General features: G+C 67.7%; 46 protein-coding genes (1 of these 46 running past the window's edge). 19 read left to right on the top strand and 27 right to left on the bottom strand.

Features of this window, described 5'->3' with window-relative positions; genetic code table 11:
- Positions 1-1,369 carry the 5' portion of an MCP four helix bundle domain-containing protein gene (locus BTE28158_RS12060; protein WP_151051480.1) on the bottom strand. The gene continues 1,025 nt to the left of window position 1, outside the view, so only the first 1,369 of its 2,394 coding nucleotides appear in the window; its start codon is at positions 1,367-1,369; its stop codon lies beyond the left edge, outside the window.
- A 57-nt stretch (positions 1,370-1,426) separates the two neighbouring features.
- On the opposite strand from BTE28158_RS12060, the gene BTE28158_RS12055 reads away from it, so the two are divergent.
- Positions 1,427-1,639, top strand: a complete 213-nt coding sequence (locus tag BTE28158_RS12055) for a hypothetical protein (RefSeq protein WP_151051478.1) — start codon at positions 1,427-1,429, stop codon at positions 1,637-1,639.
- Between the two features lie 218 nt (positions 1,640-1,857).
- Positions 1,858-2,547 (top strand): alpha/beta hydrolase, encoded by a 690-nt coding sequence (locus BTE28158_RS12050; protein ID WP_151051476.1) that lies wholly within the window; start codon positions 1,858-1,860, stop codon positions 2,545-2,547.
- Between the two features lie 33 nt (positions 2,548-2,580).
- On the opposite strand, the gene BTE28158_RS12045 is transcribed toward BTE28158_RS12050, so the two are convergent.
- Positions 2,581-4,086 carry an amino acid permease gene (locus BTE28158_RS12045; RefSeq protein ID WP_151051474.1) on the bottom strand — a complete coding sequence of 502 codons (1,506 nt, stop codon included), beginning with the start codon at positions 4,084-4,086 and terminating at the stop codon, positions 2,581-2,583.
- Positions 4,087-4,199: 113 nt separating this feature from the next.
- Positions 4,200-5,606, bottom strand: a complete 1,407-nt coding sequence (aspA, locus tag BTE28158_RS12040; protein ID WP_151051472.1) for an aspartate ammonia-lyase — start codon at positions 5,604-5,606, stop codon at positions 4,200-4,202.
- 154 nt (positions 5,607-5,760) lie between these two features.
- Between aspA and BTE28158_RS12035 the strand changes: the two genes are divergently transcribed.
- Positions 5,761-6,735, top strand: coding sequence for a LysR family transcriptional regulator (locus BTE28158_RS12035; RefSeq protein ID WP_151051470.1), 975 nt, complete (start codon positions 5,761-5,763; stop codon positions 6,733-6,735).
- A gap of 81 nt (positions 6,736-6,816) precedes the next feature.
- Here BTE28158_RS12035 and BTE28158_RS12030 read toward each other — a convergent pair whose 3' ends face one another.
- The gene (locus BTE28158_RS12030) at positions 6,817-7,881 is read right to left on the bottom strand and encodes an asparaginase (RefSeq protein ID WP_151051468.1); all 1,065 of its coding nucleotides are present in this window, start codon (positions 7,879-7,881) and stop codon (positions 6,817-6,819) included.
- A gap of 323 nt (positions 7,882-8,204) precedes the next feature.
- Here BTE28158_RS12030 and BTE28158_RS12025 point away from each other — a divergent pair, with 323 nt between their 5' ends.
- Positions 8,205-10,442 carry a TonB-dependent receptor gene (locus BTE28158_RS12025; RefSeq protein ID WP_151051466.1) on the top strand — a complete coding sequence of 746 codons (2,238 nt, stop codon included), beginning with the start codon at positions 8,205-8,207 and terminating at the stop codon, positions 10,440-10,442.
- Positions 10,443-10,488: 46 nt separating this feature from the next.
- Here the strand turns inward: BTE28158_RS12025 and phnY are convergent, their stop codons facing one another.
- Both phnY and BTE28158_RS12015 read right to left on the bottom strand, forming a co-directional pair.
- Complete coding sequence (gene phnY / locus BTE28158_RS12020; protein ID WP_174919885.1) at positions 10,489-11,943, bottom strand: phosphonoacetaldehyde dehydrogenase; 1,455 nt, start codon at positions 11,941-11,943, stop codon at positions 10,489-10,491.
- A 44-nt stretch (positions 11,944-11,987) separates the two neighbouring features.
- Positions 11,988-12,344 carry a GNAT family N-acetyltransferase gene (locus tag BTE28158_RS12015; RefSeq protein WP_151049622.1) on the bottom strand — a complete coding sequence of 119 codons (357 nt, stop codon included), beginning with the start codon at positions 12,342-12,344 and terminating at the stop codon, positions 11,988-11,990.
- A gap of 271 nt (positions 12,345-12,615) precedes the next feature.
- On the opposite strand from BTE28158_RS12015, the gene pdxR reads away from it, so the two are divergent.
- Positions 12,616-14,142, top strand: coding sequence for a MocR-like pyridoxine biosynthesis transcription factor PdxR (gene pdxR / locus BTE28158_RS12010; protein WP_151049624.1), 1,527 nt, complete (start codon positions 12,616-12,618; stop codon positions 14,140-14,142).
- Between the two features lie 45 nt (positions 14,143-14,187).
- Here pdxR and BTE28158_RS12005 read toward each other — a convergent pair whose 3' ends face one another.
- A complete protein-coding gene (locus tag BTE28158_RS12005) occupies positions 14,188-14,640 on the bottom strand; it encodes an OmpA family protein (RefSeq protein WP_151049627.1) in 453 nt (150 codons plus the stop codon).
- A gap of 659 nt (positions 14,641-15,299) precedes the next feature.
- Here BTE28158_RS12005 and BTE28158_RS12000 point away from each other — a divergent pair.
- The 4 genes from BTE28158_RS12000 (at position 15,300) to BTE28158_RS11985 (ending at position 19,614) form a co-directional block, all read left to right on the top strand.
- On the top strand, positions 15,300-15,698 hold the full coding sequence (locus tag BTE28158_RS12000) for a nuclear transport factor 2 family protein (RefSeq protein WP_059598809.1): 399 nt from the start codon (positions 15,300-15,302) through the stop codon (positions 15,696-15,698).
- Between the two features lie 170 nt (positions 15,699-15,868).
- Positions 15,869-17,686, top strand: a complete 1,818-nt coding sequence (gene xsc, locus BTE28158_RS11995) for a sulfoacetaldehyde acetyltransferase (protein WP_059598808.1) — start codon at positions 15,869-15,871, stop codon at positions 17,684-17,686.
- A gap of 129 nt (positions 17,687-17,815) precedes the next feature.
- Entirely contained in the window at positions 17,816-18,850 is a 1,035-nt protein-coding gene (gene pta / locus BTE28158_RS11990; RefSeq protein ID WP_151049629.1) for a phosphate acetyltransferase, read from the top strand.
- On the top strand, positions 18,847-19,614 hold the full coding sequence (locus BTE28158_RS11985; RefSeq protein WP_151049631.1) for a sulfite exporter TauE/SafE family protein: 768 nt from the start codon (positions 18,847-18,849) through the stop codon (positions 19,612-19,614). Before pta ends, BTE28158_RS11985 begins: the two co-directional genes overlap by 4 nt.
- Positions 19,615-19,711: 97 nt before the next feature.
- Here the strand turns inward: BTE28158_RS11985 and BTE28158_RS11980 are convergent, their stop codons facing one another.
- The gene (locus BTE28158_RS11980) at positions 19,712-21,433 is read right to left on the bottom strand and encodes a cobaltochelatase CobT-related protein (RefSeq protein WP_151049633.1); all 1,722 of its coding nucleotides are present in this window, start codon (positions 21,431-21,433) and stop codon (positions 19,712-19,714) included.
- Positions 21,430-22,419, bottom strand: coding sequence for an AAA family ATPase (locus BTE28158_RS11975; protein WP_151049635.1), 990 nt, complete (start codon positions 22,417-22,419; stop codon positions 21,430-21,432). Before BTE28158_RS11975 ends, BTE28158_RS11980 begins: the two co-directional genes overlap by 4 nt.
- A 187-nt stretch (positions 22,420-22,606) precedes the next feature.
- Between BTE28158_RS11975 and BTE28158_RS11970 the strand changes: the two genes are divergently transcribed.
- Positions 22,607-23,359, top strand: coding sequence for an IclR family transcriptional regulator (locus tag BTE28158_RS11970; protein WP_124904459.1), 753 nt, complete (start codon positions 22,607-22,609; stop codon positions 23,357-23,359).
- Between the two features lie 32 nt (positions 23,360-23,391).
- Here the strand turns inward: BTE28158_RS11970 and BTE28158_RS11965 are convergent, their stop codons facing one another.
- From BTE28158_RS11965 to BTE28158_RS11935, 7 genes are all read right to left on the bottom strand, one after another.
- Positions 23,392-24,339, bottom strand: a complete 948-nt coding sequence (locus BTE28158_RS11965; RefSeq protein ID WP_124904461.1) for a dimethyl sulfoxide reductase anchor subunit family protein — start codon at positions 24,337-24,339, stop codon at positions 23,392-23,394.
- Positions 24,340-24,378: 39 nt separating this feature from the next.
- Positions 24,379-25,125, bottom strand: coding sequence for a 4Fe-4S dicluster domain-containing protein (locus BTE28158_RS11960; protein WP_124904463.1), 747 nt, complete (start codon positions 25,123-25,125; stop codon positions 24,379-24,381).
- A 16-nt stretch (positions 25,126-25,141) separates the two neighbouring features.
- Positions 25,142-28,078, bottom strand: a complete 2,937-nt coding sequence (locus BTE28158_RS11955; RefSeq protein ID WP_151049637.1) for a molybdopterin oxidoreductase family protein — start codon at positions 28,076-28,078, stop codon at positions 25,142-25,144.
- Positions 28,079-28,301: 223 nt separating this feature from the next.
- Positions 28,302-29,723 carry an amino acid permease gene (locus tag BTE28158_RS11950; RefSeq protein WP_124904467.1) on the bottom strand — a complete coding sequence of 474 codons (1,422 nt, stop codon included), beginning with the start codon at positions 29,721-29,723 and terminating at the stop codon, positions 28,302-28,304.
- 180 nt (positions 29,724-29,903) lie between these two features.
- Positions 29,904-31,319, bottom strand: coding sequence for an NAD(P)/FAD-dependent oxidoreductase (locus BTE28158_RS11945; RefSeq protein ID WP_151049639.1), 1,416 nt, complete (start codon positions 31,317-31,319; stop codon positions 29,904-29,906).
- A gap of 488 nt (positions 31,320-31,807) precedes the next feature.
- Positions 31,808-33,112 carry an MFS transporter gene (locus BTE28158_RS11940; protein WP_151049643.1) on the bottom strand — a complete coding sequence of 435 codons (1,305 nt, stop codon included), beginning with the start codon at positions 33,110-33,112 and terminating at the stop codon, positions 31,808-31,810.
- A gap of 128 nt (positions 33,113-33,240) precedes the next feature.
- The gene (locus BTE28158_RS11935; RefSeq protein ID WP_151049645.1) at positions 33,241-34,896 is read right to left on the bottom strand and encodes a GMC family oxidoreductase; all 1,656 of its coding nucleotides are present in this window, start codon (positions 34,894-34,896) and stop codon (positions 33,241-33,243) included.
- A 184-nt stretch (positions 34,897-35,080) separates the two neighbouring features.
- On the opposite strand from BTE28158_RS11935, the gene BTE28158_RS11930 reads away from it, so the two are divergent.
- Positions 35,081-35,905 carry an IclR family transcriptional regulator gene (locus BTE28158_RS11930; protein WP_059598796.1) on the top strand — a complete coding sequence of 275 codons (825 nt, stop codon included), beginning with the start codon at positions 35,081-35,083 and terminating at the stop codon, positions 35,903-35,905.
- A gap of 23 nt (positions 35,906-35,928) precedes the next feature.
- Here the strand turns inward: BTE28158_RS11930 and BTE28158_RS11925 are convergent, their stop codons facing one another.
- From BTE28158_RS11925 to BTE28158_RS11910, 4 genes are all read right to left on the bottom strand, one after another.
- Entirely contained in the window at positions 35,929-36,252 is a 324-nt protein-coding gene (locus BTE28158_RS11925) for a hypothetical protein (protein WP_151049647.1), read from the bottom strand.
- 115 nt (positions 36,253-36,367) lie between these two features.
- Positions 36,368-37,390 (bottom strand): DUF2891 domain-containing protein, encoded by a 1,023-nt coding sequence (locus tag BTE28158_RS11920; RefSeq protein ID WP_151049649.1) that lies wholly within the window; start codon positions 37,388-37,390, stop codon positions 36,368-36,370.
- A 103-nt stretch (positions 37,391-37,493) separates the two neighbouring features.
- A complete protein-coding gene (locus BTE28158_RS11915; RefSeq protein ID WP_151049653.1) occupies positions 37,494-38,444 on the bottom strand; it encodes a DUF979 domain-containing protein in 951 nt (316 codons plus the stop codon).
- The gene (locus BTE28158_RS11910; protein ID WP_151049655.1) at positions 38,441-39,130 is read right to left on the bottom strand and encodes a DUF969 domain-containing protein; all 690 of its coding nucleotides are present in this window, start codon (positions 39,128-39,130) and stop codon (positions 38,441-38,443) included. The genes BTE28158_RS11915 and BTE28158_RS11910 overlap by 4 nt, the downstream gene beginning before the upstream one ends.
- Before the next feature lie 352 nt (positions 39,131-39,482).
- On the opposite strand from BTE28158_RS11910, the gene BTE28158_RS11905 reads away from it, so the two are divergent.
- The 3 genes from BTE28158_RS11905 to BTE28158_RS11895 all read left to right on the top strand — a co-directional run bounded on the left by BTE28158_RS11905 (position 39,483) and on the right by BTE28158_RS11895 (position 42,262).
- Complete coding sequence (locus BTE28158_RS11905; protein WP_039357299.1) at positions 39,483-39,707, top strand: hypothetical protein; 225 nt, start codon at positions 39,483-39,485, stop codon at positions 39,705-39,707.
- A 394-nt stretch (positions 39,708-40,101) separates the two neighbouring features.
- Complete coding sequence (locus tag BTE28158_RS11900; RefSeq protein WP_174919883.1) at positions 40,102-41,106, top strand: chemotaxis response regulator protein-glutamate methylesterase; 1,005 nt, start codon at positions 40,102-40,104, stop codon at positions 41,104-41,106.
- Positions 41,107-41,161: 55 nt separating this feature from the next.
- On the top strand, positions 41,162-42,262 hold the full coding sequence (locus BTE28158_RS11895) for a diguanylate cyclase (protein WP_151051571.1): 1,101 nt from the start codon (positions 41,162-41,164) through the stop codon (positions 42,260-42,262).
- A 4-nt stretch (positions 42,263-42,266) separates the two neighbouring features.
- Here the strand turns inward: BTE28158_RS11895 and BTE28158_RS11890 are convergent, their stop codons facing one another.
- Together BTE28158_RS11890 and BTE28158_RS11885 are read right to left on the bottom strand one after the other, a co-directional pair.
- Positions 42,267-44,516, bottom strand: a complete 2,250-nt coding sequence (locus tag BTE28158_RS11890) for a putative bifunctional diguanylate cyclase/phosphodiesterase (protein ID WP_151051568.1) — start codon at positions 44,514-44,516, stop codon at positions 42,267-42,269.
- Positions 44,517-44,760: 244 nt separating this feature from the next.
- Positions 44,761-45,654 carry a LysR substrate-binding domain-containing protein gene (locus BTE28158_RS11885; protein ID WP_151051566.1) on the bottom strand — a complete coding sequence of 298 codons (894 nt, stop codon included), beginning with the start codon at positions 45,652-45,654 and terminating at the stop codon, positions 44,761-44,763.
- Between the two features lie 234 nt (positions 45,655-45,888).
- Here BTE28158_RS11885 and BTE28158_RS11880 point away from each other — a divergent pair, with 234 nt between their 5' ends.
- On the top strand, positions 45,889-46,527 hold the full coding sequence (locus BTE28158_RS11880) for a hydrolase (protein WP_059679170.1): 639 nt from the start codon (positions 45,889-45,891) through the stop codon (positions 46,525-46,527).
- A 303-nt stretch (positions 46,528-46,830) separates the two neighbouring features.
- Positions 46,831-47,553: a haloacid dehalogenase type II gene (locus BTE28158_RS11875; protein WP_059598787.1), complete on the top strand. Its 723-nt coding sequence runs from the start codon at positions 46,831-46,833 to the stop codon at positions 47,551-47,553.
- Positions 47,554-47,675: 122 nt separating this feature from the next.
- Here the strand turns inward: BTE28158_RS11875 and BTE28158_RS11870 are convergent, their stop codons facing one another.
- Positions 47,676-48,629, bottom strand: a complete 954-nt coding sequence (locus BTE28158_RS11870) for a LysR family transcriptional regulator (RefSeq protein WP_124628345.1) — start codon at positions 48,627-48,629, stop codon at positions 47,676-47,678.
- Between the two features lie 156 nt (positions 48,630-48,785).
- On the opposite strand from BTE28158_RS11870, the gene BTE28158_RS11865 reads away from it, so the two are divergent.
- From BTE28158_RS11865 to mmsB, 3 genes are all read left to right on the top strand, one after another.
- Positions 48,786-50,105 (top strand): MFS transporter, encoded by a 1,320-nt coding sequence (locus BTE28158_RS11865; protein ID WP_124904490.1) that lies wholly within the window; start codon positions 48,786-48,788, stop codon positions 50,103-50,105.
- Positions 50,106-50,230: 125 nt separating this feature from the next.
- A complete protein-coding gene (locus tag BTE28158_RS11860; protein WP_124628348.1) occupies positions 50,231-51,757 on the top strand; it encodes a CoA-acylating methylmalonate-semialdehyde dehydrogenase in 1,527 nt (508 codons plus the stop codon).
- Between the two features lie 64 nt (positions 51,758-51,821).
- A complete protein-coding gene (gene mmsB / locus BTE28158_RS11855; RefSeq protein ID WP_174919881.1) occupies positions 51,822-52,712 on the top strand; it encodes a 3-hydroxyisobutyrate dehydrogenase in 891 nt (296 codons plus the stop codon).
- A gap of 111 nt (positions 52,713-52,823) precedes the next feature.
- On the opposite strand, the gene BTE28158_RS11850 is transcribed toward mmsB, so the two are convergent.
- The 4 genes from BTE28158_RS11850 to BTE28158_RS11835 all read right to left on the bottom strand — a co-directional run bounded on the left by BTE28158_RS11850 (position 52,824) and on the right by BTE28158_RS11835 (position 57,659).
- On the bottom strand, positions 52,824-53,156 hold the full coding sequence (locus BTE28158_RS11850) for a hypothetical protein (protein WP_059524879.1): 333 nt from the start codon (positions 53,154-53,156) through the stop codon (positions 52,824-52,826).
- Positions 53,157-53,370: 214 nt separating this feature from the next.
- Positions 53,371-55,806, bottom strand: a complete 2,436-nt coding sequence (locus tag BTE28158_RS11845) for a c-type cytochrome (protein ID WP_174919879.1) — start codon at positions 55,804-55,806, stop codon at positions 53,371-53,373.
- Positions 55,796-56,302 carry a (2Fe-2S)-binding protein gene (locus BTE28158_RS11840; protein WP_151051331.1) on the bottom strand — a complete coding sequence of 169 codons (507 nt, stop codon included), beginning with the start codon at positions 56,300-56,302 and terminating at the stop codon, positions 55,796-55,798. The genes BTE28158_RS11845 and BTE28158_RS11840 overlap by 11 nt, the downstream gene beginning before the upstream one ends.
- A gap of 193 nt (positions 56,303-56,495) precedes the next feature.
- A complete protein-coding gene (locus BTE28158_RS11835) occupies positions 56,496-57,659 on the bottom strand; it encodes an FAD-dependent monooxygenase (protein ID WP_151051329.1) in 1,164 nt (387 codons plus the stop codon).
- Positions 57,660-57,671 lie beyond the last annotated feature (12 nt).

Here is a 57,671-nt window from a genome sequence, read left to right as displayed (position 1 = left end):
TGCGGAACAGCGCGGCGACGATCGAGTGATCCGCGCGTTCGTGCTGGCGGATCATCCGCTCGTTCTCGCTGAGGAAACCCTTCGCGCTGTGCACGAAGTCGTGGAACTTGTCCTGGCTGATCGACAAAATCTCGCCGATCATCTCGAGCCGGCGCTGCTGCTCGCCGGCCTGCGCGGTCAGCTCGCGGATCTCGGTCACGTCGCGCACGCACAGCATCAGCCGCACGACCGTGTCGGTCTCGTCGGTGATCGCCGACCAGCTCAGGTCGAGCCATTTCTCGCGGCCGTCCGGCATCCGCTTCGCGACTTCGTTGACGAGCAGGTGCTCATTGAACGCGAAGTTCATGCTGTCCTCGCCGAGGCACGCATGCACGGCCGCGTCGACCTGCGAACGCGCGTCCGAGCCGATGCTCGAATCGTCGAACACGAGCGCCATCAGGTCGCGGCCGGCGATGTCGCTCGTCTCGAAGATGGTCTCGAGGTAAGCCGAATACTCCGCATGCACGACGCCGCCTTCGACGACGGTCAGGATCCCTTGCTGCATGTTCTGCAGCATCGCCTGAATGTCGGCCGTCTTCTGCTTCAGTTGCGCGGCGTTCTCCTGGATCTTCTCGATCATCCCGTTGAACGCGACGATCGAATGACCAATCTCGTCCATCCGGCCCACCGGCACGCGCCGCGTGAAGTCCTGGCTCGTCGCGATCTCGCTCATCGCCGTCTGCATCCCGATCAGCGGGCGCGTGATCTGGCGATACAGCACGAAGCCGAGCGCGGTCAGCAGCACGACCACCGTGCCCGCGACGCCCGCGATCGCGGTCGCCGTCGTCGACAGCATGCCGTTCAGCGCGCGGATCGCGTCGTCCTTCTGCCGGTTCTTCTCGACGCGCAGCGTGTCGACGATGCTTTCGAGCTCGTCGCGATACTGCGCGACGTTCGCGAACAGGTACGCCTGCGCCATCTCGGGCTTGCCGTCGGCTTTCATCTTCACGGTGTCGCCGATCGCCGCGAAGTAGTTCGCCGCGCTGTCCTTGGCCTGCTCGACGAGCCCTTGCTGCGCCTGCCCGACCGCCGATTTCGCCTGCGCGTCGAGCGCCGCGCGCAGCGCGGCCTGCTTCGCCTTCAGCTCGTCGCCCGCCTGCGCGGCGGTGTTCGCGTCGGGCGCATACACCAGCGTCATCGTTGCGATCTGGATGTTCTTCACGTCGGCGACGAGATCCGCCGACGCGAGCGCGCTCGGCACGATTCCCTGGGTCACCTGACGCACCTCGGACGCGCTCTTGCGTGTCTGGTACACGGCGTACACGCCGATCGCGGACAGCGCAAAAAACGTCAGGACGACTAGCAGCGTAATGCGATGACGAATGGTCATGAGTACAGCTCCCCGCAGCGATCCGGCTTCAATCGCTCTTTTGTCTATTGAAAGAATGTGAGCGCCGAATTATCGGGGATGGTGTATGACCGTCCGATGACTGAAAATCAATCGGTCGTTGAGGAAATCGCAATGGTCAATTGCGACGAGAAAATCCTAAAGTTTTTCTCGAATCGGCCGTTAACCTCTGGCCTTGACGGCCCGACGGGCCTGCCTGGCGGCCTCGATAAATCGAATCCGGATATTCATTCTTTTATTTTCGATCCGTAATTCAATCCGGTTGAATACCGGTAAAACGTTTGCGCATTATCTGCGAATCGAATCGGTTATGCACCTTCTACAGCGCGACCGGATTCGCGCGCCGCGTCGACATGGGTGAATGGCAGCCGATTCATTCCAGCCAGGAAACAATCAATCGCCATCCGGCGATTCACCTTCCCTCCCGCGCGTTCTAGACTATCGGATCACTTCCCCACCGGACCCTTGCAATGACCGACGTCCTGCCGCTGACCACCGACTCCGAATCCGGCCTCCAGTACCTGCTGCGCCCGGCCGCCGGCCGCCCGGCGGGCCGCCTGTTGCTACTGCATGGCGTCGGCGGGAACGAAACCAACCTGCTGAACCTGTCCGGCACGATCGACCCGCGCATCGAAATCGCGTTCGTGCGCGGCCCGCTGACGTTCGGCCCCGGCCAGCACGCGTGGTTTCCTGTGCGCTTCGGCCCGAACGGCCCCGAGATCGATGCGGCCCGCGCGGATGCGAGCCGTGTCCAGCTGATCGCGCTGCTGCGCGCGTTGCGCGCCCGGGGCACCGACAACGAACACGCCGCACCGCCCACCGTGATCGCCGGCTTCAGCCAGGGCGGCATCATGAGCGCGAGCGTCGCGCTCACGTCGCCGGCCGACGTCGCGGCGTTCGCGGTGCTGTGCGGCCGCATCCTGCCGGAGATCGATCCGCTGATCGCATCGCGCGATGCGTTGAGCGCGCTCCACGCGCTGGTGATGCACGGCCGCTTCGACGACAAGCTGCCGGTCGCGTGGGCCGAAACCGCCGACGCGAAGCTGACGGCGCTCGGCGTCGCGCACGATACGCGCCTCTACGACGCCGGCCACGAACTCACGGCGGAGATGGCCGGCGACTTCGGCCGCTGGGTCGGCGCACGCACCGGATTGAACTGAGCGCACGGGCGGTCGACCCGCCCGTGCGTATCGTCAGACGTTGCTCGCCGGATCAACGCCGAGCGGCGCGCCGGCGGCATTCTCAGCCGCCGCTTCCCGCGCGGCCCCGCGCTTCGCCAGCTTCCAGCCGACCACGAGCGCGAGCACGACGAGCGGGATCATCCCGACGGTCCACGTGCCGCCCGGGTAATCGAACGCCATCAGCACCAGCACGCTGACCAGGAACCCGAGCGTGAGCCACGACGTGAACGGCGCGCCGGGCATCCGGAACGACACGGGGCTCAGCTCGCCGCGATTGACCGCGCGGCGGAACAGGATCTGGCACATCACGATGAAGCCCCAGGTCGTGATGATCCCGAGCGACGCCATGTTCAGCACGATCTCGAACGCCTGCGCTGGCACGATGTAGTTCAGCGGCACGCCGATCGCATTGACCGCGACCGTGACGAGGATCCCGCCGTACGGCACGCCGCGCGCGTTCATCCGGGACACGAAGCGCGGCGCCGAGCCGCCCATTGCCAGCGAACGCAGCACGCGTCCGGTCGAATAGAGGCCGGAGTTCAGGCTCGACAGCGCGGCGGTCAACACCACGACGTTCATCACCGTGCCGACGTACGGCACGCCGAGCTTGCTGAAGAACGTGACGAACGGGCTTTCGTGCGCGCTGTAGGCGGTCCACGGCAGCAGCATCGTCAGCAGCACGACCGAGCCGACGTAGAACAGCGCGATGCGCCACATCACGCTATTGATCGCCTTCGGCAGCACCTTGCGCGCATCGGCAGTCTCGCCCGCCGCGACGCCGACGAGCTCGATGCTCGCATACGCGAACACGACGCCCTGCACGATCAGCACGGCCGGCAAGATGCCATGCGGAAAGATCCCGCCGTGGTCCGCGATCAGGTGCAGCCCCGGCATCTGCCCGGCGACCGGATGACCGCTCGCGAGAAACACGGCGCCGATCGCGAGGAACAGCGCGAGCGTCCCGACCTTGACGATCGAGAACCAGAACTCCATCTCGCCGAACACCTTCACGCCGATCATGTTCATCACCGACACGATCCCCAGGGCGCCGAGCGCGAACACCCATTGCGGCACGTCGGTGAACACGGCCCAGTACTTCATGTAGATCGCGACCGCGGTGATGTCGACGATGCCGGTGGTCGCCCAGTTCAGGTAGTACATCCAGCCCGCGACGAACGACGCGCGCTCGCCCATGAACTCCCGCGCGTACGACACGAACGAACCGCTGGTCGGCCGGTGCATCACGAGCTCGCCGAGCGCGCGCATGATCAGGAACGCGAACACGCCGCACACGAGATACACGACCGCGAGCGCAGGCCCCGCGCTCTGCAGGCGGCCGCCCGCGCCGAGAAAGAGGCCGGTGCCGATCGCACCGCCCATCGCGATCATCTGCACGTGTCGCGGCTTCAACTTCTGCTCGTAGCCGGACTCGTGGGACGCGAACATCGCATCGCGGTCGGCATGACGGGGATCGGCGCCGCCGGCCGGGTCGACCGGGCGCTCGCTGGCTTGCTTCATGGTATGTCTCCGTTTCTTGATGTGTGTTGATGTGTCGCGCCCGTCGGCAGGACGCTGCGGGAACGGCCGCGCGCGGCCCGCCGGCGGCTTGCGCCGGCGCCGCACGGCCGGAATCAGTACGTGCGCGGGCGGATCAGCGCTTCGGGCTGCAACGCTTCGTCCAGTTGTGCGGCGGTCATCAGCTGGTGATCCAGCACGACCTCGCGGATCGACTTGCCGCTCTCGTGTGCTTCGGCGGCCACGGCCGTCGCGCGCTTGTAGCCGATGTACGGGTTCAGCGCGGTCGCGAGCGCGACCGAGCGCTCCATCGTTTCGCGCAGCCGTTCGGGGTTCGCGGTGATGCCGCTCACGCAGCGGTCCGCGAGCGTCGTGCACGCGGCCGTCAGGTGGCTGAAGCTGCTGAACAGCGCGCTCGCGATCACCGGCTCGAACGCGTTGAGCTGGAGCTGTCCGGCCTCGGCCGCGAAAGTCACCGTCAGGTCGTTGCCGAACACCTCGAACGCGACCTGGTTCACGACCTCCGGAATCACCGGGTTCACCTTGCCCGGCATGATCGACGAGCCGGCCTGCACCGGCGGCAGGTTGATTTCGCCGAACCCCGCGCGCGGGCCGCTCGACAGCAGCCGCAGGTCGTTGCAGATCTTCGACAGCTTGACCGCGATCCGCTTCAGCACGCCGGAGATCTGCACGAACGCGCCGCAGTCCTGCGTCGCCTCGATCAGGTTCGGGGCGGTGCTCAGGTCCAGGCCGGTGATGCGCCGCAACGCGGCCAGCGCCTTCTCCGCGTACTGCGGATGCGCGGTGATGCCGGTGCCGATCGCAGTCGCGCCGAGATTGATCTCGCGCATCAGCCAGCCGGCTTCCTGCAGGCGCGCGATGTCTTCCGTCACCATCACCGCGTAGGTCGAGAATTCCTGGCCGAGCGTCATCGGCACGGCGTCCTGCAATTGCGTGCGGCCGAGCTTCAGGAGGCCCGAGAACGCGTCGGCCTTCTCCGCGAACGCGTCGCGCAGGTGCGCCATCGCGTCGAGCAGATGCTCGACCGCGAAGCAGGTCGCGATCCGGATCGCGGTCGGATAGACGTCGTTCGTGCTCTGAGCGAGATTGACGTGCTCGTTGGGATGCAGGTATTCGTACTGCCCGCGTGCATGCCCCATGATTTCGAGCGCGCGGTTGCAGATCACCTCGTTGGCGTTCATGTTGGTCGACGTGCCGGCCCCACCCTGGATGATGTCGACCACGAACTGATCGTGCAGCCGGCCTTCGCGGATCTCGACACAGGCGGCGGCGATCGCGTCACGATACGCGTCCGGCAGCAGCCCGAGCTCGCAGTTCGCATCGGCAGCGGCTTCCTTCACCGCCGCGAGCGCCATGACGAGGTACGGCAGCGACGCGATCGTGCGCCCCGAAATATTGAAGTTCTCCTTCGCGCGCAGCGTATGGACGCCGTAGTACGCCGAATCCGGAATGCTTCGTTTCCCTAAAAGATCTGCCTCGACGCGGAAGCCGTTTTCCGTCATGGTGCCCCTCCTGAATTGTCTCTGCCGTCGCAGGAAACCGGCTGCGTTCACCGCTTCCCCGTGCGACGGGATCGCATTCTATGCCTTTGCATAAAGAACCTCGCTTCTGTATTATCGAAAGCGGTTTTGCGTGTGACGCAACAGCGAGGGACGAATGAAAACAATGACGAGAGACACCGGCATCGATCACCTCGGCGCGATGCGCGCGTTCGTGCGGGTCGTCGAAATGGGAAGCTTTTCCGCGGTCGCGAAGGAGATGCACGTGTCGACGTCGACGGTCGCGCGCAAGATCACGGCGATCGAGGACGCCCTCGGCGTCGCGCTATTGCATCGCTCGACGCACAGCGTGACGCTGACCGAGGCCGGCCACATCTACCTGGAACGCGCGGTCACGCTGATCGCCGATCTCGACGACACGTTGCGCGTCGTCGCGGAGCTCAATTCACAACCGAGCGGCCCGCTGAAGCTCACCGCACCGGTCGCTTTCGGTCGCCGTCATCTCGCGCCGCTGATCGCACCGTTTCTCGCGCGCTACCCGACGATCCAGCTCGACGTGCGGCTCACCGACAACCACAACGACCTCGTCGCCGGCGGCTTCGACCTCGACATTCACGAAGGCGAGAACTACCTGGACAACCTGGTCGTGCACCGGCTGTCGCGCAACGACAGCATCCTGTGCGCGACGCCCGGCTACCTCGATCGCAGCGGGCGCCCCGCGACGCCGGACGACCTGCAGCATCACAACTGCCTGCGCTACGTGCACCCCGAGGGCGATCCGCGCTGGGAGCTCGTGCGCGGCGATGCACGGCACAGCGTGCTGCCGGCCGGCAACCTCGTCACCGATCATTCGGAACTGCTGCTGGACGCGACCTGCGCGGGCCTCGGCATCGCCGAATTCGAGATCTGGCTGGTGCGCGACCTGCTCGCGAGCGGCCGGCTCGAAGCCGTGCTGCCGCGCTACCGGCTGCAGAACAAGCTCACGGGCGACTACATCTACATCGCGTATCTGGCGAACCGGCGCAGCTCGGCAAAGCTGCGCGTGCTGAGGGACTTCCTCGCGGAGCATCTCGCGCACATCGGCGATCTGTCGGCGGTCGAGCTGACGAAGATTCGCGACGCGGGCGCGTAGCGGCTGCCGTCGCGCTGGCCGGCAAGCCAGCACCGATGCCGCACGCACGTCAGGCACGCGGCATCGGCACGACCGGCCCCGTCAGGCCGGCTGCAGTTCGAACGGGAATGTCGCGTGGCCGATCTCGACGCCCTGCGTGTTCAGCATCCGCGGCCGGTGGAACGCGGCGAGCCGCGCGCGCTGCGCGTCCGTGCCGATCCGCAGCCGTTCGAGCAGTTCGCTGACCATCATGTACAGCACGTCGATGTTGCCGTCCTCGATCTTCACCGAGATGCCGAGCGCGCCGTCGGCGCCGAGTTCCCGCGTGCGCGCCGATGCGCGTACGCCGATCCCGTAGCACGCATCCGCGCCGAGCTTGCCGACGACCTGCCCTTCGAAGGCCTCCATCAGCACCGTGCAGTAGCGCCCTTCTCCGGCAACCAGCTCGGGATGGGCCGTCATCGCATGATGAATGCGCGCCAGCGCGCGCACGCGATCGGTCGCCGCCGCGCCGCCGGCATCAACCTTATCCGCACCGTCCGCCAGCGATGCATAAAGACGCGCGAGGCGGTCGAGCGGGAATGCCGGCGTCGGCAGGTTGCAGCCGTCGATCGCCCAGTCGACCTCGTCGTCGGGCAGGCCGCACGCGTCGGCGACCACCTGCTTTACACGCATCTGCATCGGATGCGCCGGCAGATGGTAGTCGGCAATCGCGGCGCCGATCGCCCGCGCGCCGGCCAGCATCCCGACGTGCTTGCCCGAGCAGTTGCTGCACACGCCGGTCGGCGTGTAGTCGCGCTTGATCCATGACCGGTACACCGCGTCCGACAACGGCGCATGGCCGCCGCACCGCAAATCCGACTCCTGCGCGTCGACCTTCGCCAGCATCGCCCGCGTGCGCGCGATGTGCCGCTCCTCGCTGCTGTGCGATGCGCACATCAGCGCGATGTCCGCTTCGTCGAAGCCGAACCGCTCGGGCGCGCCCGTCTCGATCACGGACAGCGCCTGGGCCGGCTTCGCTGCCGAGCGCGCGAGCGTCATCCGGAACGGATCGCCGAGCCGGAACAGCAGCCTGCCGCCTGCATCCACCACCGCCACATCGGCGACGTGCGTGTTCTCGATCGCATTGCCGCGGTACGTCACGACCGCTGCGCGTTGAGTGTCCATCTGTCCTGTCTCCTTCGTCGGGGCCTGATTGCCGGGGCCCGTGCAACCGGTACGGCAGTGTATCGATTCTGCCGCCGGGTCGAGCCGGACGCCCCGTGGAAAGCGGTATTGCGCAGCACGCAAAGCCATCGCGCCCGCCACGCAAGTCTGACCGGTTCAGTACAACGACCATTCGATTGTTTACATATCTCGTAATAATTCGTAGAATTGCGATCGCTAACGCGAATCATTTTCATTTACATTGACGTTTTCCGATGTCCCGGGCCTGCCCGCCGGCATCGCGACGACGCATCCGATCACCGATACTTCCGCTGCCTCTCGCCATGCCTGCCCAGTTCAAGACGAGGCCCCGTGCCCTCGTGTCAGCACTGACCTGCTCCGTTTTCCTGACGCCGCTGCTCGCTTCCGCCGAAACCGCTCCCGCACCCGCCTCCCCTGCCGCCCAGCCGGCCGCCGCCGATACGTCGGCGACGCTGCCGACGATCGCGGTCCAGTCGTCCGCGCTGTCGGACTTGCAGGTGAAGCGCTCGCCGTCGTACAAGTTCACCGCGCCGCTGCTCGACACGCCGCGCTCGGTCACGGTGATCCCCGAACAGCTGATCAAGGAAAAGAACGTCACGTCGTTCGCGGATGCGCTGCGTTCGGTGCCGGGCATCACGTTCCTCGGCGGCGACGCCGCCGCGAACCCGTCGGCCGATCGCCCGGTGATCCGCGGCTTCGAATCGCGCAACTCGATCTTCGTCGACGGGATGCGCGACTCGGGGCTGCAGAACCGCGAGACCTTCGCGGTCGAGCAGATCAGCGTGATCAAGGGCCCCGATTCGGTCTATGCGGGCCGCGGCTCGGTCGGCGGCAGCATCGACATCGTCACGAAGACGCCGAAGAACGACGACTTCATCAACAGCAGCATTGGCTTCGGCACCGACGGCTACAAGCGCGCGACGGTCGACGCGAACCGCAAGATCAACGACACGACGGCCGTGCGCCTGAACGTGATGGGCCACGACGCGAACCAGGCCGGCCGCAACGACGTGTACAACAAGCGCTGGGGCGTCGCGCCGTCGATCGTGTTCGGGCTGAACACGCCGACCACGGTCACGGTCAGCTACTACCACATGAACTCGTACGACATGCCGGATTTCAGCGTGCCGTTCCGTTCGACGGGCGGCACGCCGGTGCCGACCGATCGCGGGCAGTTCTTCGGGCTGAACACGCGCGACTACCGCTACGGGCAGACCGACACCGCCGAAGTGCGCGTCGAGCACAAGATCAACGACGACTGGAAGCTGAGGAACACGACGATGTTCGGGCGCTCGACGCTCGACTACGTCGCGACGAATCCGCAGATCCTCGCGTCGAACCCGAACATGCTCGCGCTGCAGGCGAAGAGCGGCAAGTACGCGCTCAACGGCTTCTCGAACCAGACCGAGGTGACCGGCAGCGCCAGCCTGTTCGGCATGAAGCACACGATGACGGCCGGCGTCGAGTTCAGCCACGAACAGGCGCGCTACGAGGGCTACCTCGTGTCGGATTCGGCCGGCCACAACATCCGCTCGGGCGGCCCCTGCTCGGTGGCCGGCAACTGCACGCCGCTCGCAGGCGGCTGGAACCCGAACATGCCGTGGACCGGCAGCATCGTGCTGAACGGCGACAAGAGCTTCCCCGGCCCGACGACGAACACGCGCACCGACACGGTGTCCGCGTACATCTTCGATACCGTGAAGCTGTCCGAGCGCTGGCAGTTCAACACCGGGCTGCGCTTCGACCGCTACGACACGACCGGCAAGCAGGCCGGCGTGGCCGACCTGTCGAACACGTCGAACCTGTTCAGCTACCAGTTCGGCCTCGTGTTCAAGCCGGTGACCAACGTGAGCCTGTATGCGTCGTACGGCACGTCGTCGAACCCGCCGGGGTCGAACGGCGGCCTCGGCGGCGGCACCGACCAGATCACCGCGACGAACCAGGACCTCGCACCCGAGCGCTCGCGCAACATCGAGATCGGCGCGAAGTGGGACGTGCTGCAGGACCAGCTGTCGCTGACGTCGGCACTGTTCCAGACCGAGAAGACCAACGCGCGCGTCAGCGACGGCCTTGGTCACACGGTCAACGCGGGCAAGCAACGCGTGCGCGGTTTCGAATTCGGCTTCGCGGGCAACCTGACACGGAAGTGGCACGTGTTCGGCGGCTACTCGTACCTGAACGCGATCACGACCGACGCGGGCCCCGGCAGCCCGGGCGCATCGGGCCTGCCGATGGTGATGGTGCCGAAGCACAACTTCACGCTGTGGACGAGCTACGACGTGATGCCGAAGCTCACGCTCGGCGCCGGTGCGACGGTGATGAGCCAGACCTACGCGTCGGTATCCGCGACGACGAAGAAATGGACGCCCGGCTACGCGCGCTTCGACGCGGCCGCGACGTGGCGCGTGAACAAGACGATGGACGTGCAGCTCAACGTGCAGAACCTGTTCGACAAGAAGTATTACGCGAGCGCGTATCCGATCTACGCGACGTGGGCGCCGGGCCGTTCGGCGATGGTCACGCTCAACTTCTATCAGTAACGCCATTGACGGCAGGAGGGGCATGGTACACCCCTCCCCGCCTCGCTCACCACGGCAGCGAATACGTCTTCACGTTCGTGAAGCTCTTCATCGCCTCCTGCACGCCTTCCTTGTAGCCAAGCCCCGAATCCTTCACGCCGCCGAACGGCGTCAGTTCGAGCCGGTAGCCCGGCACCTCGCGCACGTTCACGCTGCCGACCTCCAGCTCGGTGATGAAGCGCGTGATGTTGTCGAAGCGGTTCGTGCAGACCGACGACGACAGCGCATAGTCGGTGCTGTTCGACATCCGGATTGCTTCGTCGATGTCGCGAAAGCGCATGATCGGCGACACCGGGCCGAACGTCTCGAACTTCACGAGCGGCATGTCGGGCGTCACGCGATCGATCACCGTCGGCGAATACAGCGCACCGTCGCGCACGTTGCCGACCAGCAACCGCGCACCGCGCGCGATCGCGTCGTTCACCTGCTGCTCGCAGAACGTCGCGGCCGCCTCGTCGATCACCGTGCCCATGTCCACCGACGGATCGGACGGATTGCCGTACGACCACGCGCGCGTCTTCTCGACCACCAGCTCGGTGAAGCGATCGGCCACCGACTCGTGCACGAGCATGCGCTTGATCGCGGTGCAGCGCTGCCCCGAGTTCTTGTACGAGCCCGACACGGCGAGCGTGCTTGCTTCGTCGAGATCGGCGTCGTCCATCACGATGATCGGATCGTTGCCGCCGAGTTCGAGCACCGCGCGCCGGTAGCCCATTCGCGACGCGATCGACTTGCCGATCGATACGCCGCCGGTGAACGTGATGAGGTCGATCGCCGGATTCGTGATCAGCTCATCGGCGATCTCCTTCGGGTCACCGGTGAGCACTTGCAGCATCTGCGGCGGCAGGCCGGCTTCATACAGGATGTCCGCGAACAGATAGCACGACAGCGGCACCTTCTCCGACGGCTTCACGACGATCCGGTTGTTGGTCGCGACCGACGGCACGACCTTGTGCGCGACCTGGTTCATCGGATGGTTGAACGGCGTGATCGCGGAGATCACGCCGAGCAGCGGTTCGCGCTGCGTGTACACGCGGCGCTTCTTGCCGTGCGGCGTCAGATCGCACGAGAAGATCTGCCCGTCGTCCTTCAGCACTTCGCCCGCGCCGAACATGAACACGTCGGCAACGCGCCCGGCTTCGTACGTCGAATCCTTGATGCACAACCCGGCCTCGGCCGTGATCAGCGCCGCGATCTCGGCGGTGCGCGCGCGCACGATGTCGGCCGCGCGGCGCAGGATCGCCGCACGCTCGTGGCGCGTGAGCGTCGGCCGGTATGCACGCGCGGCGGCGAACGCGCATCGCACGTCATCGAGCGTCGCCTTCGGCACGGTGCCGACGAGCGTTCCGTCGTACGGGTTGCGCACGTCGATGACTGCGTCGCGCCACACGCGCTGCCCGTCGATGCGCAACGCTTCGTGCCGCACATCGGATGCGGGAATCGGCTTCAGGACCGTACTCATGTCGTCTCCTTCCTGGTGCAGCGTGATCGTGGCCACGCTTTCGGTTAATGCAGCGCGGCCTGGCACACCACGACCAATCCTTCGTATTCGAGGCAGCGGCACAGCGTCGACCACGCCGGCGTAGCGGGCCATGCACGCGCGCCGGCGTCGATGCGAATCGGCTGCCCGAATTCACGCGCCGCGCACGCGAGAAGCGTGTGCGCGATGCCGCTGCGCCGGTAGACAGGTTCGACGTATAGCCGCATGAGCGACGGCGATCGGCCATCACCGCCGCCTGCGTCATCGATGTCGAGTTCTCCGATCGCGTCGCCGTCGCGATACGCGACGAACGTCTTGCCTGCATCGTCGAACACGATGCGGATCACGCGCTCGCAGCGATCCCTGAACACGACGACGTGCATGGCGTCCCTCTCCTTTTCATCACGCTGCAGGCGAACGCGATGCCCGCACGCCCTCCTGCGCCCGCGTACCGGGGAGTTATCCGGATCGTCCGGGCGCGACGAGTTGAGTATCGTCTTGCCACACCGGCGCGCAGTAGTGCCAGACAACACATTTCATTGAGTCCACATCCGCGGCGCGACGCGCGTATTCTCGCGAAACCGCGCCACTCGCGGGTCACGTGCACACCACGCGCACCGCCTCGCGTTTCCCGTACCGATCACAGGAGGAAGCATGTCGAGTCGTACCCCGACCGCCTTATGGGCCCAGCAGTTCCGGCGGTCGTCGGCGTCGAGCCTGCAGGACCAGATCCGGCGGATGCTCGTGGCCACGATCCTCGACGGCCAGCTCGCCCCCGATGCCGCGCTGCCGTCGAGCCGCGAGCTTGCCGACCAGCTCGGCGTCGCGCGCAACACCGTCGTGCTCGCGTACCAGATGCTCGTCGAAGAGGGCTACCTGATCTCGCGCGAACGCAGCGGGCACTTCGTGAACCCGAAGATGCTCGAAGGCGTGCCCGGCTTCGCGCAGGCCCGGGCCGGCGCGCTGCCCGCCGGTGGCGACGACGTGCCCGGACGCCCCGCCTGGGAAAAGCGCATCACGCATCCGCCGTCGAGGCAGCGCAACATCGTAAAGCCCGCAAACTGGCAGCACTACGAATTTCCGTTCATCTACGGGCAGTTCGACCAGTCGCTGTTTCCGACCAACGACTGGCGCGAATGCTGCCTGAAGGCGCTGTCGGTGATGGAAATCCGCAACTGGGCCCCCGACCTGATCGAACGCGACGACGAATCGCTGATCCAGCAGATCCGCACGCGCGTGCTGCCTCGGCGCGGCGTGTTCGCGATGCCCGACGAGATCGTCGTCACGAACGGCTGCCAGCAGGCGCTTTACCTGATCGCGGACCTGCTGTGCGGCAAGCACACGACGGTCGGTTTCGAGAACCCCGGCTATCCGGATGCGCGCAACATCTTCGAGAACCGCGACGCGCGGCTGCTGCCGCTGCCGGTCGACGGCCACGGGATCGCACCCGATGCGCTCGGCGATACGCTCTCGCGCTGCGACTACGTGTACGTGACGCCGAGCCATCAGTGCCCGACCACCGCGACGATGCCGGTCGAACGCCGCCGCGCGCTGCTCGATTGCGCGCAGCAGCATGACTTCGTGATCATCGAGGACGACTACGAGAGCGAAAACACGTTCTCCGGCACGCCGCATCCGGCATTGAAGAGCCTCGACACGGCCGACCGCGTGATCTACGTCGGCAGCCTGTCGAAGACGTTCGCGCCGGGGTTGCGGCTCGGCTACGTGGTCGGGCCGCGCGAGCTGATCCGCGAGTTGCGGGCACTGCGGCGGCTGATGGTGCGCCATCCGGTTGCGTATATCCAGCGGGCGTTCGCGACCTTTCTCGCGCTCGGCCATCACGACGCGTTGCTGCGCCGGCTCGCGCATGCGTACAGCGAGCGCTCGCAGGCGCTGATGGCCGCGCTCGACGCGGACTTGCCGGAAGCGCGCTACGTGCCGGTGACGGGCGGCGCGTCGTGCTGGGTCGAGGGGCCGCCATGGCTCGACGCGGCGCGGCTCGCGGTGGACGCCCAGGAGGCGGGAATTCTGATCGAGCCCGGTGGCGTGTTCTTCATGAACGACGACAGCAACGCGCGTCGATGCTTCCGGATGGGGTTTTCCGCGATTCCGCTGGAGCGGATCGAGCCGGGGGTGCGGGCACTCGCGCAATGTGTGCAGGCGCAGAAGCCCGATCAGTGAGAGAGGCCCGCGATGTCGCGGGCTTTGTCAGGATGGCGTGTAACGTCAACGCCCGGCAGGGGTGGGGCTCGAGGTTGAGCAACAATGGTCCGGGCATCCCGGACCCACATTGACCTCCACGCGCCGCCCGCTTTGATCGATCTCGGGAACCGGCTGGTAGATTCGACCGATCAATGCGCTTCGCCTGCCTTTGATCGCGAACTGGTCAAGCGCATTCATGACGTTTTCAGCGCGTCGGTACGCCAACTGCTGCGCGTTCCGTTCCGTCGATTCCGAAAGCCCTACAAGCCAGACAACATCGATAATCGGAAAGCGATTGCGTAAATCGCTCGACCATGCTGACAACCGTGCCAGTTCGGTCCTGGACATCTCGCTTGAATCACTTTCAAAGCGAACGTCGATGTATTGAGCGGGAAGGTTTTTTGGCCCTTCGCACGCAAGCGCTGTCTGCGCAAGGATCAGCGCGAGCACGACAGCAGCCAGGAAGTTAGTCGCCATCTACGACGTACCCCGCGATGCTTTCAGCATTGTTGATCGCCAAATCCGGATGTGATCGCCCCCATGCTCGTTGCTGTCGTTGCGATGACGAAGCCTCCCGTCGTCGTCGGGTCGCCGTTTCTGACTGCGCGTCGCGACATAGTCGATTCCTCGAATGAAGTTGGTAAAAAGCCGATCGCACGTCTGCGCTCCCGACTTGATCGGCAGCGCTTTACGTCACTGAATCGGGCAATGGTCACGCAGACCCAACGAAACATTGAGCGAAGAAACCGCGCGCGGACCAGCAGATACTCAAGCTGTCAGTCGACCAAGCAGCACATTGAATTTCGGATTATTTCGATTTCATTCGATCGAATTCGAACAACTTCGACCCTCCCCTTTAATCCAAAAAATCAATTCTTACTTTTCACATAAAAACGCCTGCTCCCTCTGAAAATCATCTCGACACCTCCGCATACTTTGATACCCAGGGAAATAATCAAAAAGTGTGACGCAAGCCACCCTCTGCCGCCCTGCAGATAAGCATCCGACTCTGGCCCAAGCGAAACCTCCCGACTGGCGCTACCGCCAAAAACGAGCGCTCACTAACGTGTCGATACCGCGTGCCGCATGCGCGCCAGCGCCTTGTGCACCGCCCATCTTTCGACAGGAGACACGTTATGTCCGACACGCTCACCGCCCCCGTCACGGCCGCCACGCTCGCGGCATTTTCCGAAGCATTCAACCGGCACGACGCCAACGCGTTGATGGGCTTCATGACCGAGGACTGCGTATTCGACGCGGCCGGCGGCCCCGACATCCACGGCACGCGCTTCGTCGGCCGCGACGCGGTACGCGCCGCGTTCGAAGCCGTGTTCAAGACCTTCCCCGACGCGCACTGGGGTCACGGTCGCCACACCGTCGCCGGCGAGCGCGGCGTCTCCGAGTGGGTGTTCACGGGCACGCACGCCGAAGGCTGGCGCATCGAGGCCGAAGGCTGCGACCTGTTCGAATTCCGCGACGGGCTGATCGCCGTCAAGCGCGCGTTCCGCAAGGAACGGCCGAAACAGCCGGCCTGAGCGTGCGCCTCGCGCGTCACTCGCGCCACCGCCCCCGCGCGCATTTTGAAACGAATCATTTCATTTCATTCCACATTCGCCGACAGCGGGCGGAATGACTTGACCGGCCTTCCCCAGCAAATAGCATCTGGAACAAGACGTTCCGTTAATTAAACAATCGGAGACAACCCATGAGCGAACAATCCACTTCCCTGCGTGCATCCGCGAACGGTCCGCAGGACATGACACCGTCCGAAGCCTTCGTCGAAACCCTCGCGGCCAACGGCGTGACCGACATGTTCGGCATCATGGGCTCCGCGTTCATGGATGCGATGGACATCTTCGCGCCGGCCGGCATCCGCCTGATCCCGGTCGTGCACGAACAGGGCGCGGGCCATATGGCCGACGGCTACGCGCGCGTGTCGGGCCGCCACGGCGTCGTGATCGGCCAGAACGGCCCCGGCATCAGCAACTGCGTGACCGCGATCGCGGCCGCGTACTGGGCACATAGCCCGGTGGTGATCGTCACGCCGGAAGCCGGCACGATGGGCATCGGCCTCGGCGGCTTCCAGGAAGCGAACCAGCTGCCGATGTTCCAGGAATTCACGAAGTACCAGGGTCACGTCACGCACCCGGCACGGATGGCCGAATTCACCGCGCGCTGCTTCGACCGCGCGCAGGCCGAGATGGGCCCGACGCAGTTGAACATCCCGCGCGACTACTTCTACGGCAAGGTCAAGGTCGAGATTCCGCAACCGCGACGGCTCGACCGCGGCGCCGGCGGCGAACAGAGCCTGGACGACGCGGCCGCGCTGATCGCGCAGGCGAAGTTCCCGGTCATCATCTCGGGCGGCGGCGTCGTGATGGCCGACGCGATCGAGGAATGCAAGGCGCTCGCTGAACGGCTCGGCGCGCCGGTCGTCAACAGCTACCTGCACAACGACTCGTTCCCGGCGAACCATCCGCTGTGGTGCGGCCCGCTCGGCTACCAGGGCTCGAAGGCCGCGATGAAACTGCTGTCGCGCGCCGACGTCGTGATCGCGCTCGGCTCGCGCCTCGGGCCGTTCGGCACGCTGCCGCAGCACGGGATGGACTACTGGCCGAAGGACGCGAAGATCATCCAGATCGACGCGGACCACAAGATGCTCGGCCTCGTGAAGAAGATCTCGGTCGGCATCTGCGGCGACGCGAAGGCCGCGGCGATCGCACTCACGCAACGCCTCGAAGGCCGCACGCTCGTGTGCGATGGCTCGCGCGGCGAGCGCGCCGACCAGATCGCGACGGAAAAGGCCGCGTGGGAAAAGGAACTCGACGACTGGACGCACGAGCGCGACGCATTCAGCCTCGACATGATCGAGGAGCAGAAACACGAGAAGCCGTTCAGCGGCGGCCAGTACCTGCATCCGCGCCAGGTGCTGCGCGAACTCGAGAAGGCGATGCCCGAGGACGTGATGGTGTCGACCGACATCGGCAACATCAACTCGGTCGCGAACAGCTACCTGCGCTTCAACAAGCCGCGCAGCTTCTTCGCGGCGATGAGCTGGGGCAACTGCGGCTACGCGTTCCCGACGATCATCGGCGCGAAGGTCGCCGCGCCGCACCGTCCGGCCGTGTCGTATGCGGGCGACGGCGCGTGGGGCATGAGCCTGATGGAAACGATGACCTGCGTGCGCCACAACATCCCGGTCACGGCCGTCGTGTTCCACAACCGCCAGTGGGGCGCGGAGAAGAAGAACCAGGTCGACTTCTACAACCGCCGCTTCGTCGCGGGCGAACTCGACAACCAGAGCTTCGCGGCGATCGCACGTGCAATGGGCGCCGAAGGGATCACGGTCGACCGCCTCGAGGACGTGGGCCCGGCGCTCAAGCGTGCCATCGACATGCAGATGAACGAAGGCAAGACCACGATCATCGAGATCATGTGCACGCGTGAACTCGGCGATCCGTTCCGTCGCGATGCGCTGTCGAAGCCGGTTCGCATGCTCGACAAGTACAAGGACTACGTGTAATGCCGCGTCGCTGACGCACCCCCGTTGCCGGTCGCGCGCCCCTCTCGCGCGGCCGGCCCTCCGGCCGGACGCCGTGCCCCGTGCGGGCCGCCGCATCCGGCCGTTTTTCCTTTCTTATCCGAGCGAACGATGAAAGCCCTCGACCGCATTCTCGAATCCGCGCGCCGCCAGCCGATGCGCATCGCGCTGTGCGAAGCCGACGATCCGCGCGTGCTGCAGGCCGCCGCGCGCGCAACGCGCGACGGCATCGCCCGCATCGTGCTCGTCGGCAACCGTGCGGCGATCCACGCGGCGGCCGCGCGCGACGCGATCGATCTCGACGGCATGACGCTCGTCGATCCGGCCAGCGCCGCGCAACGCGATGCCTATGCGGACGCGCTGCATGCGCTGCGCAAGCGCAAGGGCATGACGGCCGATGCCGCGCGCGACGCGGTGCTCGATCCGCTCTGCCATGCGAACCTGATGGTACGGCTCGGCGATGCGGACGGCTCGGTCGCGGGCGCCGTGCATGCGACGGCCGACGTCGTGCGCGCGGCGCTCCAGCTGATCGGTGTCGATCCCGCGTTCCGGATCGTGTCGAGTTTCTTCCTGATGATGCTGTGCGAACCGTTTCACACGATCAAGGGCGGACTGATCTTCTCCGACTGTGCGCTGGTCGTCGATCCGGATGCCAGTCAGCTCGCCGAGATCGCGATGGCCGCCGCCGACAGCGCGCACGCACTGCTCGGCGAGGAACCGCGTGTCGCGATGCTGTCGTTCTCGACGAGTGGCAGCGCGCATCACGCGGCGGTCGACAAGGTGACGGCCGCGACCGCGCAGGTACGCGAACTGCGCCCGGCGCTTGCGATCGACGGCGACGTGCAGCTCGACGCGGCGATCGTCGCGGAAATCGCCGAGCGCAAGATCGCGCATTCGCAGGTGGGCGGCCACGCGAACGTGCTCGTGTTCCCGAGTCTCGAAGCCGGCAACATCGGCTACAAGCTCGCCGAGCGGATCGGTCGCGCAAAGGCCGTCGGCCCGCTGCTGCAAGGCTTGCGCCGGCCCGCGAACGACCTGTCGCGCGGCTGCAGCGCCGACGACGTGTATCACGTGATCGCGGCGACCACCGTGCAGGCGCAGGCGGCCGCGCAGCGCGCCGCGACGGGCGAGGCCGCACACGCATGACAGCCGACAAACTGGCGATCCTGATCACGGTGATCGGCGCCGGCAGCTATTTCCAGACCGTCACCGGCTTCGGGCTCGGGATGATCGTGATGGGCGCGACGAGCGGCTTCGGTCTCGCGCCGCTCGCCACCGTCGCCACGCTGATGAGCGTCGTGTCGCTCGCGAACGGCGCGACCGCGCTGCCCGGCCGGCTGCATCACATCGACTGGCGCGCGGTGGGCGCGGCGACACTCGGCATCCTGCCGTCGGTCGTCGCGGGCGTGCTGCTGCTCGAATGCCTGAGCCGCTCGGCGGCCGACCTGCTGCAGCTCATTCTCGGCGCAGTCGTGCTGTACGGCGGCCTGAGTGCGGCGCTGCGTCCGGCGCCGCTCACCGAGCGCTCGGACAACCGCAGCTTCTTCGTCAGCGGCCTGTTCGGCGGCTTGCTGAGCGGGATGTTCGGCGTGTCGGGGCCGCCGCTGATCTTCCAGTTCTACCGGCAACCGCTGACGCTCGTGCAGATCCGCTGCGCGCTGATCGTGCTGTTTACGACGACCTCGGCCACCCGCGTGCTGTACAGCGCGTGCGAAGGCCAGCTCGATCGCGACATCTGGCTGCTGGCGGCGATCGCGACGCCGGTCGTGATGCTGACGACGGTCGCCGCGCGCCACTACCCGCCGCCGCTGTCGCCGGTCGCGCTGCGCCGGCTTGCGTTCGGCGTGCTGATGGCGATCGGCATCGGGTTGATCGCGACGTCGCTGCCGCCGCTGCTGCGCGGCGCGTGATGCCGCGCGGCGCGTGCCGCAGCGAACCGGCCAGCGTCCGGCATTGTGTCGCGACGCGTGCGTGTTGCCGCATCCGCCTTGCAGGCCGTCGCCTGCTTCATCGCCGCGCGCCGATCCAGCGCGCGATTTCGACGAGCCGCTTCATGTCCGGCGCTGATGCAAGGTCGATCGCGAGCCGGTGCCGGTAATACGGGCCGAGATCGAGCCCGACGCCGAGCCCGAGCACTTCGACGCGGCCGGCCGCCTCCTGGCGCGCGACCACCTGCTTCAGATGGTTGTCGAGGTAGAACGGATCGTTCGCGAGCGCCGTGGCGCCGTCCATCGGGCTGCCGTCCGAGATCACGATGAGGATCCTGCGCGCCTCCGGCCGCGCCGCAAGCCGCGCGCACGCCCATTCGACCGCTTCGCCGTCGACACCCTCACGGAACAGATCGGCCTTGAACAGCGCGGCGATACCCGTGCGCGCATGCCGCCAGCGCGTGTCCGCATCCTTGAACACCAGGTGGCCGGTTTCGTTGAGCCGGCCCGGATGGCGCGGCTTGCCGCGCGAGAGCCAGTCCTGCCGCGCGCGGCCGCCGTTCCATGCGAGCGTCGTGAAGCCGAGCACTTCGGTCGCGAGACCGGCGGCATCGCCCGCGCGGGCCAGCGTGTCTACCATCAGCGCGACGCCGTCGATCCACGTCTTCATCGATCCCGAACAGTCGACCAGGAACGCGAGCGCGCAATCGGCGTGCGGCCGCACGCGTTCGAGCCGGAACAGCCGCCGTTCGGCCGGCGAACTGACGAGCTGCGCGAGCCGGCGGCCGTCGAGGCGGCCATGTTCCTCGCCGAACGACCAGCCGTCGGCCTGCGGCACGACGAGCGCCGCACGCAGCACACGGGCGAGCCGCGTGACGTTGATCCGCTGCGCGGTGACCTGGCCGTCGAGCCGGTCGCGGTACTCGCGCAGCAGTGCCGCGCGGATCTGCGCGGCCGGCCGGAGCTCGCGGTCGTAACGCGTCGTATACGCACGGTAGACGGCATCGCCGCCCTGCAGCACGGCGCTGTCGCCCGTCTCCACGAGGGCCGGCAGGTCGATGCCCGTGTCGTCGAAATCGACCCACAGCGAGAAATTCGTCAGCGCATCGTCCTGCTCGCGCACGTCTTGCGTCTCCGTTTCGACGACGGCCGCGCGCGCATCGCGAATCATCGATGCAATGCGCTTCGCGAGCGTCAGCGCATGTTCCGCGAATGCGCGCTGATCGTGCCGGCACCGCTTGAGCCCCGCAAGCTGCACGCCGATCTCGGGCACGATCGCCGCGCGCGACGCTTCGATCAGGTCTTCCGTCTCCTCGAGCACCGGCCACCCCGTCAGCCGCGACCATGCGATCTGCGCGACCGTGTAAACAAGGATTCCGACATGCGTATCGGCCTGTCCCGACCGATGGAACGCGCGTGACCAGGTGTCGAAACGATGGCGCAGGTTCTGCACGACGCCGCGCATGGCGGGTGGCGCCAGCGATTCGCAGCGCAGTTGCTCGAGCATTTCGAACAGCACGCGTTCGACCGGATCGTCGCCGGACAACGCGCGATGCAGGTCCGCATCGGAATGCAGGATGCGCAGCGCGGCGCCGTCGGCCGCACCGCGCCACGAAGCGAGATCGTCGTCGGCCGCCTGCGCGCGCAGGTGCGGCGCATGGATCGGCAGTGGCCGCAGGTCGCGACACACGCGGCCCGCACGGTAATGCAGCGCCGCGTCGCGTGTCAGCGCACGCACGGTCGACGCGCCCAGCGCTTCGCGCGCCGATGCACGGCGCGCGGCGTCGCGATCGGCGCTCACCGCCCCGCTCCCGGCTCGCCACCGCCGGCACGCGACGCGACCGCCAGCTCCTCGCCGAAACAGCGCTGGTAATACTCGGCGACGACCGGCCGCTCGGCGTCGTCGCACTTGTTCAGGAACGTGAGCCGAAACGCGAGCGCCGGATCGCGGAAGATCTGGCAGTTCTCGGCCCAGTTGATCACCGTGCGCGGCGACATCAGCGTCGACAGGTCGCCGGTCGCGAAGCCGTTGCGCGTCAGCTCCGCGAGGCTCACCATCGATTCGAGCAGCGGGCGGCCGGCTTCGTCCGCGAGTTCCGGCACGCGTGCACGCACGATGCCGATCTCTTCGTCGCGCGGCAGGTAGTCGAGCGTCGCGACCACGTTCCAGCGATCCATCTGCGCATGGTTGAGCATCTGCGTGCCGTGATAGAGCCCGTTCAGGTTGCCGAGCCCCACCGTGTTCGCGGTCGCGAACAGCCGGAACGACGGATGCGGATGGATCACGCGGTTCTGGTCGAGCAGCGTGAACTTGCCGTCGCGCTCGAGAATCCGCTGGATCACGAACATCACGTCGGGCCGCCCCGCATCGTATTCGTCGAAGATCAGCGCGACCGGACGCTGCAGCGCCCACGGCACGATCCCTTCCTGGAATTCGGTCACCTGCACGTCGTCGCGCACGACGATCGCATCCTTGCCGACGAGGTCGAGCCGGCTGATGTGGCCGTCGAGGTTCACGCGCACGCACGGCCAGTTCAGCCGTGCCGCGACCTGCTCGATATGCGTCGACTTGCCGGTGCCGTGCATCCCCTGCACGAGCACGCGGCGATTGCGCGCAAATCCCGCGAGGATCGCGAGCGTGACGTCCGGGTTGAAACGGTAGGCGTCGTCGATATCGGGCACGTGATCGTCGCGCGCGCTGAACGCCGGCACCATCAGGTCCGAATCGAACCCGAAGCGTTCACGGACCGACACCATGCAGTCCGGCTTGTTCGCCACCCCATCCATTGCGTTGCGCTCCTGTCGTTGCTGATCGCGCAGGCATCGATCGTCGCGCCCGCGCCAGCCGTGTTTACGGAACGATTCGTTCCGTTGCCGAAAGTTCGGACCGAGTCAATGAGCCCACTGCCCCGCCCGGCCGGCCTGCCGGGCCGTTCGGTACAATGGCCGCAGTCCAGTTTCCGGAACGCCTGCCATGCTGCCCGCGGATACGCCCACGCTGCGCGCCTTCGCGCTGCTCGAACATCTCGTCCAGGCCGGCGATGCCGTGTCGCTCGCCGATCTCGCGCGCGACGTCGATATCCCGAAGGCATCGCTGCACCGGATGCTTGCATCGCTCGAAGCCGGCGGCCTCGTGATCCGCGAGCCGGGCCGCAAGAACGCGTACGCGATCGGCCCGCGCCTCGCGCGGCTCGGCACCGGCGTGATGCTGCATGCGGGCGCGCGCCGGCTGCGCCACGCGATCCTCGAACGGCTCGTCGCCGATCTCGGCGAAACCTGCAACCTGACCGCGCTGCACGACACGGAAGTCGTCTATCTCGACCGCGTCGAGGCCGACTGGCCACTGCGGCTCGACCTGAAACCCGGCTCGCGCGTGCCCGCACACTGCAGCGCCAGCGGCAAGCTGCTGCTCGCGCTGCTGCCGCGCGACGAACGCGCCGCGCTGGTGCGCGCGCTGGCACTGCCGCGCTACACCCCGAATACGATCTCGGATCCCGAACTGCTCGAAGCCGAACTCGACCGCACCGCACACAAGGGCGTCGCGATCGACAACGAGGAATTCGTCGCGGGCATCGTGTGCATCGCGGCGCCGATCGTCGGCGACGACGGCACGTGCATCGCCGCGGTCGCCGTGCATGCGCCCGTGTCGCGCGCGCCGCTGTCGCGGCTGCTCGACCACGTGCCGCGCCTGCAGGAAGCGGCCGGCGCGCTCGCTCAAACGTTCTAGTTCCCGCACGGCGTGGCGGCGCGCACGCAACGTCATGACGCGCGCTGGTAGTAGATGTTCTGCGGATGCCGCGCATCCGCGAAGAAGAACCAGCGTTCCGCGACCAGCCCCGCATACTGGATCACGAACGCGGCGCCGAGCGCGACGGCCGCCGCGACCGACGTCGGCGCGAGCGCGCCCGCGCCGGTCAGCGCGAACGGCACCGCGAACGCGCCGATCAGGAAGCCGGCCTTCACTGCCCGCAGCGTGCCGTTGCCTTGCCCGTGAAAGAACTCCCGCGTATTGAACGCGCTGGCCGTGAAGCCGCGCGACTTCTGTTCGACCTTCGCATGGCGGATCCCGGTCGCGCTCTGCACGGTCGACTTCGGCCGCAACCGGGCATTGCGCGCAAGCGACGCGAGCCGTGCCACGCCACCGGCGAGCGTCAGTGCGCACGCGGCCACGGCGAGCCGGCCGACCAGCGCCGGCGCGAGCCACGCGGCGCAAGCCGTCGCCAGCGTGCAGCCCGACGCGCAGCCGAGCAGCACGAAGTTCACGAGCGTCAGCGGGCTCGCCCATTCCTGCAGGAACCGCAGGCACGCGTAGATCATCGCGGTACACACGAACAGCACGACACTTGCGAGCGCGCCCGCAGCGCCGATCAGCAACGTGCCGGGCCAGCCGAACAGATGTGCCGCGCCATACGCGAACGCGCACGCGAGAAACATCGGCAGTGCGATACATTCGCGTGACAGCCACGATGTGCGCCACATCGCGATCGCGCGCCATGCGCGCTCGGGGTGGCCGAGATGGAAGAACGACGCGAACAGGCCGAGCACGCCGAGCACGACCGACAGCGCGGCACCCGTCACGTAGAACGACGCAGCGATATCGACGCCCGCCGCGCGCGCAAGTGCCTCGACGGTCACGAGCGTCAGCAGCAGGCCCTGTGCGGCACCGCACAGCGTGGTGAGGAAAACGACCGAAAAGGCTGGGCGCATGGGAACTCCGTTTTTTCGTATGAATGAAGGGCCTTGCGCTCAGCGCTGCGTCGCGAGCGACACGAGATCGATGTCGCCGCGCGCCGCGCGGGCTTCGAACGACGCGTCCTCGTCACGGCCGTTCGACGCGCTGCCGCACCCGCCGCTACTCCCGCAACCGCACGACGCTTCGGTCTTCACGCGCGGCAGATAATGGTTCGACGGTCGCGTGCCCCATTCGGGCATCAGCGCATAGCCGCCGCGTTCGCGGATCGCACGCGACACGTCGGATTCGGGATCGTGCACATCGCCGAACAGCCGCGCCGACGTCGGGCAGGCGAGCACGCAGGCCGGTTTCCGGTCGCGTTCGGGCAGCGCTTCGTTGTCGATGCGGTCCGCGCACAGCGTGCACTTCGTCATCTCCTTGCGGCCTTCGTCGAGCTCGCGCGCGCCATACGGGCACGCCCACGCGCAGTACTTGCAGCCGATGCACTTGTCGTAGTCGACCAGCACGATCCCGTCCGACTTGCGCTTGTAGCTCGCGCCGGTCGGGCATACCGGCACGCACGGCGGATCCTCGCAGTGCAGGCACGATTTCGGGAAGTGGATCGTGTCTGTCATCGGGAACACACCCGCTTCGTAGGTCTGCACGCGGTTGAAGAACGTGCCGGACGGATCGTCGTCGTACGGGCGCAGATCGGCGAGACTGCCGGCTTCGCCCGACGTGTTCCATTCCTTGCAGCTCGTTACGCAGGCATGGCAGCCGACGCATACGTTCAGGTCGATGACGAGGGCCATCTGGGTCATGGTTGCGCTCCTTCGATCAGCGGTCGTCAGACTGAGGGCCGGCCGACGTCGCGCGCCGCAGCCGCGCGGCGAATGCGCCGGTTCCCGCGAAATACGCCTGCACGCGCTGCAGCACGCGCGGCGTGCCCGGCAGCGCCGGCATCGGCGCGAACTGCGGCAAGGTCGTGGCCGCATCGGCTTCGGCCGGATAGATCCGCACCTGCACGTCGTACCAGCCGGCCTGCCCCGTGACCGGATCGGAGTTCGACAGGCGTGCGCCGTCGCGCGCCGCATCCGGCAACTCGTCGGTAATCACGTGGTTCAACAGGAAGCCGCGCTGCGACTCACCCGCTTGCGGCCCGAGGTTCCACGCGCCGGCTGCCTTGCCGATCGCGTTCCAGGTCCAGACGGTGCCGGGCTCGACGGCCTCGCTGTAGCGCGCGCGACAACGCACCTTGCCCCACGGCGATTCGACGTAGATCCACGCGCCGTCGTCGATCTGCTGCGCGGCGGCCGTCACGGGGTTCACGAACAGATGGTTCTCGCCGTGGATCTGCCGCAGCCACGCGTTCTGCGAATCCCACGAGTGGTACATCGCCATCGGCCGCTGCGTGATCGCCGCGAGCGGATAGCGGCTCGCATCGGTCAGCCCGCTTTCGAGCGAGCGATGCCAGAACGGCAGCGGATCGAAATAGCGTGCGATGCGCTCGCGCAGATGATCGGGCGGCTGGCGGCCCGACGTGCGGCCCTGCGCGGCGAGCCGGAATTTCTGCATCACGTCCGAGTAGAGCTGGATCACGATCGGCACGCCGAACTTGCGCATCCCGTTGTCGACCGCCCACTGCATGTACGGGCCATTGCAGTTGCGCATGTACTGCAGCGGCTCCGGCAACCGGTGGTGGTACACGCAATTGTTCTCCGCGTAACGCTTCCACTGGTCGGGGTTCGGCTCGCCAACGACGGCCTTGTCGCCGTCCTTGCCGCGCCAGCCGATCAGGAAGCCGGTGCCCGAATCGGGCGCGGTCTGGAAGTTGACGACGAAATCCGGATAGTCGCGGTATTTGCGCTGCCCGTCCGCCGTCGTGAAGGCCGGAAACTTCAGCCGGCTCGCGAGCTCGATCAGCACTTCCTGGAACGGCTTGCATTCGCCGGTCGGCGGCACGACCGGCACGCGTACCGAGTCGACCGGCCCGTCGAATTCGGAGATCGGCCGATCGAGCACCGACATCACGTCATGCCGTTCGAGGTAAGTCGTGTCGGGCAGGATCAGGTCGGCGAACGCCGTCATTTCAGACGCGAACGCATCACACACGACGAGGAACGGAATCCGGTATTCGCCGTCGTCGCGCTTGTCGACCAGCATCTTGCGCACTTCCGTCGTGTTCATCGACGAATTCCACGCCATGTTGGCCATGAAGATCAGCAGCGTGTCGATCGGATAGGGATCGCCGCGCCATGCATTGGTAATGACCGAATGCATGAGCCCGTGCACCGCGAGCGGGTATTCCCACGAGAACGCCTTGTCGAGCCGCGCGGGCGTGCCGTCCGGATGGACGAACAGGTCCTCGGGGCCAGCGGGCCAGCCGAGCGGGCCCGTGGCAAGCGGCGTGTTCGGCCTGATCTGCGCCGGGTCGTTCGGCGGTTTCGCCGACGGTGGCACCGCGCGCGGATACGGCGCCTTGTGCCGGAAGCCGCCCGGCCGGTCGATCGTGCCGAGCAGCGACATCAGCACGGCGAGCGCGCGGATCGTCTGGAAGCCGTTCGAATGCGCGGCGAGCCCGCGCATCGCATGGAACGCGATCGGCACGCCCTTCACCGACGCGTGCTCCTTGCCCCAGGAATCGGTCCAGCGCACCGGCAGCTCGATCGCGTGCTCGCGCGCGACCGTCTCCATCTCGCGGGCGAGGCGGCGGATCGTGTCGGCCGCGATGCCGGTGATGTCGGCCGCCCATTCGGGCGTGCACTCGGCCACCTGTTCGCGCAGCAGCGTGAACGACGGCGCGACGGGCGTGCCGTCGTCGAGCGTATAGCGGCCGTCGAGCGCCGGCTCCGCGCCTTCCGTGTGATGCAGCACCGCGCGGTTCGTCTTCGTGTCCCACCACATCCGGTTCTGCGGATACAGCGCGTTGACCTCCGGCGCGCCCGCGTCGCGCACGAACAGCCCGAACGTGTCGGCGCCGTCGCGCTGGTCGACCAGCTCGGCCGCATTCGTGAAGCGCGACACGAATTCGAGGTCGAACGCGTTGCGCGCGATCAGCTCGTGCATCAACGCCATGAACAGCGCACCATCGGTGCCGGGACGAATCGGAATCCATTCGTCGGCGATCGCCGCGTAGCCGGTGCGCACCGGATTGATCGCGATGAAGCGGCCGCCCGCGCGCTTGAACTTGCCGAGTGCGATCTTCAGCGGATTCGAATGGTGGTCTTCCGCGGTGCCGATCATGAAGAACAGCTTCGCGTGGTCGAGATCGGGGCCGCCGAATTCCCAGAACGAGCCGCCGATCGTGTAGATCATCCCGGCCGCCATGTTCGCCGAGCAGAACCCGCCATGCGCCGCATAGTTCGGCGTACCAAACTGTTTCGCGAACAGGCCGGTCAACGCCTGCATCTGGTCGCGGCCGGTAAAGAGCGCGAATCGCTTCGGGTCGGTAGCGCGCAGGTGCCCGAGGCGCTTTTCGAGCACGTCGAATGCGACGTCCCACGACACCGGCTCGAACTGCGCGTCGCCGCGCTCGGCGCCCGGCTTGCGCATCAGCGGCTGCGTGAGCCGCGCGGGCGAATACTGCTTCATGATGCCCGACGAACCTTTTGCGCAGATGACGCCCTGGTTCAGCGGATGCGCGGGATTGCCGTCGATATAGCGCACCTCACCGTCGCGCAGGTGCACGCGGATGCCGCAGCGGCATGCGCACATGTAGCACGTCGTCGTCTTGATCTCGGCCTGCTCGTCGCGCTCGCGTGCCCGATGTTCCATCGTCTGTCCTCGTTCGCGAATGAGGGCGCGCCCTGCCGGGGCGCACCCGTGAATCGGTCATTCATGCTATGCCGGCACGCGGCCGACATAAAGTCGCATCCTCTGATCGGTGCTATCGGCCGGCCCGATAGTTGCGCCGGCAATCCATCGGATCGGGCCGGCAGCCGCATGCGCGAAGGCCCGGCTTGCATGCCGGGCCTTCGGCGTCATGCGTGGCCGCGCATTACCGCGGCGGATAGGCGAGCAGTTCGCTGTCGTCGAGATGCTCGCGGCGGCTGCGGCGCGTCAGCCCGTAGGCGACGACCAGCACACCGAGGCTGGCGACGCCGAGCCACAGCGGCTTGCGCTGGTCCGGGATGAACGCCATCGCGACGAGGATGCCGACCATGCCGATGATCGCGACCCAGGTCAGGTACGGGTACGCCCACATCCTGACGCGCAGCTTGCTGGCGGCCACCGGGTCGAGACGCTTGCGCAGGCGCAGCTGCGAGAACGCGATCAGCACGTACACGAACAGCGCGACGGTGCCGTACGAATTGACGAGGAACGCGAACACGGTATCGGGCGACACGTACGACATCACCACCGACACGTAGCCGAACACCGTGCCGAGCAGGATCGCGCGCACCGGCACGCCGCGCTTGTTGACCTTCGCGAGCGCGGCCGGCGCGTCGCCGTGGCGGGTCAGCGCGAACAGCATCCGCGACGCCGCATAGAGGCCCGAGTTGAGCGCGGACAGCACCGCCGTCAGCACGATCGCGTTCATCACGTTGGCCGCGGCCGGCAGGCCCATCACTTCGAGTGCGCTCACGTACGGCGTGGCCATCTGATGCGAATTCCACGGTACCAGCGCGACGACGAGCGCGACCGAGCCGACGTAGAACACCAGCACGCGCGTGATCACCGAATTGGTGGCCTTCGCAACCGCTTTCGCCGGCTCCTTGGCCTCGGCCGCCGCGATCGTGACGATTTCAGCGCCGAAGTAGAACCCGGTGGCCGCGACCGCCCCGCTCATCACCGGCCCGATGCCGAGCGGCATGAAGCCGCCGTGGCCGAGCAGCGTCGGCAGCACGGCCGTCGTGTGCATCGACGCGGGCCACAGGCCGAGCACGTAGAGGCCGCCGAGGAACAGGAACACGATGATCGCGCCGACCTTGATCGACGAGAACCAGAATTCGAATTCGCCGTAGCTGCCGACCGAGATCAGGTTCGTGAGCGTCAGCACGACCAGCAGCGCCAGGCTGATGATCCACGCCGGTGTATCCGGCAGCCAGAACTGGATCAGCTTGGCGCCGGCCACCGCTTCGAGCGCGACGACGATCACCCAGAAATACCAGTACATCCAGCCGGTCAGGAAGCCCGCCATCTTGCCGGGCCCACGCCAGTTGCCGAACGCGAGCCGTGCGTATTCGTAGAACGAACCGACGGCCGGCATCGCGCAGGCCATCTCGCCGAGCATCCGCATCACGAGCACGACGAGCCCGCCCGTGATCAGGAACGACAGGATCGCGGCCGGCCCGGTCTGCTGAATCACCACACCGCTGCCGACGAACAGCCCGGCACCGATCACGCCGCCAAGCGCGATCATCGTCATGTGGCGCTGCTTGAGCCCACACTTCAGGTCACTCTGGTTCGAGGGTTGCATGTCTTCTCCATATCCAGTTGTCCGGACGCCGCCCGCTTGCCACCGTCGGGTGAGCGCGGGCGCCGCCGGCGACGGCGCGTGCAGGGGCGCCTGCAGCCCCGGCCGCACGGATTTCTGTTGCTTTTATTGTGTTGGACAGCCCGGCGCGGGTTACGTCACGCCCGGCGATGAGCACTGCGTTCAGGGCTTTTCGTCATTCCTGAAGTACGACAGGTAGAGCATCCGCTGCCCTATGCGCCGGAACGGCGCGAACGGGTGGCCAGGCAGCGGCGACGTGAAGATCGGCAGCGTCTGGCGTGCGCCCTTCCCCGCGATCTGCTCGGCCAGCCGGCGGCCGGCCTGCTGCGAGTACGACACGCCGTTGCCGCCGTAGCCGAGCGCGTAGTACACCGACTGCCGCGGGTCGGGCTGGCACACGCGCGGCATCATGTCGTGGCTGACGTCGACCCAGCCCCACCATGAATAATCGATCTCCACGCCGCGCAGCGCGGGAAACTTGCGCGCCATCCCTTCCTTCAGCAATTCCAGATGACGCGGGTTCGGCGCATCGTCGCCGGTGATCGCGCTGCGACTGCCGATCTGCAGACGGCGATCGGGCAGGAACCGGTAGTAAAAGCGCAGCGTACGCGTGTCGGTCAGCACCTGCGTCGTGCGGAAATTGCACGCGTCGATCTCCGCGTCGGTGAGCGGGCGCGTGACCATCGAGTTCGACAGGATCGGCATCACCTTGCTGCGCAGCGACGGATGCAGCGTCTGCGCGGTGTACGCGCCGGTCGCGATGCCGACCGCGCGGGCCCGCACGACGCCGCCGGGCGTGCGCAGGTGATGCACGCGGTCGATCGTCTCGAAGCCGAGCACGGGGCTGCTCGTATGCACCTTCGCGCCGGCTTCGCGCGCGAGGCGCAGGTAGCCGAACGCGAGCTTCAGCGCATGGATGCCGATGCCTTCCGGCTCGTGCAGCGCGCCGGCCGCCTCGTGGTCGTTGATGAATTCGCGGCGGAAGGTTTCCGCGCTCAGCAGCTCCGACGGATAGCCGAACACGTCCTTCCACACCTTCGCCTCGGCCGCGAGCTTCGCCATGATGCGCGGACGGTGCGCGATCAGGAAATGGCCACCCGGCTGCGGGTCGCAGTCGATTTCCGACACGAGCGACTTGAAGTGCTCGAAGCCTTCGAGGATCTCGTCATGCATCTTCAGCGCGACGTCCTTGCCCCAGCGCTCGATCCACTGCGAGCGCGACAGCCGGCCCGACGCGTTCTGCCCCTGCCCGCCGTTGCGGCTGCTGCAGCCCCAGCTCGTGCGGTTGGCTTCGAGCACGACGGCCTTGATGCCGTGGTCCCGCGCGAGGCACAGCGCGGTCGCGAGGCCCGTATAGCCGGCGCCGATGATCGCGACGTCGACATCGAGATCGCGCGTGACGGGGCCGTCGTCGGGCGGCGGGGTGCCGGCCGTCGCGACCCAGTAGGTCGGCGCGTACTGCTTGCCGCACCCGGGCCCCGGCGACACGAGCGGATCGTAGGTCGGGTCGTAACGCGTATCGTTCGGCCGGCCGCCGGCGTAGGCGCTCGCGGTGCGTTCGATGGATGAGGTCGACATGGTCATACCTCCGACGCTGGCGTGCCCGCCGCGCCGCAACGGGCGCACGAAGCGATTCGACTGACTGATGCGGGGCGCGCGCTCGCCGCACGGGCGAATGCTGCCGACTGCGTGTTGGTCATGCCTGTCTCCTGATCGTTCTCTTCGGGTCGATCGTGTGCAGATGCTTCAATGCGGCGATCTGTCGAGGAAAGTGTAGGCAGGCCGATTTTTCACAGGTAGGGCCAGTGGACCGGATTCGCTTGGACCAGCGCGCGGGCGGCCGAGTGGCGGACAACAGCGGGCGACCGGCGGTGGGCGACGATCGGCTGCGATCGCGGCGCGGGCGCGGCACCGCGAGGCAACCGGGACGCCGAACGGCGCGCCGCATCGGACAACCGGCTGACCGGCCGACGGCAACGGTCAGCGGCACGGACGCGGCACCGACCGACGACCGCGCCGCCGATACGACCCCGCGCCGCACCCCACCCCATCCACCCTGCCAGCCATCACATCGCGCGCGCCGCGACGCCGGCCACGCCGCCGCGCTTCTCGATCGCCCGCGCGGACACGATCGACAGGAGTGCAGACAACATCACGTAAACCCCGACGAGCCACGGCGCCCCGCCGTTCACGCGCAGCAACGCGGTCGCGACGATCGGCGTCAGGCCGCTCGCGAAGATGCCCGACACCTGGTAGACGAACGAGATACCCGTATAACGCACGTTCGCGTCGAACAGCTCCGCGAACAGCGCGGCTTCGGGCCCGTAGGCCATCGCGTAGAAGATCCCGAACGGGATCACCAGCGCGAGCCACACGGCGAGCAGGTTCGTCGATTGCGTCTGCAGCAGCCAGAATGCGGGCAGCACCGACAGCCCGCACAGGGTCGCGCCCCACCGGTACACACGCGCGCGGCCGAGCCGGTCCGACAGGCTGCCGAACACGGGGATGAACACGCACATCACGACCGCCGCGCTCATCACGCCGAGCAGTGCGTCGCCGCGCGAGATCGACAGGTTGCGCGTCATGTAGCCGATCGAAAACACCGCGAACACGTTGAAGAACACGCCGTCGACATACCGCGCGCCCATCCCGAGCAGGATCGCCTGCCGATAATTTCCAAGCAGTTCGACGATCGGCAGCTTCGTATCACGCCGCTGGCGCTTGAGCGCGACGAATTCGGGCGTATCGGCCACGCGCGTGCGGATGTAGAAGCCGACCGCGACGAGCAGCAGCGATGCCGCGAACGCGACGCGCCAGCCCCACGCGAGGAACGCGGCGTCCGGCAACGCACGCGACAGCGCCGCGACCACACCGGCCGCGAGACACAGCCCGATCGCGAGCCCGATCTGCGGCAGGCTCGCATACAGCCCGCGCCGGTGCGGCGGCGCGTACTCGTAGGCCATCAGCACCGCGCCGCCCCACTCGCCGCCCAGGCCGATGCCCTGCAGCACGCGCAGCGTCAGCAGCAGCACCGGCGCCCACATGCCGATCTGCGCGTAGGTCGGCAGGAACGCGACGCCGGCCGTCGACACACCCATGATCAGCATCGTCAGGATCAGCGCGGACTTGCGCCCGACGCGGTCGCCGAGATGGCCGAACAGCAGGCCGCCGAGCGGCCGCGTGACGAAGCCGACCGCGAACGTCGCATACGCGAGCATCGTCGACACGAACGCGTCGCCGGCCGGAAAGTACTGTTTGTCGAACACGATGCCGGCGACCACGCCGTACAGGAAAAAGTCGTACCACTCGACGGTCGCGCCGATCACGCTGGCCGCGGCCACGCGTCGGACGACCCGGGAATCGATTGCCATGCGAGCTTCTCCAGGTAAGGATGCGCCGCAACCTGCCCCGGCGCCGTGCCGGCGGGGGCATCGATAAACGCGCGGCGGCCGTCCGGGCGCAGGAGCACGGGCCGCGCGGGTGGATGAGCGGCGATGCCTTACGCGAGCGCCTCGGCGGCCGGTGCAGCGCTGCGGCCGCGATCGGCCGCGCGTGCATCCTCGAGGATCATGTCGGACGCCTTCTCGGCGACCATCACGATCGGCACGTTGGTATTGCCCGATACGAGGGTCGGCATGATCGAGCAGTCGACCACGCGCAACCCGCGCGTGCCGTACACGCGCAGCCGCTCGTCGACGACCGCGAGCGGATCGCTCGCGACGCCCATTTTCGCGGTGCCGGATGGATGGAAGATCGTCTGCCCGTATTCGCGGCAGAACTCGAGCAGTTCGTCGTCCGTCTGCGCGTCCGCGCCCGGCCGCACCTCGCGCTTCATCAGCGGCGCCATCGGCTCGGCCGCCGCGACGCGCCGCGCGAAGCGCACGCCGGCCACCGTCGTGCGGCGGTCGCGCTCGGTGTCGAGATAGTTCGGCTGGATCGACGGCGCGTCGCGCGCATCGTCGGTGCGGATTCGCACGGTGCCGCGCGATTCGGGCCGCAGCTGGCAGATCGAATACGTGCAGCCGGGAAACGCATGCACGCTGCCGCCCGCCGAATCAGCCGACAGCGTCGAGAAATGGAACTGGATGTCGGGCGTCGCCGATTCGTCCGGCAGCGCACGGCAGAACATGCCGCCCTGGTTGATGCCGATCGCGAGCGGGCCGCCGCGGAACAGCGCCCATTGCAGCCCCATCTTTGCGCGGCCGACCCACGAATGCAGTTCGTCGTTGGTCGTGATCGGCTTCGTTACTTCGTAGATCAGACGAATCTGCAGATGATCCTGCAGGTTCTCGCCAACGCCCGCGCGATCGGCGACGACCGGAATCCCGTGGCGGTTCAGCAGCGCGGCCGGCCCGACGCCCGACACCTGCAGCAGTTGCGGCGATTGCAGCGCGCCGGCCGCGAGGATCACCTCGCGCAACGCACGCACCTCGCGAACCTTGCCATGCTGGACATAGCGCACGCCGGACGCCTGCGCGCCGTCAAACAGCACCTTCAGCGCCTGCGCATCGGTTTCGACATGCAGGTTCGGCCGCCCGCGCGCGGGCTTCAGGTAGGCCACAGCCGTCGAGCAGCGCAGTCCGTTGCGCGTGGTGAGCTGGTAATAGCCGACGCCTTCCTGGTCGCCCGTGTTGAAATCGTCGACCGTGCGCACGCCGAGCCGGTTCGATGCGGCGACGAACGCGTCGACGAGTTCGTGCCGCTGCCGGATCACGGACGCCCAAAGCGGGCCGCCGGTGCCGCGTGTCGGCCCCTCTCCGAGCGTGTTGTGTTCGAGCTTGCGGAAATACGGCAAGCACTCGCGCCAGCTCCAGCCGCGATTGCCGAGCGCGGCCCAGTGGTCGTAGTCCTGCTGCTGCCCGCGCACGTAGATCAGCCCGTTGATCGAGCTGCAGCCGCCGAGCGTGCGGCCGCGCGGCCAGTACAGGCGGCGGTTGTGCATGTTCGGATCGGGATCGGTGTGGAAGCCCCAGTTGTACACGGGGTGGAACATCGTCTTGCCGAAGCCGATCGGCACGTGGATCCACATGTAGTTGTCGGCGGGGCCTGCTTCCAGCAGGCACACCGTATGGCGGCCGCCGTCGGACAGCCGGTTGGCGAGGACGCAACCGGCCGATCCCGCGCCAACCACCACATAGTCGAAGCTGCGTGTCATACGTGTCTCCGTCCCGGGGTATTGGAAAAATCCGGTATGTTTTGTCCAAATTTATTGAGCACACGGAACGCATACAAGCCGATTTATTGTCCACGGCGCGAATGTGGTACAAAAACCGTTCAATTCGTTTCATTTCCATCGCACACCATCCCGGGACGCACGCCGATCCCCACGGAGGAGACACATGCGCGAAACCGCCCCCGCGCCGCCCGATGGCGCGCTCGCCGACGACGCGCGCGTCCTGCGCGCCCTCGCCGTGCTCGAAGCGCTCGCGTCGGCCGGGCAGCCGTACACGCTGTCGCAGCTCGCCGCGCGGCTGCGCATTCCAAAGGCGACGCTGCTGCGCCTGATCGAGTCGCTCGAAACGCGCGGCTACGTGATCCACATGCCCGACTCGCGCGGCCACGACCGCGGCATCGCGCTCGGCCCGCGCGCCGCGCAGTTCGCGCTCGCGGCGCTGTCGAACAACACCTTCACGCGCGGCTGCCGCTCGGTGCTGCGTGCGCTCGTCGACGTGCTCGGCGAAACCTGCAACCTCACCGCGCTCGATGGCGACACGGTGCTGTATGTGGAACGCGTCGAGACGACCGAGCCGCTGCGGCTCGAGATGCGGCCCGGCATGCGCGTGCCGCTGCATTGCACGGCGAGCGGCAAGCTGTTCCTGTCGCAGATGAATGCGCTGGAGCGCAACGCGATGCTCGCGCGGCTCACGCTGAAGAAGATGACCTACCGGACGCTGACCGACGCGCAGTTACTCGCGGCCGAGCTTGACCGGCTCGCGGCGCGCGGCGTCGGGATCGACAACGAGGAATTCGTGCGCGGGATGGTGGCTGTTGCGGTGCCGGTGAAGGATGCCGCAAGCGGTCGCGTGCTCGCGGCGCTCGCCGTGCATGCGCCGACCGCGCGCGCGACACTCAACGATTTACTGGAGAACGTGCCGAAGATGCGGGAGGCGGCTACGCGGCTCGCGCCGCTGTTGCATGCGAGCGATGGCGCGCCGCCGGGTTGACAAGGCTGTGCGCAGTCACGCGGTCACGCAAGGTGATAACGCAGCCAGAAGGTTTCACGGCATACGTTGTCGAACGTCATCCGCGTCGGGCCGATCGGTTGCGCATCGGGATGGCGGAGCACGTCGTAATCGATCCAGCATTCGGCGCACAGCAGATCGGACGGCGCGCGGTCCTGCTCGACCGAGCGGCGCACGATCGCACCGTTGTCGAAGCGGTATTCGGTTTCGTCGCGCGTGACCTCGACATCGTCGTCGGTCCAGCGCTCGTGCGACGTTGCATGCGACACGATCGACACCGGGCCCGCGAGCCCGTGGATCGCGGCGATATAGGAAATGAGCTTGTCCATGGCGAGGCGGCAACGAAACGGATGGCAGCATCGCGCAACGCATGCCGCGCGATACGGCCCGAGCGGCGAGTATAGCCGCGCGCCGAAGACCTTGCCGCCGGCGGGGTTTCGCGCGCTACGCCTCCAGCGCGAGCACCGCGAACGTCGCGAGCCAGTGCTCGCCCATGTAGTCGCCGGCCACGTGCGCGAGCGCGCTCGCGAGATGCCGGTCGGCCGCATCGAGCAGCTTCGCGCGTCGCGCATCGCCTTCCGGCAGCGCGCCGGCGAGCGAACGCTGGCACCACGCGCGGCTCAGGTTCAGCCCGTCGAGGTGCGCGATCTTGCCGTCGCTGCGATCGCTGACCGTTGCCGGCTCGAACAGCGTCGCCGGCTCGCCGCGCGCAAGATCGGGCAGGAAACGCGCGAACCAGCCGTCGAATTCGGCGGCCGGCAACACGCGCCGCATCAGCTCGGCCTCCATCAGCGCCGGCGACAGGAATTCGTCGCCCGACGGCTCCCACGCCTGGCAGGCGACGTCGTTCAGGTGCCAGCGCTTCGCGGTATCGACGATCAGCGCCGCAAGCCCGTCGCGCTGCGTGTCGCGCGCGAAGTCGAGTGCGAGCGCCAGCGCGAACGCGGTGTTGAAGTGCGTGCCGACGCGCAGCGGATAGGTCGCTTTCGGCAGGAAGGTTTCGAAGCGCGCCACGAACAGGTCGGTGAGCGGCGCCATCGTCTTCGCCCAGCGCGCGGCCTGCGGCAGCGCGCCCTTCAGCGCGAGCCGCTCGAGCTGCGCGGCGAGCGCGAGCAGCCACGCCCAGCCGTACGGCCGCTCGAAGCCGGCGTTGTGCGGCAGCGCGAGATACGCGCGCTCGCCGGCGACGTTCGCATCGGTGAAGTGCGCATCGACGATCGCGATGATTCGCTCGGCCTCGGGCAAGGCCCGATAGCGTTCGAGCATGCGCAGCACGAGCCAGTAGCCGTGCACGCACGAATGCCAGTCGTAGCTGCCGTAGAAGATCGGGTGCAGCGCGCGCGGCGCCTGCACGTCGTGCGGCCCTTCGAGCGAATGCGTGAGCTTGTTCGGGTATTCGCGGGTCAGGTGCGCGAGTGCGAGCGACGCGAATGTCGAGGCGAGTTCGGGTGTGAGTCGGTCGGTCATGAGCATCTCGTCCATCGGGTCAGAAGCGGAGTCACAAGCGGAGTCACAAGCGGAGTCACAAGCGGAGTCACAAGCGGAGTCACAAGCGGAGTCACAAGCGGACTCAGAAGCGGAAAGCGAACGCGTACATCAGCAGCGTGTTCACGGCCAGCAGCAGCACGGCCGTCGGCCATTGCGCCTTGATCACGCCGTTCTTGTCCTTCAGCTCGAGCAGCGCCGCCGGCACGATGTTGAAGTTCGCGGCCATCGGCGTCATCAGCGTACCGCAGAAGCCGCTCAGCATCCCGATCGCGCCGACGATCGCCGGGTTGCCGTGAAACTGGTGGACGATCAGCGGCAGGCCGATGCCGGCCGTCATCACCGGGAACGCAGCGAAGCCGTTGCCCATGATCATCGTGAACAGCGCCATGCCGACCGTGTAGGCCGCGACCACCGCGAACGGCGAATCGATCGGCACCCACTCCTTCACGAGCCCCGACACCACGCCGCCGACGCCCGCGACCGCGAACAGCGCGCCGAGCGCCGCGAGCATCTGCGGCAGGATCGCGGCCCAGCCGACCGCGTCCATCGTGTGGCGAGCCTCCTTCACCGCATGCACCGGCGAATCGCGCAGCATCGCGAGCGCGACGGCGAACGCGACGAGCGTGCCGAGCACGAGCGAGATCAGCGTCACGCTCTTCTGGTCGACGAACGGCACGTGCTTCAGCGCGAAGGTGCCGATCAGCGTGACGACCGGAATCAGCAGCGCGGGCAGGAACAGCTTGTTGCCGAAACGCTGTGCGAGCGTCTCGCGTCGCAGGGCCGCGGCCTCCCCGGCTTCGTCGGACTTGCCGCGCCCGAGCTTGCCCGAGCCGGCAATGACCGCGAGCGCGATCGCGAGGCAGCCCGTCACGAAATGCGGCAGCAGCGCACCGAACAGGAACGTGAGCGCGTAGATCGCCCAGAACGCGAAATTGACGACGCGGCGCGGGTTCGTGCGATCGGTCAGGTTGAAGCATGCAAATGCGGCGAACATCAGCCCCGCGAGCGTGTACAGCGATTCGAGGCCGATCATCGCGCGCCCTCCTGCGCCAGCAGGCCGTAGCCGCGCGCCAGCCGGCGGTCGAGCAGCGCGAGGCGCGCGCAGTGGATCAGCAGCGCGGCGATCGCGGTCGGAATCGCCCACACCGACAGGTGCAGCGGCTCGATGGAGATCCCGTTCTGCTCGAGAAAGCCCTTGATCAGCAGGATCGACTGGATCGCGATGAAGATGTCCTCGCCGAAGAACACGGCGACGTTGTCGGCGGCCGACGCGTGTGCGCGGATCTGCTGGCGCACCGACTCCGGCAGCTCGCCGCGTCGGTTGACGGCGGCGGCCTCGGCCATCGGCGCGATCAGCGGCCGCACCATCTGTGCATGGCCGCCGAGCGACGTGAGGCCGAGTGCGGCCGTCACCTGGCGCAGCACGAAGTACAGCATCAGCACGCGGCCCGTGGTGGCCGCCTGCACGCGCGAGATCATCCGCTTCGCCTGCTCCTTGAGCCCGTTGCGCTCGAGCAGCGCGATCACCGGCAGCGTGAGCCAGATCAGCCCCATGTAGCGGTTTTCGGTGAACGCCTTGCCGAACGCGCTGACGATGTCGACGAGATTCAGCCCGCCCGCCAGCCCTGTCGCAAGCCCCGCGATCGTGACCACCAGCAGCGCGTTGAAGCGCAGCGCGAAACCGATCACGACGATCGGCACCCCAATCAGCACCAGCATTGCCCCTCCTTGTGATGGATGCGCGGCGCCGTGAAGGCGCGCCGCCCGCCCGGTTTCGACCGGCTTCAGGCGGAAAAATCTAACACGAGACTTTATCGATAAAAAGTCGACAATTTGAGGCTTCGGGTAAACGTTGAAATCAACGCCACGTTGCGTCGCCCGTGTGTCCGGGGTGTTTCGGCTGGACGATTCGCGGCGGGCGGCGGGCGGCGGGCGGCGGGTGGCGGCAACGCGCGCGCGGCACGCACGATTCCGGCCGGCGTGCCGGGGCCGGCCCGCGCCCCGCCGCGCATGGCGGAGCGTCGGTGCGCCGACTACACTGGAAGGCATCGCAACGTTCGGGAGAGCCGCCATGATTGACGTATTCCAGACCATCGGCAGCCGCGCGTTCTCCGCTCATCTGGCGAAGGACGGGATGGTGACGCTGATGGAACAACGCCATGAAGTCGATCGCGTGACGCTCGCGACCGCCTATGCCGCGCTCGTCGAGGAATCGGAGCAGGAAGCCGACCTGCTCGACGCAACGGTCGAAGGGATGATGCGCGCGCTGATCCAGGGGTACGCCCGCAGCCATTGAACGACTGAACGCGCACCGGGCGCGGTGCGCCGGCCTGCTCGCGGCCGGCTCGCCGGTGCCTGCGCGTGCGCCCGTGCCGGGCGCCGCCCTTCCCGCCGTCACGAACGCGTCGGCGACGGATTGCCGCGCGGCCGCATCATCCGGCACATCGCCGTCCGGCCTCCCTGGCGGCAAGAAATGCCACGTGGCCATAGAGGAAAGGGGCGGAACCGACGCAATGCGCAATTTTTTCGATTGCCGCCGCTCGCGCCGCATGACAGCATTCGGGGCGTCGCCAGTCCAAAAGAATTCCGTGCCGTCCGCCCGCCGATGCCGTTCGGCGGCGCCGACCGGCGCTGCCTTTCATGAACCCGGCCCACATCCAACACTACGAACCGACCGGAGTATCCCGCTTGTGAACATCGGCATCGTCAACGACCTCCCGCTTGCCGTCGAGGCGATGCGCCGTGCGCTCGCGCGCCGGCCCGAGCATCGCGTGCTGTGGGTCGCGACCGACGGCGCGCAGGCCGTCGAACTGTGCGCCGCGCAACCGCCCGACGTCGTGCTGATGGACCTGATCATGCCGAAGTTCGACGGCGTCGAGGCGACGCGGCGGATCATGCGTTCCAGCCGCCCGTGCGCGATCCTGATCGTGACGAGCTGCATCGGCGCGAACGCGTGGCGCGTGTTCGAAGCGATGGGCGCCGGCGCGCTCGATGCGGTCGACACGCCGCGCCTCGGCGAAGCCACGGGCGGCGACACCGCGCAGCCGCTGCTCGCGAAGATCGACCAGATCGGCCGGCTGCTCGAGGCGCCCGGCGGTGTCCGCGCGGCCGGCACGGCCTCGCGCGCGAGCGGCGGCCCGCTGATCGCGATCGGCGCATCCGCCGGCGGCCCCGGCGCGCTCGCGTCGATCCTCGGCAGCCTGCCGGCCGACTTCAGCGCGCCGATCGTGATCGTCCAGCACGTCGACCGCGCGTTCGCCGAAGGAATGGCGCAATGGCTCGACGGCCAGACGCCACTGACCGTGCGCGTCGCGCACGAAGGCGACCGCCCTCAGCCGGGCGTCGCGCTGCTCGCGGCGACCGACGATCACCTGCGCATCACGCGCACCGGCACGCTCGAATACACGCGCGAACCGGCCGCCACGCCGTACCGGCCGTCAGTCGACGTGTTCTTCAACAGCCTGACCGAGCGCTGGCCGGGCCGCGTGATCGGCGTGCTGCTCACCGGCATGGGACGCGACGGCGCGATCGGCCTGAAGGCACTGCGAATGAAGGGCTGTCACACGATCGCGCAGGACGAGGCGACCAGCGCCGTCTACGGCATGCCGAAGGCGGCCGCGACGCTCGGCGCCGCGCGCGCGATCCTGCCGCTCGAGCGCATCGCGGGCGAGCTGGTGGCACTCGCGCGGATCTGATCCCGATGAAACCCTGTCACACCCATCGCTGCCCTGGCGCAACCCTGCATCAATCATGACTAGCGACTTCACCCGCGCGCCCGGCGGCCTGCATGCGGCGTTCGACGCCGCGCACGCGACACCCTCGCCGCATGCCGACGCCCCCGCGATGGTCCTGCTGGTCGACGACCAGACGATCGTCGCGGAAGCCGTCCGGCGCGCGCTCGTCGACGAGGACGGCATCGACTTCCACTACTGCCCGCGCTCGGACGACGCGCTGGCGACCGCGATCGAGACGCGGCCGACCGTGATCCTGCAGGATCTCGTGATGCCCGGCACCGACGGGCTGAGCCTCGTGAAGGCGTACCGCGCGAATCCGGCGACGCGCGACGTGCCGATCATCGTGCTGTCGACGCAGGAAGAGCCGGTGATCAAGAGCGCCGCGTTCGCGGCCGGCGCGAACGACTACCTCGTGAAACTGCCAGACCGCATCGAGCTGATCGCGCGGATCCGCTATCACTCGCGCTCGTACATGAACCTGCTTCAGCGAGACGAGGCCTATCGCGCGCTGCGGCAATCGCAGCAGCAACTGCTGGAGGCCAATCTCGAGCTGCGGCGCCTCACGCATTCGGACGGCCTCACCGGGCTGTCGAACCGCCGCTATCTCGACGAATATCTGGCCGCCGAATGGCGGCGCGGCACGCGCGAGCGCAGCGAGCTGTCGCTGCTGATGATCGACGTCGACAACTTCAAGCTGTACAACGACACGTACGGCCACGTGTCGGGTGACGGCGTGCTCAAACAGGTCGCGACCACCATCGAACGCTGTCTCGGGCAGTCCGGCGATCTCGCCGCGCGTTTCGGCGGCGAGGAGTTCGCGGTCGTGATGCCGGCCACGTCGCCGGGCGCCGCGCGGCTGCTCGGCGAGAAGATCCGCCTCGCGGTCGAGTCGCTGCGGCTCGAGCACGCGCACTCGTCGACGGGACGCCACGTGACGATCAGCATCGGCGGCGCGAGCATCGTGCCGGCCGCCAGCCTGCCGACGACGTCGCTGATCGAGGCGGCCGATCGCGCGCTGTACCGCGCGAAGCACGACGGCAAGAATCGCGTCGAGATCGATGCGCCGCCCGCACCGCCGGCTTCCGCTGCCCCACCGGACGGCGGCAGTTTCGCGTGAACCCCTAGACGGCGACGAGCCGGCGTGCGTAGTCGGCCGGATCGAGCGGCCTGCCGAACAGGTACCCCTGCTGCATGTCGCAGCCGATCTGCTGCAGGAACCACGACTGCGCCTCGGTCTCGACGCCTTCGGCCGTGACCTTCATCCCGAGCGAATGCGCCATCGCGACGACGGCCTGCGTGATCGCGACGGAGTCGCGATGATCGGGCACGCCCGACACGAACGAACGGTCGACCTTCAGGTTGTGCAGCGGAAAACGCTTCAGGTACGCAAGCGACGAATAACCGGTGCCGAAGTCGTCGACCGAGATCCGCACGTTCATGTCCGTGAGCGCCTCGAGCATCGGCAGCACCGTGTCCGTGTCGTTCATCAGCAGTCCTTCGGTAATCTCCAGTTCGAGCGCGCCCGGATCGAGCCGCGTCTGTTCGAGGCAGCGGTCGACCGATTCGACCAGCCCATCGTGGAACTGCCGCGGCGACAGGTTGACCGCCAGCATCAGGTCGGGTGCGATCGTGCGGCGCCATTCGGCGGCCTGCCGGCAGGCCGTTTCGAGCACCCACTGGCCGATCGCGACGATGAGCCCGGAATCTTCCGCGACCGGGATGAATTCCGCAGGCGACATCGGCCCGAGCTCCGGGCTCGTCCAGCGCAGCAGCGCTTCGGCACCGACCGTGCGGCCGCTGCGCGCATCGACGACCGGCTGGTAGACCAGCCGCAGCGTATCCGAGGCGATCGCGCGCCGCAGCGACTGCTCGATCGCGAAGCGTCGCTGCAGGCGCAGGTTCAACTGCGCGGTGAAGAACGTGAAGTGGTTGCGGCCGCGCTGCTTCGCGTCGTACATCGCGGAATCGGCGTTGCGCATCAGCGTGGCCGCATCGTCGCCGTCGCGCGGCGCGACGCTGATCCCGATCGACACGCCGAGCCAATACTCGTTGTTCGCGATCGCGAACGGCTTCGCGATCGTGTCGATCACCTCGCGCGCGAGCACGGCGAGCGCGTCGGGATCGTCGCAATCGTCGACGAGGATCACGAACTCGTCGCCGCCGACGCGCGTGAGCGAATGGCGCCCGCCCCCGCAGGCCGCGAGGCGCGCCGCGACGCTGCGCAGCAGTGTGTCGCCGGCGTCGTGCCCGGCCGTGTCGTTGACCTTCTTGAAGCCGACGAGATCGATGAACAGGATCGCGACACGCGCGGACCCTGCCGCCGCATCGCGCGCGCCGAATAGCTCGCGCATCCGGTCGGAGAGCCAGCGCCGGTTGTAGAGGCCCGTCAGCGCGTCGCGCGTCGCCAGATAGCGCAGTTGCTGCTGCGCTTCGCGCACGGGGCCGATGTCGTGAAACGACACGAGCACCGATTCGGGCTGCGTCTCGCCCGGCTTCACGATCGGCACCGCGTTGCCGCGCACCCAGATGACGTCGCCGTCGGCGAGCCCGAAGCCGACCGTGTAGTCGAGCTGCGGCATGGCCGTGGTGAACGCGCGCCGGCTCGGCCAGTCGTCGGGCGCGACCGGCGTGCCGTCCTCGTACAGCTTGTACAGGATCACCGTCGACAGCCGGCGGCCGACGAGGTCGCCCTTCACGCGCATCATCCGGTTCGCGCTCGGATTGCTCGCGACCACCACGCCGTCGGGCGACACGACGAGAATCCCTTCGTTCAGGCTGTTGACGACCAGGCGGTGATGTTCCTCGCTGCGCACGAGCTGCCGCGCGATCGAGTCCTGATGCACCGCGAGGCCGACGCTGTTGCCGATATCGCGCAACAGGTCGGTTTCCGCGTCCGTGGGCCGCCGCGGCGTGCGGTGATAGACAGCGAACGCGCCGAGCACGGTGCCCGAGTCGTCCAGAAACGGCACCGACCAGCACGCACGCAGGCCGAGCGGCAACGCGAGCGAACGAAAGTCGGCCCACAGCGGATCGGTTTCGATGTCTTCGACGGCGATCATCCGCCGCTCGTACATCGCCGTGCCGCACGAGCCCGCGGCGGGCCCGATCGATGCCCCGTCGATCGCCGCGCTGTACTGCGCGGGAAGCGACGGCGCGGCACCGACGTGCACGTGCACGCCGTCCGTGTCGAGCAGCAGGATCGTGCACGAGGCGCCGTCGCCGAGCAGTGCCTCGGCGCGCCGGCATACTTCGACGAGCAGTTCCGGCAGCGGTGTGTTGCGCGTGATCAGCCTCAGCACGCTCTGCTCGGATGCGAGCACTTCCGCCGCGAGGCCGAGGCTGTAGCGAGAACTTTGCGGTTCGGTATTCAAGCTGAATCCTGCCGTCAGTTCAACCGGGTCTGATGCGCCCGATTCGTGAGCGATGCTTCGTGCCGTTTTCCGCGCCGGGCTTACGCGACGCCGGTGCGTCCCCATTCCGGCGCGCCCCTGATGCGCACCAAAATACATTTAACACCAATCCGTGCAGCCCTGCGCGTCCCTGCGCATCAGGGCTAACGCGCGGTCGCGGCCGGCCTGCCGCCGGAATTCGATTCGTCCGATGATTGCGCCGCCGTCAGTCCTTGCGGATATGTTCGGCGAGGAAGTCGATCAGCAACCGCACGCGCGGCAGGAGCCCGCGCCGGGACGGAAACACCGCGTGAATCACGCCACCCTTCGGCGCCCACCCCGGCAGCACGTCGATCAGCGTGCCGTCGCGCAGGGCGTCCTCGACGACCATGCACGGCAGCTGCACGATGCCGACGCCGTGCATCGCCGCGTCGCGCAACGCGTGCATGTCGTCGGAGATGTAGCGCGGGTGATGGCGCAGTTGCGCCTGCTCGCCGTTCGGCCCGATCAGTTGCCACACATGATGCCGCGGCGGCCCCCAATCGAGGCTCGGTTCGCCGGCCAGCTCGGCCGGTTCGGACGGCACGGCGCGCCCGTTCAGCCACTTCGGCGCGGCTACCAGCCGCTGCGGGCTGTCGCCGAGGATCCGCATCACGAGGTCGCTGTCCTCCAGCGGCGGGAAACGCACGCGCAGCGCCAGGTCGAAGCCTTCGCTCAACAGGTCGACGCGGCGGTTCGTCGCTTCGAGATGCACGTGCACCGCCGGATGGATCGCCATGAAGCGCGCGATGAGCTCGCTCACGCGATATTCGAGCAGCGCGGTCGGGCAGCTCACCCGGACGATCCCGCGCGGCTCCGCGTGCCGGCGCTCGATCACCTCGCGCGCCGCGTCGGCTTCGACCAGCACCGCGAGGCAGCGCTCGTAGAATTCGCGGCCGGTTTCCGTGACCGTGAAATGACGTGTCGTCCGCTGCAGCAGCCGCACGTCGTATTGCGCTTCCAGCGCGGCGATGCGCCGGCTCAGCGTCGACTTCGGGACATTCAGCACGCGCCCCGCCTGCGTGAATCCGCCGTGCTCGACCACCTTCACGAAATAGTAGAGGTCGTTCAGGTCATCCATGATTGTTCCACTCATAGAACACTGACGGCATTTTAAGGGGCTGGAAACCCGTTTGTTGCGCGAATAGCATCTTTATTCGATGGCCAAGCCGGCAGCATTCGCCCGCCGTGCAACCGCATCGGACGTCTGCGACGGCACGGGCGTACCGCCGCGACGACGATCCCGACGCCACGGCGGCACTCCCCCGAGCCGTCGGGATTTCTCCCACTTCCTGCTCTGTCTCTGGAGGCAACCATGGCAAGCGAACCGATTCGCGATCCCGCGAACGACCACCTGCTCACCCCGCAGAACGCGGCGTTCATCGTCATCGATTACCAGCCGGTCCAGGTGAACTCCATCGCGTCGATGGATCGCCAGCTGCTGATCAACAACATCGTCGGCGCATCGAAGGCCGCGGTCGCGTACAACCTGCCGATCGTCCACTCGACCGTCAACGTGAAGACCGGCCTGAACAAGCCGCCGATCCCGCAGTTGCGCGCCGCGCTCGAAGGCTATCCGACCTACGACCGCACCAGCATCAACTCGTGGGAAGACGTCGAGTTCCGCAAGGCCGTCGAGGCCACCGGCCGCAAGAAACTGATCATGACCGCGCTGTGGACCGAGGCATGCCTGACCTTCCCGGCACTCGACGCGCTGAAGGCCGGCTATGAAGTCTATGTGGTCGTCGACGCGGTCGGCGGCACATCGGTCGCCGCGCATGAAGCCGCGCTGCGTCGCATCGAGCAGGCCGGCGGCCAGATGATCAGCGTCGCGCAGCTGTTCTGCGAGCTGCAGCGCGACTGGGCGCGCAGTGAAACCGTTCCCGCGTTCATGAAACTGTTCATCGAAACCGGCGGCACCGCGGGCATCCAGTTCGCGTACGACAAGAGCTGATTCCGGCGCGGACCCGATACGCGTCGCGGCCGCAAGCGCGCGCTGCGTGACTTGACCCGCCCGAGCCGGTCGGCCCGGGCGGGTAGCGCGCCGACGGGGAAGCCGTCTCCAGCGCGGCCCCGAGATCCGCGTCTGACGCCGTGCCTGCCCTCCCAGGCACCTTCGATGCCGCACCGCGCGCTTCACTCGCGACGACACGGCCAGCCGCGTTCGCGGATACGTGCTTCAATGTCGTTCGAACCGGCGTCGCGCGTTGCCACCCCGCCGCGCATCGCCTCCCCCGACCGACCTGCACGGAATCCCATGACGAACCCTGCCGACATCAAGGCGCTCGTTTTCGACGTGTTCGGAACGATCGTCGACTGGAGAAACGGCGTCGCGCGCGAAGCCGCCACGTTCCTGGCGCGCCATGCGCCGGATCGCGATCCGTTCGAATTCGCCGATACATGGCGCCGCGAATATTCGCCGTCGATGGAGGAAATCCGCAGCGGGCGCAGGCGCTACGTGCGGCTCGACGTACTGCATCGCGAGAACCTCGTGCGCACGCTCGACCGCTACGGGATCGACGGCGTGCCCGACGCGGAGATCGACGCGCTCAACCTCGCGTGGCACCGGCTCGATCCATGGCCCGATTCCGTCGCCGCGCTGCAGCGGCTGAAACAGCGCTACATGATCGCGCCGCTGTCGAACGGCAACATCCGGCTGATGGTCGACGTCGCGAAACACGGCGGCCTGCCGTGGGACGCGATTCTCGGCGCCGAAGTCGCGCACGCGTACAAGCCGTCGCCGAAGGTCTATACCGAAGCGGTCGAGATTCTCGGCGTCGCGCCGGCCGAGCTGTGCCTGGTCGCCGCGCACAACGGCGATCTGGCCGCCGCGCGGCAACTGGGGCTCGCGACCGCGTTCGTGCTGCGGCCGACCGAACACGGGCCGAACCAGACGACGGATCTGAAAGCCGACGGCGCGTGGGATTTCGACGTCAAGGACCTGCACGAACTCGCGGACCGGCTCGGTTGTCCGGGTTGACGCACGGCCACGTGCCCGGATGGCGTTCGCGACGTGAACGTGCAAGCGTCACCGCGGCCCGGTCAAGTTCGTCGTCGTAGCTGATCGACACGGGACGGTTGGCCCGTGACGCACCGCCGCGCTCAATCCCCGATGAATCGCAATTGCTCCGACTCTCCCATCAGCAATGCCCGATTCGCGTCCGCCGCCGCGCGCAGGTAATCCCACAGCGCCGTCACGCGGCGCAGCTTGCGCAGGTCCTCGCGACACGTCAGCCAGAAGCACCGCGTGACCACCACGTCGTCCGGCAGCACCGGCACCAGCGCCGGCTGCGTGGCCGCCATGAAGCACGGCAGGATCGCGAGCGCGCCGCCCTGCAACGCCGCGAACACCTGCGCGATCACGCTCGTCGTGCGCAATCCGGCGGTCGCGCCGGGCACCGCGCGCTCCAGGTACAGCAGCTCGCTGCTGAACGCGAGATCGTCGACGTAGCTGATGAACGCATGGTGCGCGAGATCGTCGGTGCAGGTAATCGGCGCGTGGTTCGCCAGATAGTCGCGCGTCGCATAGAGCCGCAACTGGTAGTCGCACAGCTTCGTGACCACGTAAGGCCCGCGCTCGGGCCGCTCGAGCGTGATCGCCAGGTCGGCCTCGCGCTTCGGCAGGTTGACGAAATGCGGGACCGGCAGCAGATCGACCGTCACGTGCGGGTGCTCGACGCGAAACCGCGCAAGCTGCGGCGCAAGGAAAAAGCAGCCGAATCCTTCGGTCGACCCGATCCGCACGTGGCCCGACAGCGCCTCGCCGGTATTCGCGACCTGGTCGCACGCGGACTGCACGGTCGTCTCCATCGCATCCGCATACGCGACGAGCCGCTGCCCCTCGGCGGTCAGCGTGAAACCGCCGGAGCGTGACTTGTCGAACAGCAGCGTGCCCATCGCCGCCTCGAGCGCGCGAATGCGCCGCGCGACGGTCGTGTAGTCGACGCCGAGACGCTTCGCCGCCCCGCTCGCGCGCTGCGTGCGGGCGACTTCGAGGAAGAAGCGCAGGTCGTCCCAGTTCAGGTTGCCGGAAACCGGCTCGGTGGCGTGTCGCATCTGCGGGAAAAAGGGCAGGAATCTCCGGGCCGGCCGTCGATATGCATAAATGCACATCCAACCGGTTTTCTTGTCGGTACATTGTGGATCTGCGCATAACTATACTCGACCGTGACCTGCGGACCATGAGCCGCGGGCAAAAAATACGGAGACACCATGCAGACACGATCCACCCTCGATGAGCATGCAGCCGTCGCGACGCCGGCCCCCGCCCGCACCGCGAGGCACTACCTGCTGGCCGGCTGGGCCAGCATGGCCGGCACCACGATCGAGTGGTACGACTTCTTCCTCTACGGCACCGCCGCCGCGCTGGTGTTCAACCGCATCTTCTTCCCGTCGCTGGACCCCGTCGTCGGCACGCTCGCCGCGTTCGGCACGTTCGCGGTCGGCTTCATCGGGCGGCCGATGGGCGGCATCGTATTCGGCCACTTCGGCGACCGCATCGGCCGCAAGTCGATGCTCATGATCACGCTGCTGCTGATGGGCGTGCCGAGCATGATCATCGGGCTGATCCCGTCGTACGACCGCATCGGCTACTGGGCCGCCGCCTTGCTGATCGCGATGCGCTTCCTGCAGGGGATGGCGGTCGGCGGCGAATGGGGCGGCGCGGTGCTGATGGCCGTCGAACACGCGCCGAAGGGTCGCAAGGGGCTATTCGGCAGCCTGCCGCAAACGGGCGTCGGACTCGGGCTGATACTCTCGTCGGTCGCGATGGCCGCGGTGGCCGCGCTGCCGGAAGCCGACATGCTGTCGTGGGGCTGGCGCGTGCCGTTCCTCGCGAGCATCGCGCTCGTCGGCCTCGGCTGGTTCATCCGCGCGAAGGTGCCCGAGTCGCCGGACTTCGAGAAGATGCAGCGCCAGGGCAAGGCCGAGAAGTCGCCGGTAACGGCCGCGCTGCGTCGCCATCCGCGCGAGGTGCTGACGATCGTCGGCGCGCGCGCCGCAGAGAACACTTGGTTCTACATGGTCGTCACGTTCGCGCTCGCCTATGCAACGCAGCAGTTGCATCTGCCGAAGGCCGAAATGCTGCACGCGATCACGGCCGGCGCGGCGCTGTCGCTCGTCACGATGCCGCTGTGCGGGCATCTCAGCGACCGCATCGGCCAGCGCCGGATGTTCGCGATCGGCCTCGTGCTGATGTGCGCGTTCGCGGCACCGTTCTTCATGATGCTCGGCACGCAGCAGACGTCGTACGCATGGTGGGCGATCGTGCTCGGCCTCGGCGTCGTGTTCCCGATTCTTTATGCACCGGAGTCGCTGCTGTTCGCGCAGCAGTTCCCCGCGGAGATCCGCTACAGCGGCATCTCGCTGTCGGTGCAGCTCGCCGGCGTGATCGGCGGCGGCTTCGCGCCGATGATCGCGACGTCGCTGCTCAAGGCCGGCGGCGGCCAGCCGCACTACGTGATCGCGTACCTCGTCGGCTTCGGTGTGTTCGCGCTCGTGTGTACCGCACTGATGCGGCCGGCACGTACATAACGCATCGACGCACGCCGGCCCGTTTTTACCCGGTTTTCCATACGACTTGCCGTCCGCCGTGGCTGCACGCGCGACGGACGCAAGCCCCCCCTTTTTCGTCGCACCATCGTTTCCCGGAGAGTTCCATGAACGCCGCAGTTCCCCAGACCACCCTCGCCCTGCCCACCGCCAAGCTGCTGATCGACGGCGCGTTCGTCGATTCGCAAAGCGCCGAATGGGGCGACATCGTCAACCCCGCGACGCAGGAAGTGATCGGCCGCGTGCCGTACGCGACGCTCGACGAGGTCGATGCCGCGATCGCGTCCGCGCAGCGCGCTTTCCAGACCTGGAAGACGACGCCGATCGGCGCGCGGCTGCGCATCATGCTGAAGTTCCAGGATCTGGTGCGCCGCAATCTCGAACGGATCGCGCACACGCTGACGGCCGAGCAGGGCAAGACGCTGCCCGATGCGCAGGGCGACATCTTCCGCGGCCTCGAAGTGGTCGAGCACGCATGCTCGATCGGCACGCTGCAGCAAGGCGAATTCGCGGAGAACGTCGCGGGCGGCGTCGACACCTACACGCTGCGCCAGCCGATCGGCGTGTGCGCGGGCATTACGCCGTTCAACTTCCCCGGCATGATCCCGCTGTGGATGTTCCCGATGGCGATCGTGTGCGGCAACACGTTCGTGCTGAAGCCGTCCGAACAGGATCCGCTGTCGACGATGCAGCTCGTCGAACTGGCGATCGAGGCCGGCGTGCCGCAAGGTGTGCTGAACGTCGTGCACGGCGGCAAGACGGTGGTCGATCGCCTCTGCACGCACCCGGACATCAAGGCGATCTCGTTCGTCGGCTCGACGCGCGTCGGCACGCACGTGTACAACCTCGGCAGCCAGCACGGCAAGCGCGTGCAGTCGATGATGGGCGCGAAGAACCACGCGGTCGTGTTGCCGGATGCGCATCGCGAGCAGTCGATCAACGCGCTGGTCGGCGCGGGCTTCGGCGCGGCCGGTCAGCGCTGCATGGCGACGTCGGTCGTCGTGCTGGTCGGCCGCGCGCGCGACTGGCTGCCCGATCTGGTCGAAAAGGCGAAGGCGCTGAAGGTCAACGCCGGCGCCGAAGCCGGCACGGACGTCGGCCCGGTCGTGTCGAAGGCGGCGAAGGCGCGCGTCCTGTCGCTGATCGACGCGGGCGTGAAGGAAGGCGCGACGCTGCTGCTCGACGGCCGCGACGTGAAGGTGCCCGGTTACGAGCAAGGCAACTTCGTCGGCCCGACGATCTTCTCGGGCGTGACGACCGACATGTCGATCTACACGGAAGAAATCTTCGGGCCGGTGGTGGTCGTGATGGAAGTCGACACGCTCGACGAAGCGATCGCGCTCGTGAACCGCAACCCGATGGGCAACGGCGTCGGCCTCTTCACGCAGAGCGGCGCGGCCGCGCGCAAGTTCCAGAGCGAGATCGACGTCGGCCAGGTCGGCATCAACATCCCGATCCCGGTGCCGGTCCCCTACTTCAGCTTCACCGGCTCGCGCGGCTCGAAGCTCGGCGATCTCGGCCCGTACGGCAAGCAGGTCGTGCAGTTCTACACGCAGACGAAGACGGTCACCGCGCGCTGGTTCGACGACGACGCGACGGCCGGCGGCGTGAACACGACGATCGCGCTGCGCTGATTGCGAAGCATGGGACCGGACTAGGCGCTGAAGCGCCAAGTCCGGTCGACACTGGAGCCTGTACATGGAAATTGCATTCATCGGACTCGGCAACATGGGCGGCCCCATGGCCGCCAACCTGCTCAAGGCCGGACACGCCCTGACGGTGTTCGACCTCGACGCGAACGCAGTCGACGCCGCGACGCGCGCGGGCGCGACGGCGGCCGCGTCGCCGCGTGAGGCGGCCGCCCGCGCGTCGCTGGTGATCACGATGCTGCCGGCCGCGCAGCACGTGCGCGCGGTTTATCTCGGCGACGACGGCGTCCTGGCCGGCGCGCGCGCCGGCGCAACGTTCGTCGACTGCAGCACGATCGACCCGGGCACCGTGCGCGCAGTGGCCGACGCCGCCGCGCAACGCGACTTCCCGCTCGCCGATGCGCCAGTGTCGGGCGGCACCGGCGGCGCGCAAGCCGGCACGCTGACCTTCATGGTCGGCGCGGAAGGCGCGCTGTTCGAGCGCATCCGCCCGGTACTGCTCGACATGGGAAAGAACGTCGTGCACTGCGGCGGCACCGGCACCGGGCAGATCGCGAAGATCTGCAACAACCTGCTGCTCGGGATCTCGATGATGGGCGTGTCGGAATCGATGGCGCTCGGCGCCGCGCTCGGCATCGATCCGGCCGTGCTGGCCGGCATCATCAACACGTCGACCGGCCGCTGCTGGAGCTCGGACGCATATAACCCGTACCCGGGCGTGAACGACGCGGCGCCCGCCGCGCGCGGCTACTCGGGCGGTTTCGCCGCGAACCTGATGCTGAAGGATCTCGGGCTCGCGACCGAAGCCGCGCGCAGCGCACGGCAACCGGTGTGGATGGGCGCGCTCGCGCAGCAGCTTTATCAGTCGATGAGCCAGCAGGGGCTCGGCACGCTCGACTTCTCCGCGTGCGTGAAGCTGTACGAAGCGCACCCCGCATAACGCAGCCGACGGACGTGCGCCGACCCGCGATGCCCTTCACGGCATCGCGGGTCGATTCACTTCCGGAGCAGCGCAGGCGCGCAGGCCGCGGCCGCACGGGCGACGCAGCGCTTATCCGCGCGGGTTCGACGCCGTCTCGAAGGTCGGATGGCACTCGAACGCGAGTTCCGAGCGCGCGTCGACGCGGCGGCCGCCGGTCACGGACTCCTGCTTCAGGCTCGCGCGCATGCCGCGCTGCGTGCAATAGTTGGTCGCTTCGTTGACGGCTTTTTCATGGGCGTCGGCCCACGTCGTCGACACGCCGAGCGTGCGCGTCGTCACGGTGAAGACGTTCGGGTTCGACGTCGTGGTCACGTCGGAAGCGGTCGAACACGCGGCGAGCAAGCATGCAGCGGCCGCGATGGTCAACCCTCGCAGGGATCGAAAAGGTACAGGGATGGACATGGGAGGCAAGCGCACGTCGATTCGACGGCATTGAACAACATAGGCGACAGTATGCCTGCCCGATTGCCGGAGATCATGCCCTTTTCGGTGAACACATTGTTTCGAATGGTTAAACGATGGGTGATCCAGGCAAGATTTACGGGCCGCGTCGCGCCTGGCGTTGCCCCGTGAGTCGCTTTTCCCGGCTGCCGTGCGGCCTCTTCACGTGCGCCGGTCAGTGCGAGCGCGCCTGCCGGATTCTCGCCGAGGCTTCCTCCAGGTTTTGCCACGCCGGTTGACCGGGCGCGTAGCGCGCGCGGATATATGCGGCGAGCTCGGCCATCTGCCGGTCGTCGAACGCGTCCCGGAAGCCTGGCATGTAGCCGAGCGCGTCGGTGGCCGGATGGTCGATCCCGTCGTGCAGCACACGCAGCAGGTTGTCGGGCGCCGCCTGGCTGACGCTCGTGTTGAGCCCCATCAGCGGACGCACGCCCAAATGCCCGACCCCGCCCGATTCCGCGTGACACACCGCGCACGCGGCATCGAACGCACGCCGGCCGCTCTCGAGGCCGAGCGTCGCGACGGCTTCCGCACCGTGCGCACGGCGGGTCGCCGCGTCGGCCGCCATGGCCGCATCGACAGGCGGTGACAGCGACGTCAGGTAATGCGCGATCGCCCGAACGTCCGATTCGGGCAGCGCCGCGAGCCCCGCGACGACCGGCGCCATCGGCCCGGCCGCGACGCCGTGCTGGGCAGAGAAACCGGTGCGGAGGTAGTCGAACAGCGCGCCTTCGGTCCACGGCACCGGCGACGCCGGCGACGCGATGAGCGGCGGCGCGACCCATCCCTCGGCCTCGCCGCCGGCCAGGTACGCGCGCCCGCCCTGTTCCGCGCCGAGTGCGTTGCGCGGCGTGTGGCACGCGCCGCAGTGCCCGGCGCCGTCAACCAGATACTTGCCGCGATTCCACGTCGCGGAGCGCGCCGGGTCCGGTGCGAACGGCCGCGCATCGTGAAACAGCCAGTTCCATCCGGCGACGAGGCGCCGCTGGTCGAGCGGGAACGGCAGCTTCGTCTTCGGCGGTGCATGCGTCACCGGCGGCTGCGACATCAGATAGGCATAGAGCGCGAGCAGGTCGGGCTCGCTCAGCTTCGCGAACGCGGTGTACGGAAATGCCGGATACAGATGCGATCCGTCGCGGCCGATGCCTTCGCGCATCGCACGCGCGAACGCCGGATACGACCATGCGCCGATACCGGTTTCCAGATCGGGCGTGATGTTGGTCGTGTAGATCGTGCCGAACGGCGTGTCGAGCGCGAGACCACCCGCGTTGGGCGCCCCGCCGGGCGCGGTATGACAGACCGCGCAATCGCCGGCGAGCGCAATCAGGCGGCCGCGTTCGAGCGTCGCCGCGCTCCACATCGCGCCGTCCGCACCGCCCGTCGCAATCGGCGCAATCGGCGCCGGGCCCGGCAGGATCGCGCACGCGAGCCCGATCAGCCCGCCGACCACCCCGCCCGCGCCGCCACCGGCCAGCCAGCGGCGCCAGCGCGATGACGCACGACGCGGCGTGCCGGAATGGCTCTCACCTGAATCGACCGGCACCGGCCGGGCCAGCGCCTCGCGAATGCGCGCAGCATCGAACGGCGGCGCGCGAAAACGCACGCCCGTCGCGTCATGCAGCGCGTTCGCGATCGCAGCCGCCGCCGGCGCAGCCGCCTGCTCGATCCGTTGCGCATCGTATGCCGACAGCGACCTGATGCGATCCGCGCCCGGTGCGGCGTCGTCGAACGCAACGAGTTCATGCGCGATCGCATCCGGCGCGACATCGCCGCCGGTCTCGTCATGCGCCGGCCGTGCGGACAGCCGCGCGCCCATCACGCGCGAAATCGCCGCCTCGATCTGCCACGCGGGCAAGCCCGCCATCGACGCCTGCCCGGGTTCGCCCGCGCCCTGCCCGGCGACGACGCGGCGCACCGCGACGTCGCCCGTCGCGCGATCGACGTCGAGATCGACGACCCACGCGGACCAGTGGGGAGCCTTGTCACCGCCCGCATCGGCTTGCGGGTTTTCGTCCGCGGACAATGCATCGGGCGCACCGGCACCGTCGAACGCAAAACCGCGTCCGCTCAAGCGGTCATGCATGCGCGCCGTCGCCGGTTCGCCCCACGCGGCGCGTTCGCTGACCATCCGGATAATCTCGCGCGGCCCTGCATCGCGCGACGCATCGAGATGCTGCAGACGCAATGCGACCGGATCGCGCTTCAGCGCACCGGCCAGCTCGTCGACGAACGATTCGCGCGCGAATGCGTGCGCGTGGCCGGGAATCGTGTGGTGGGTGTCGGCCATCTCGATCGACGTCTGCGCATGTCGATAGACGAACGGCGACGATGGCGTCGACGCCCCGCCCTCCGCCGTCGCGCGCCGCGCGTCCGCCACCGTGCATGCCTGCGCGCGATAGCGCCACGTCGTCATCCTGCCGTCGGCGGCGGTCCGTGTTTCGACATCGAACGACGCCTGCGCGCGCGCATCGCCGATCGGCCACTCGTAACGCGCGCGATGCATGCGCGCCGCGTCGTCCGCACGCCGCACCGAACCGGCCGCCACTTCATCGCATCGCACATCGCCTGCATCGGTTTCGGGCTGCGCGAGCACGCTCGGGTCATGCTTCATCGCCGTCGTCCCGCAGATAGCGCGCGGCCCGATGCACCGCGCGGATGATCTCCAGGTGCGTGCCGCAGCGGCAAAGATTGAAGCGCAGCGCGTCGCGGATCGCTGCATCGTCCGGCGACGGATTGCGATCGAGCAGCGCTTTCGTGCTCATGATCATCCCGTTCAGGCAATAGCCGCACTGCGCGGCCTGCTCGTCGATGAAGGCGCGCTGGATCGGATGCGGCGCCTCGCGCGCGCCGAGCCCTTCGAGCGTCGTCACGTCGCGCCCGTGCGCGGCGGCGGCCGGCACGACGCACGCGCGTGTGGCCTGCCCGTCGACCAGCACCGTGCACGCGCCGCACTGCCCGAATCCGCAGCCGTACTTCGGGCCGTTGAGCGCGCAGTCGTTGCGCAGGATCAGCAGCAGCGGCGCGTCGGGCGCGGCTGCGTCGAACATGTGCGGCATGCCGTTCACGCGAAAAGCGAGCGGCCGCGACGGGGAAGCGGGATGGGACATGAATGGGTCCGGAATGGGGGCGCGGGCCGGAAGACCGGTGGGCCGATGCCTGGGGCCGGCGGCGGGCACGGCCGCCGGCTCGCGATGGCCGGCGTCGCGCACAGCGCTCAGGTATAACACGCCGAAATGCGCGCGTATCGCCGCATCGATCGACGATACGGCGGCGTGGCATCCGGCTCGGACACGGCGCGTGTCAGGCGACGGCCGCCACGTTGCCACGCGACGGCGACGGCGACACGAGCGGCACGTCGAACACGTCGTAGCCGAACACCCACGACGGATCCTCGTTCGTGCGCAGCCACGTGTTGTTGTGCGACACGAGCTGCACCTTCGACGCGCGTGCCGCGCGATTCGCCTCGTACAGCGCGAACGCGCCTGCGTGATCGCCGATGCCGACTTCGTCGAGACAGCGCGCGAGCATCGCCGCATCCTCGATCGCCATCGCCGCGCCCTGCGCCATGTGCGGCTTCATCGGATGACACGCATCGCCGAGCAGCACGAGACGGCCTCGGCTCCACAACGGAAGCGGGTCGCGTTCGAGCAGCGGCCACTTGGTGATCGACGGCGACACGTCGATCAGATGCTGGATGTCGGCATGGAAACCCGCGAACGCTTCGCGCATTTCATCGCGGCTGCTGTCGACCATCGACACGCCTTCCGGCCACTCGGCCTGCGGCACGCCCGTCACGTAGTAGTACTCGTCGCGCTTCTCGGTCACGTAGTAGACCATCATGTGACGATCCTCCGACCACCACTTCACGCACATGTCGTACGGCTTGTTGCCGAGCAGCGATGCCGGGAACACCGCGCGATGCGCAACGTAGCCTGTATAGCGCGGCGGTTCCGCGCCAAGCAGATGCTCGCGGATCCGCGAATTCACGCCGTCCGCGCCAATGACGATGTCGGCCGTCTCGACGCTGCCGTCGGTGAATGTCAGGCGCACCGCGTCGCCGGTGTCCTCCACCGACGCGAGCCGCTTGCCGAAGCGGATCGTGCCGGGCGTCACCGCCTGCGTCATCAACGCATGGAAATCGCCGCGATGCACGGTCAGGTAGCTCGCGCCATAGGTCGTGCGCGCGTAGTCGCCGAGCGGAATTTTCGACAGCACGTCGGCCGTCCGCCAGTCGCGGCTGTACCAGCAATCCGGATGGGAACCCATCTTCTCCAGCGCGTCCTCGCAGCCGATGCGCCGCATGATCTTCATCACGTTCGGGCCGAGATGAATGCCCGCGCCGAGGCGCGAGAACGCCGGCGCCTGCTCGTAAAGCGCGACATCGTAGCCGCGGCGCTGCAGCAGCGCCGCGGCGGCCGTGCCGCCGAGCCCGGCGCCGATGATTGCGATACGGGGTTTGCTCATGCGGATCTCCTG

Origin of the sequence: Burkholderia diffusa, assembly GCF_902499115.1 — a bacterium.
Lineage (GTDB): Bacteria > Pseudomonadota > Gammaproteobacteria > Burkholderiales > Burkholderiaceae > Burkholderia > Burkholderia diffusa.
This window is presented reverse-complemented; position numbering and strand designations above follow the sequence as displayed.

What these genes read in the sequence shown, in the direction of transcription:
- mmsB (WP_174919881.1), top strand. Translation starts at nt 51,822, where the DNA reads ATGGAAATTGCATTCATCGGACTCGGCAACATGGGCGGCCCCATGGCC.
- BTE28158_RS11910 (WP_151049655.1), bottom strand. Translation starts at nt 39,130, where the DNA reads ATGCTGGTGCTGATTGGGGTGCCGATCGTCGTGATCGGTTTCGCGCTG.
- pta (WP_151049629.1), top strand. Translation starts at nt 17,816, where the DNA reads ATGAAAGCCCTCGACCGCATTCTCGAATCCGCGCGCCGCCAGCCGATG.
- BTE28158_RS12050 (WP_151051476.1), top strand. Translation starts at nt 1,858, where the DNA reads ATGACCGACGTCCTGCCGCTGACCACCGACTCCGAATCCGGCCTCCAG.
- BTE28158_RS11945 (WP_151049639.1), bottom strand. Translation starts at nt 31,319, where the DNA reads ATGTCGACCTCATCCATCGAACGCACCGCGAGCGCCTACGCCGGCGGC.
- xsc (WP_059598808.1), top strand. Translation starts at nt 15,869, where the DNA reads ATGAGCGAACAATCCACTTCCCTGCGTGCATCCGCGAACGGTCCGCAG.
- BTE28158_RS11920 (WP_151049649.1), bottom strand. Translation starts at nt 37,390, where the DNA reads ATGACCGACCGACTCACACCCGAACTCGCCTCGACATTCGCGTCGCTC.
- BTE28158_RS12005 (WP_151049627.1), bottom strand. Translation starts at nt 14,640, where the DNA reads ATGGCGACTAACTTCCTGGCTGCTGTCGTGCTCGCGCTGATCCTTGCG.
- BTE28158_RS11875 (WP_059598787.1), top strand. Translation starts at nt 46,831, where the DNA reads ATGACGAACCCTGCCGACATCAAGGCGCTCGTTTTCGACGTGTTCGGA.
- BTE28158_RS11955 (WP_151049637.1), bottom strand. Translation starts at nt 28,078, where the DNA reads ATGGAACATCGGGCACGCGAGCGCGACGAGCAGGCCGAGATCAAGACG.
- BTE28158_RS11985 (WP_151049631.1), top strand. Translation starts at nt 18,847, where the DNA reads ATGACAGCCGACAAACTGGCGATCCTGATCACGGTGATCGGCGCCGGC.
- BTE28158_RS11845 (WP_174919879.1), bottom strand. Translation starts at nt 55,806, where the DNA reads ATGAAGCATGACCCGAGCGTGCTCGCGCAGCCCGAAACCGATGCAGGC.
- BTE28158_RS11935 (WP_151049645.1), bottom strand. Translation starts at nt 34,896, where the DNA reads ATGACACGCAGCTTCGACTATGTGGTGGTTGGCGCGGGATCGGCCGGT.
- BTE28158_RS11975 (WP_151049635.1), bottom strand. Translation starts at nt 22,419, where the DNA reads ATGGATGGGGTGGCGAACAAGCCGGACTGCATGGTGTCGGTCCGTGAA.
- BTE28158_RS11940 (WP_151049643.1), bottom strand. Translation starts at nt 33,112, where the DNA reads ATGGCAATCGATTCCCGGGTCGTCCGACGCGTGGCCGCGGCCAGCGTG.
- BTE28158_RS11835 (WP_151051329.1), bottom strand. Translation starts at nt 57,659, where the DNA reads ATGAGCAAACCCCGTATCGCAATCATCGGCGCCGGGCTCGGCGGCACG.
- BTE28158_RS11840 (WP_151051331.1), bottom strand. Translation starts at nt 56,302, where the DNA reads ATGTCCCATCCCGCTTCCCCGTCGCGGCCGCTCGCTTTTCGCGTGAAC.
- BTE28158_RS12025 (WP_151051466.1), top strand. Translation starts at nt 8,205, where the DNA reads ATGCCTGCCCAGTTCAAGACGAGGCCCCGTGCCCTCGTGTCAGCACTG.
- BTE28158_RS11915 (WP_151049653.1), bottom strand. Translation starts at nt 38,444, where the DNA reads ATGATCGGCCTCGAATCGCTGTACACGCTCGCGGGGCTGATGTTCGCC.
- phnY (WP_174919885.1), bottom strand. Translation starts at nt 11,943, where the DNA reads ATGAGTACGGTCCTGAAGCCGATTCCCGCATCCGATGTGCGGCACGAA.
- BTE28158_RS12000 (WP_059598809.1), top strand. Translation starts at nt 15,300, where the DNA reads ATGTCCGACACGCTCACCGCCCCCGTCACGGCCGCCACGCTCGCGGCA.
- BTE28158_RS11930 (WP_059598796.1), top strand. Translation starts at nt 35,081, where the DNA reads ATGCGCGAAACCGCCCCCGCGCCGCCCGATGGCGCGCTCGCCGACGAC.
- BTE28158_RS12030 (WP_151051468.1), bottom strand. Translation starts at nt 7,881, where the DNA reads ATGGACACTCAACGCGCAGCGGTCGTGACGTACCGCGGCAATGCGATC.
- BTE28158_RS11885 (WP_151051566.1), bottom strand. Translation starts at nt 45,654, where the DNA reads ATGGATGACCTGAACGACCTCTACTATTTCGTGAAGGTGGTCGAGCAC.
- BTE28158_RS11850 (WP_059524879.1), bottom strand. Translation starts at nt 53,156, where the DNA reads ATGTCCATCCCTGTACCTTTTCGATCCCTGCGAGGGTTGACCATCGCG.
- BTE28158_RS12035 (WP_151051470.1), top strand. Translation starts at nt 5,761, where the DNA reads ATGAAAACAATGACGAGAGACACCGGCATCGATCACCTCGGCGCGATG.
- pdxR (WP_151049624.1), top strand. Translation starts at nt 12,616, where the DNA reads ATGTCGAGTCGTACCCCGACCGCCTTATGGGCCCAGCAGTTCCGGCGG.
- BTE28158_RS11905 (WP_039357299.1), top strand. Translation starts at nt 39,483, where the DNA reads ATGATTGACGTATTCCAGACCATCGGCAGCCGCGCGTTCTCCGCTCAT.
- BTE28158_RS11865 (WP_124904490.1), top strand. Translation starts at nt 48,786, where the DNA reads ATGCAGACACGATCCACCCTCGATGAGCATGCAGCCGTCGCGACGCCG.
- BTE28158_RS11870 (WP_124628345.1), bottom strand. Translation starts at nt 48,629, where the DNA reads ATGCGACACGCCACCGAGCCGGTTTCCGGCAACCTGAACTGGGACGAC.
- BTE28158_RS11950 (WP_124904467.1), bottom strand. Translation starts at nt 29,723, where the DNA reads ATGCAACCCTCGAACCAGAGTGACCTGAAGTGTGGGCTCAAGCAGCGC.
- BTE28158_RS11895 (WP_151051571.1), top strand. Translation starts at nt 41,162, where the DNA reads ATGACTAGCGACTTCACCCGCGCGCCCGGCGGCCTGCATGCGGCGTTC.
- BTE28158_RS11970 (WP_124904459.1), top strand. Translation starts at nt 22,607, where the DNA reads ATGCTGCCCGCGGATACGCCCACGCTGCGCGCCTTCGCGCTGCTCGAA.
- BTE28158_RS11860 (WP_124628348.1), top strand. Translation starts at nt 50,231, where the DNA reads ATGAACGCCGCAGTTCCCCAGACCACCCTCGCCCTGCCCACCGCCAAG.
- BTE28158_RS11880 (WP_059679170.1), top strand. Translation starts at nt 45,889, where the DNA reads ATGGCAAGCGAACCGATTCGCGATCCCGCGAACGACCACCTGCTCACC.
- BTE28158_RS12015 (WP_151049622.1), bottom strand. Translation starts at nt 12,344, where the DNA reads ATGCACGTCGTCGTGTTCAGGGATCGCTGCGAGCGCGTGATCCGCATC.
- BTE28158_RS11925 (WP_151049647.1), bottom strand. Translation starts at nt 36,252, where the DNA reads ATGGACAAGCTCATTTCCTATATCGCCGCGATCCACGGGCTCGCGGGC.
- BTE28158_RS12045 (WP_151051474.1), bottom strand. Translation starts at nt 4,086, where the DNA reads ATGAAGCAAGCCAGCGAGCGCCCGGTCGACCCGGCCGGCGGCGCCGAT.
- BTE28158_RS11965 (WP_124904461.1), bottom strand. Translation starts at nt 24,339, where the DNA reads ATGCGCCCAGCCTTTTCGGTCGTTTTCCTCACCACGCTGTGCGGTGCC.
- aspA (WP_151051472.1), bottom strand. Translation starts at nt 5,606, where the DNA reads ATGACGGAAAACGGCTTCCGCGTCGAGGCAGATCTTTTAGGGAAACGA.
- BTE28158_RS11960 (WP_124904463.1), bottom strand. Translation starts at nt 25,125, where the DNA reads ATGACCCAGATGGCCCTCGTCATCGACCTGAACGTATGCGTCGGCTGC.